The organism is Micromonospora sp. NPDC093277 (assembly GCF_044765245.1).
GTDB lineage: Bacteria > Actinomycetota > Actinomycetes > Mycobacteriales > Micromonosporaceae > Micromonospora.
In genome coordinates, this window is sequence record NZ_JBIWJO010000002.1 from 174199 (window position 1) to 231690 (window position 57492).

Here is a 57492-nt window from a genome sequence, read left to right on the forward strand (position 1 = left end):
TCCAGACCTCCTTGGGGGTTCACGCCCCCGCGGACACCCCCCCCCCCCCGGGCCCCCCCCCGGGGGGGCCGGGGGCCCCCCCCCCGGGGGGGCCGCCCCCCGCCAGGTCGTACGGGGAGAGTCAGGCCAGTCCCTGCGCCCGCTTGTACTCCAACGTGTAGGCGATCTTGCCGGGCTTGGCGTCCGAGTACGGCTTGCTCAGCTTGTCGAACTCGCCCTTGTTGACGGCCTTGCCGTCGTTCCACTGCGACAGGGCGCCAAGTTCGGCGGCGGTGAACCCGCTGTCGACGACGGCGTCCTTGGGCAGTGCCGTCATCGCCTCGGTCAGCGCCTTGACGGTGGCCAGGTAGCTGGCCTGGTCGTTCGGGTTCCAGGCGGCCAGGTCGATCGGCTCGCGGTCGCGGAGCCAGCTGCCCCAGTAGAACTCCTGGAACGGCAGCCCGTTCTGGGCGTAGCCGATGTCGCGACCGAAGTAGAGCACGCTGCGGTACTTGTCGTCGGTGAAGTGGGCGAGCCCCACGCTGGTCGGCAGCTTGTTCACGGTGACCGCGTTGCCCTGCGGGTCACGCAGGTACGTCCACTTGTGCGCCCGCATCTCGGCCCAGAAGTCCTGCCGGGTGAGGGTGCTCAGGTTGGCCACCACCCGCAGCCGGACGTGCAGGTCGGCGCCGCCGTCCGGGGTCTCGTAGAACGAGGTGAGCGTGTGGTGCCCGTCGGTGAGGAACGGCTCGCCGCCGGGGCCGATCACGACCGTCTTCATGGCGGCGATGCTGTCCGCCGTCTCGGCGCCGACTGGCAGCTCACAGGTGAACGAGGACGAATCGTCCAGTCGGGCGTCCGGCGACGCGCTCGCCGCCTCGACCCGGCCGTCGGCCTCGCACCAGTCGTCGAACTTCTTGTTGATCGCGTCCTTGCCGAGCGTGTAGCGGCCGAGCTTGTAGTACACCTCGTCGTAGCCGAGCGAGGGCTGGGTCGGATGCACGTCGCCGATGCGCACGTCGAGCAGGTCACCGGACTCGGCGCACAGGTACTGGGCGAACGGCGTGTGGCGATTGTCGTGGTCGCAGAACGAGGGCCGCTGGCCCGGCGCGCCGGGCGCCGCGAGCGCGACCGACGCCGAGACGGCGGCGCCGGCCCCGACGACGACGGCGAGGGCCGCCCCCACCATCGAGGCACGGCGGGACGGAGATCTGAAGCGCATAACACCTGCTCCTTGTGCCAGGTTGCCTGTCGCAGGCGAGCGTGCAAGCAATCAACCAACGCACGACGCCAGCACGGTGATCCGCGGGCAAACCGCGAGTGAACGATCGTCCGGCACCCCCGTCGAGGCCGGGGCCGACCTCATGGGACGGTCGTCGTCCTTTGTGGGCAGTCCGGCCGGCAGGCGGCTCTCGATCATGACATAGGCTGCCGTCCGGTTCAGGAATTGCCGAGGAGATCCATGAAGGACACCGTCCAGACCCCACCACGCCGGCTGGCCGAGGCGTGCGAGGCGTTGGTGACGGCCTCCTGGTTCAGCCTCGCCAGCTTCCTGGTGGTGATCGTCAACGCGATGGCGCTCGGGCTGGAGACGTACGGCCGGGTGGTCGCCCTGGCCGGTGCCCCGCTGCGGGCGGTGGAGTACGCCTGCCTGGCCTGTTTCGTGCTGGAACTGCTCGTCCGGTTCGGGGCCCACCTGGGTGCCCCGTCCGGCTTCTTCCGGGACCGCTGGAACGTGTTCGACCTGTTGATCGTCGCCGCGCCCCTGCTGCCCGGGGTCCGGGAGAACGTCACGGTGCTGCGGCTGCTGCGGCTGGCCCGCATCGCCCGCGCGTTCCGGCTCTTCCCCAGTCTGCGGGTGATTCTCGTCGGGATCCGGCGCAGCCTCCCCGGCCTCGGCAGCTTCCTGCTGGTCACCGCTCTGTTGCTGTACGGGTACGCGATCCTCGGCTGGATGCTGTTCGGTGCCGCCTATCCGGAGCGTTACGGCACGGTCGGGCAGGCGATGCTGACGCTGTTCCTGTTGCTGTCGTTGGACGGCATCACCGACACGTTGCAGGCCGGCCGCGAGGTGACCGACTGGGCCGTGCTCTACTACGTCTCCTACATGGTCGCCGCCTGCTATCTGCTCACCAACCTGCTCGTCGGGCTGGTGCTCACCGCACTGCAGGAGGCTCACCAGGACGAGCGCGCCGCGGCGGAGCGGACCGCCCGGCTGGACCCTCCCGACCAGCAACCCGAGCCGTCGGTACGGGAACAACTCGCCCGGCTGCACGCGATGCTCGACGATCTGGAGCGGCAGTTGCCGGAAATCCACTCCGGCCAGCTCGACGCCCCTCCCCCAGCTCGGGATCGGGTCGCCAGCCGGTCGGCGGCCGGTCGCTGACTAGCTTTCGAGATGGCCGTCTGCTGTCTGATAACCCCAGATTGAGCCATGTACAGGACCTCACTCGGCAGACGCTCATCGAGCCGTGAGCGCGATATCCGCCGGGAGTGCTGGCGGAACGTTTAGGCTGCGCGCCGACTGAGACTTGAGAAGAAGGCATCAACAGAGCTTTCGATGTTCGATCCCGGCCGATAGTAGGAATGACCAAAGGCGCTAACCATCTGCAACCCGTCGAAAAGCCGAACGTTGTCACTCAGGAACACGTCGTCTTGCGCAACTGGCCCTAGTGCCAGGTAGCAGTCCCAGGCTTTCGGCATCGCAACCGTATGCGAATCGCCAATTGCCACATGCGGCTTCACCATGTCCTGCAAGCCGATCCGACTTGCTGAACTCGTTTCGGTTACGGCTATCATCGCGTGTACTCGGTGAACTGCCGCAGACAGCGGAGAGGAATGCACAGTGACGCAAGGAGATTGGGAACCGGACGAGAGTGACCAGGAGTGGTTACCCGACTTCGATGTGCGGGCAGCCGTTGCGGAGCTCTCGCCCGGGCCAGTGAGCTTCGACGACTTTCCGTGGGACGAGACGCTTCACGATGATAGTCGGATTCCTGAGATCCGGGAGGCCACTGAAGACCTTCGCGGAGACGCGGCCGTTGCCGAGAAGTCCCTGTCCCGGCTGCGCGGATTAATATGTAACGAAGGCACCACGAGCGTGTTTGGTGCGGGCGTGGTGCCTTCGTTGATCCGCGTGGCTGAGACCAAGGGATCCCACCCGCGAAGTGAAGCGCTCCAGCTTGTCGGCGACCTGGCGCGCATGAGCTTTGCTCGCCACGAGTTACGTTCAGAGTTGCTGCGGGCGATGCAGCCGGTCCCGACATTCGACTCATGGGGATACCTGGAGAACTGGGCGGTCGAAGCAGTCCGGACGATGGTCGGGCGGGATACTCACCTCCTGATCAGGCTGCTGGATGACGATGATTCTCGCGTGCGAGGTCGCGCGGCGTACGTGGCGGCCACCGCGCTGCCTGCAAGTGAGGAAATTGCTGACGCTTTGAAAGCCAGACTGGCTGTTGAGGTCGACGCGGCAGTACAGATGATTATGGTTATCTGTATCGCTCAGCACGAAGGAGAACGAGACCTAGCCTCCGAGGCTCTGGCGTGGGCGCAGATGTTGTGGTCGGACTCGACGTCACCTATCGGTATCCGACTGGGCGGCGCCATTGCCTGGCTTGGACTCACGCCGGCGGCTGTGCCACCAGAGCTTCAGATCTTGATAGACGAGATGCCGATGCCGGCCATCCCTGAGCTTTTGCAGGAGCTTCCCTGGGTCTGGTGGCTTGACTTCCGCGCCGGCAGACTTACGAACTGGTGGCGGGATCTGTCAAAGAGTTCCGGAGCATAGTCAGGGCCCGGGCTCGTGGAGTGTTCCATGTCCGGGGCGACGGGATGTGAGGTGAGCCATGACTGGCTTGACCGCATCGAGTTGGCTATGCCAGATCCCGATGATTTGGATAGTGAGGAGCGGCTCATGGGAGACTTTGCGAGCTGACCTGGGACAAGCGGCTTCCTCCCGACCTGCTGGACAAGGTGCTACCGACGCCGACACTGCCGGTACCCGGCATCGACTGGCTGGACGATGTGCCGCAGGACCTGACCCGGGCACTGCGGTCCTTTCTGATTGGTTGGTACGCCGACGTGCCGATGCCACCGGCGCCACCCCCACGCGCGGCCATGGCGCTTCCGCCCCCGTTGCTGGCCTTCCACGACATCGCCGCCGGCCGTGAGGAACTCCTCGGCCGACAGGACTTCATCAAGCCGCTCGACGAGATCGAGTACCTCGAAGACGAGCCGCTAGTGGTCGTCGCGGCCGAGAACCAGGGCGTCTGGGTCGCATCGATCGACCCCACCGACGACGACCCGGTCGTTTGGTACGACGGCGGCCCGGAGCGGCTGCGCGAGCGGGAACGCCTCGGCGGTTTCCTGCTCCAGTTCGCCCTCAACGAAGCGGTGAACGCCTCACCGTTCAGCGGCTTCGCCACGATCACCCCGGAGGTGCTGGACCGGTTCGTCGAGGACCTGGTTCCCGTCCCGCTGCAGCCGCTGCGTGTACCTGGCGACCCGACGCGCCATTGGGTGGCTCCCGGACTGGTCGCCATGGCCGCCGACTACGGCGACAGTGGTATCTGGCTAAGCGTCGGCAGCCGGCAACGCTCGGCCCTGCGGCCCCTACGCTCACGCCTCGACTGGGAACACTTCAACGGCTAACCAACGAGATCTCTCCAGTCCCAGCACGCCGACTGCGGAGAGATTAGGCACGCCTCGACCAAGCCTGGCCTGGCTGCGGTCGTACCACCAGTCAATAGGTAGCCGCGGACCGCACGTCACACAGCGCGGTCGGCTGCCGCGGAGTGGGCGTTTTGACGTAGCCGGACATGCCGATGTGAGGGCGTTTGGGGTCGCCGAAATTTGGACGCCGTTGTGGGGTCGGTGCCGTCGGCTGGTGGCGCATTCGTGGCGGTGTCTACCCCTTCACGGTCGGTCTGCCCGCGCTGTGGTGTTCGAGTGGCGGTCAGCCCCTGGGATCGATGGGAGTTGCCGTGACGAGACCGGTCTCGTAGGCGACGACGACGAGTTGGGCACGGTCGCGGGCGTTGAGCTTGGTGAGTAGTCGGCCGACATGGGATTTTACGGTGGCGAGGCTGAGTGTGAGGTGCGCAGCGATGTCGGTGTTGGACAGGCCGCGTGCGATCAGCACCAGGATCTCGCGTTCGCGTTCGGTGACCCCGGTCAGTGTGCGGTGGAACGTGCGGGACGGGCGGGGTTGCGCGCCGAACGCGGCGATGAGTCGTCGGGTGACGCTGGGGGCGAGCAGCGCGTCGCCGGCGGCGACCACTCGGAGGGCGGCGAGCAGGTCGGCGGCGCTGGTGTCTTTGAGCAGGAAGCCGCTGGCGCCGGCGCGTAGCGCGCCGTAGACGTATTCGTCGAGGTCGAAGGTGGTGAGGATGAGTACGCGAGTGTCGCCGGTCTCGGCGCAGATCTGTTCGGTGGCCTCGATACCGGTCATGTCGGGCATGCGGATGTCCATCAGGACCACGTCGGGGCGTTGGGCCGATGTCAGCTGGACGGCTTCGCGGCCGGTGCCGGCCTCGCCGACCACGGTGAAGCCCGGGGCTGTGTCCAGCAGGACGCGGAAGCTGTCACGCAGCAGCGTCTGGTCGTCGGCGATGAGGACGCGGATCGGGTCGGTCACGGCTCATCCTCACCGGATTGGCGGTATGGCATACGCGCGGCTAGGGCGAACCCGCCGGCCGGGCGCGGCCCGGCCTGCAGGCTGCCGCCGTAGGTGGTGACCCGTTCGCGCATGCCGCGCAGCCCGTACCCGGTTCCGTCGGGTGCCGCCACGGTCGCGGTGCCGTCATCGACCACCTGGACGGTGATCGCCTCCTTGCCGGCCTCGACGCTGACCGTGCACCGGGTGGCTTTCGCGTGCCGGATCACGTTGGTTAGCGCCTCCTGCACGATGCGGTACACGACGAGCCGGGCCCCGGCCGGCGGTGTCGTCTCGCTGACGAGCGTCAGCTCCACCTGGATGCCGGTCTGCTGAGCGCGGTCGGCCAACGCGCGCAGGTCCTCGTCGGAACCCGACGGCATGGCGGGATCCTGGTCCGCGCGGAGCAGGCCCACCGCGCGGCGCATCTCCACCAGCGCTTCCCGGCTGGCGGTCTCGATGACCTCCAGGGCCGTCACGCTTTCCTCGGGCCGCACTGCGGCGACGTGGCGGGCAACGCTGGCCTTCATCGCGATCATGCTCAAGTTGTGTGCGACGGTGTCGTGCATGTCGCGAGCGATGCGTAGCCGCTCCTCCGTCACCGCCCGCGCGGTCCGCTCGTCGGCGATCCGCTCCGTGAGGCGCCGCCGGTGTCGAACCAACCAGCCCACCAGCCACGGGACCGCGACCGCCGGCACCGCCACCAGTGGCGCAGACGGCCACAGCACCGCGAGCGCGGCGGCGCCCGCGAGCCCGGTAGCCAGCACCGGCACGGACCGGGACGGCGGCAATCCCGCCGCTACCGAGTACTGGGTCAGCGCCACGGCAGCGAGCAGGACCGGTGCGGCGTACGGCGGTATCACCCCGTAGGCGAGCACGGCGGCGGACGCGGTGAGCGCCGCCAAGCCGGCGGGCAGCGTCCACCGGTCGCGGATTGCGACCGGCGCGGCGACCGTGCCCACCATCACCCACTGCCACCAGGATGGCCGGCCGGCCTCCTGCGCCGCGAACCCACACACCGCCAGCACAGCAACGGCCGCTGCCGCGTCGACGACCTGCCACCGCATCCGGATCACGTCGCAAGGCTACCGAGCGCCACCGGCGCTGCCGTCCGACTCAGGGTGCTCATCCCCTGGTAGCACCTGGGCACCACGACTCAGCCCGCCAACGCTGCCGCAGGTTGGTGTCCTGGCCGGATGTGCCGCACGCGGTGTCGCGGGGAGAGTCGTTGACATGATCACGACGACGGTCGACCGGCGGCACACCGCCGAGCGGACCTTTACCTTTCCGGGCCCATGGTTGGGCGGCGTATCCCTCATCGTCGGGCCGTGCCTGCTGCTGGCCGGCACGCTCCTGCGGCTCGGCGTCCCGTTCTTCTTCCCGCACCAACTCGCCGAGTACCAGCGGCAACCCACACTGATCAGTGCCGCGTACGCGATATTCCTCTCTGGCACCATCGCGCTCTGGCCGGGCGTTGTCGCGGTCGCCACACGGGTCGGCGTGACCCGGCCCGCCTGGGCGCTCTGGGGCGGCAGCCTGGTGATGTTCGGCCTGTTCGCCCGCGCCTTCCACTACGGCGTCAACACCTTCGCCTTCGCCCTGGTCGACAGCACGGGCCTGAACACCGCTACACAAGCCGTCAGCGCCTATTACGGCTATCGCGAGTGGGTCGCCTCCAGTCTCAGCCTGGCGGTGATGCTCGGCTGGATCGTCCTGGCCATCGGATGTTTCCTGTCTCGCACCCTGCGCCTGCTACCAGCCATCGCTTTGGCTCTGATGTCCGGCCTGATGATCGGAGTTCTCAAGGGAAGCACCTGGGCCTCAGCCGCGCAGGTCGCGGGACTTACCGTGGCGCTCGTACCGCTCGGCGTCACGTTCCTACGCCACGCCAACCGCCCACCCCGCAACACCGTCTTGTGGGCAATGCCGCTGCTCCTGCTGTTCATCGTGGGCTCGATCGTCCTCGGACAGCTCGGCTGACGCCGCTTGAGCGCGACGATGGCATCGGTGGCAGTGGAACGAAACTTACCGACGGACAGTTGAAAACCATCAATCAACCCATCATCTTGATCATCTCGTGGCGGCACCCTCATCTGCCGCGAAGCGCTCGTCACCGAAGGTGATGTCGGCGCCGGTCGCCGATGTCCGGACGTGCCGACGAGCGGATATCGGATCATGAAATCTGCTCCCCGTGCGCGAACACGCCGCCGACCGACGCGGACATCACCCTGCTCACCACCGGGTTCCAACGGCTTGGCGGACTCGTCGAGCTGCCGCCGGACCGTCGGTTCATCGTGATCACAGTGCCTGTGGCCGCAGGGTTCAGCGTCGTTGAAAGACGGTTGATCGCTGGGCGGCTGATCGAGGTTGCCCTTGGGAGTACAGGAACGTCTATGACGATGACGGCAACGCTCTGGGCTGGTGGACTGAACCATAGCGGGGTCAAGGCGTTCAGGCTCTTCGTGAAACATGCCGCAATCGGCGCGTCCCTCATTGCTGGCCGGGGCTGCATCTGGCTGTCCTGCCGTCCCGGCCTCGTTGTTAGCCTGACCGGATGCGCAGCGAGCTGGAGGCGGCGGTAGATGACCTGTACCGGGTATTCGGCCGGTACCAGCTGCTCGAGGGTGTCGAATACTGCGACCACTGCGTTGACCCGGAGCAGGTCGAAGCGCTGCACCGAACGCCACTGCGCCACGTTACCGCCGAGCAACTCGGTCCACTGCTGTTCAAGTCGACGACGACCTGGGGTGATCAGAGGTACCTCAACCATTTCATGCCCCGGCTCCTCGAGCTGGTGGCGGCCGGCGAAATGAACGACTGGAGCTACCCCACCTTCTTGCCGTCTCGGCTCGCAGGCCTGTGGCGGTCGGGTTCGCCCGATGAACGGCGTGTGATCAGCGACTTCGCGTGGGCCTGGTGGCGGGAGACCACCTCGACGTGGCCCAGCTTCTGTGAGCCGCGGGAGGTGCTGGACACGATCGCCGAATGCGGACAGAACGTCTCGCCCTATCTCGCCGCATGGCCGGTGCACGCTGGGAAACCCGCGGCCCTGCAACTCGCCGAACTCGTCAGCGACCTTCTCGCCTCATCGCGGCAGGACAACGGCTTCAGGCGCGAGGCCACCGACTGGATGTCCGGCCCGATACCCGCGGACGTGCTCACCGCCGAAGTCTCCGCGACCGCTGATCCCGACATCGCCCGGCAACTAAGCGATGTCTTCGAACACCTGGCCCTATGGCGACAGTCGCAAACTTCTACCACCACCAAACGGTGACCAGAGGCGTACCCACATACCCGGCTCCGAGTGGTCCACGACCTGGCCGGACGCCGCGGCAGGCCGACGCCGATCGGCGCGGCCGCGCTCATTTGCCGGTGACCGCATGTTACGCAGCGTCACAGCCGGTCGATCAAGACGACGCTCGGTCTTGCCGATGAGCGCACGTCTCGGCCTGTCCCTGGATCGGCTGCCTGCGGTCATCTTCGGTCCACACCCGGAGGAGTCGCGGACCTTCGGCAGCGACGGACACCTAAGAATTCCGGAAACCGGTCAGAGCCCCTGCCCGATTTCAACCAGATAGCCGTCGGGGTCGCGCAGGTAGCACCGAATCTCCGTGCCGTGGTCCTTTGGCTCGGTGATGAAGTCCGCACCACGAGACTTCCACTCCTTGTAGAGCTTCCGGATGTCGGTAACTCTAACGTTCATCGCGCAGCTCAGAGTATTGGGATCCGTTGGTGCCATGGCCTGTACCGTCGGCTTGTCATCGGTTGGGCCGCCCTCGACGTTGATTATGATGTAGCTGTTGAAGAACTTCATGATCAACGGATTGCTTTCGTGTACACAGGTAGCTCCGAATACTCGCTCGTAGTATTCGCGCGACCGGTCGAGATCGCGAACAATCAACAAGGTGGCGAGGAACATCCCGTCCTTGGGTTTGAAGTAGTCGGGTGCCGCGTTGGCTAAAGTCACATCTACCCCCTCTTACTGGACCACCCTGCAGATTCGGGCCGATGTCGGCATTCCCGAAGCGGGCGGGCCGAAACCTCCGAGTCGCACCCCCGGCATCTCCATCGACGCACGCTCATGACGCGAAGCGCTCGTCACGCAAGGTAACTAGTTCACGGGTGCATGCATCCGGACGTGCCGATGAGCGGGCACTCCAAGTAGCGTGCACCGATGGCCGAGTCTTTGGACCTCTCGAGTCCGGCTTCGCGTCGGGAAGCGCTCCGGATGGTTGACGTAGACGACCCCGGCCACCACCACGCGATGCTCCGAGAGATCTTCGACCTCGAAAGGACGTGGCGCGAAGGTCCGGACATGGGCGACAGCGACGAGTACGAGCAGATCTACGTGACGGCCTACCTGCTGTTCCTGATCGGTGATCCCGCGGACTCGCCCCGCCTGTATGCAGCGAAGTTCCGCACGGGTGACATGGACCTCGGTGCCGGCTTCGATGCCCAGGCCATCTTCGGAGCGGGCGGGCGCGAAACGCTTCAGTGGCTCCTGGAGAACGGATACACCGACGAGCACGCGCATCTGTCTGAGTGGTTGTCGCAGTGGGAAGACCCGAAGATCGAAGAATGGGCTCGGCATGTGCGCGAGTACTTTTACTCACCGGATGACGTGCTGCTTCTGGATCCGCTTTAGACGCGTCCTGCTCTGCCGAAACGTCCGCTCTTGCCGCCGGCCGTGGGCGCTGTCTCAGCACGTCGGTCACGCTGAGTGAATATCAGCCTCGGCGCTGTTCCTTGGGAGACGTGTGCCAAAGCGAAGCGCCATGGCGCAGGGCGACGCCACGGTCGTGGGTCGGGGGATCGGGGAGCACGTGGGGAGCAGTCGGGTGCGCTGAACGGCGTTGAACTGCGTCCAACGGCACGCAACGGCGCTCAACTGCACCCGCGCCGACCTGCGGCTTCTCGTTTATGCAGGTTGCAGATTGGGGGCAGGTTGGCGAAGTGGTCACCGCAGCCGAAGTGCTCACCGAGGCCGGACAAGGGGAAGCGCGCTGACCTGCGGCGATGTTGGCGAGCGGGCCGACTTGACCTCCCAGAGAACACCGAAGTGGTCAGGCGTCGCTGCTCCCCGCCTTGGCTGGCGCCGGCTGTCGTCCTGGGGTCGCTGGCGCCAATCGGGGCGGTCTTGCCGCATCGACGTAAGGCACTGAGCTCTGTAGTGCTGGCGTCGGTTTGGATTCCGCAGGCTGAGGCTCGAATCCCATCCGCAGCCCTCTGGCCAGGGCATCTTGCGCGGTGACCTCTTCGGTCGGCCCGAAGGGGTCAGGGTTACATGATCCTCGGGTGACGTCCTCTTCTGCCGAGAACAGTGCGTTCAGGCGGCGTCCTGATGCTCTGGGCGGCATCGCTCCTGCCGCTGGCGGCCGTTCTCCAGCTGTCACGGCGGCATTGAGACGGCGTCCGGGCTCCCTGCGGGAGAGTGCGCCGCGCCGAACGATTCGGTCGCTGCCGGACTGACTGAAGATCAGAAGACGTCGTCGTATCCCTGCTGCCAGCGGTCGGCGTTACGGCGCCAGAGATGCCGGGTCACCCACACAAACAGACCCGCGCCTGCGCACGGCAGCACGATGATTAGGAGAGCCCAGTTACGCGTAACAGCGGCTATCAGCAGAAAGATCGACGTGAAGATTGCCGAGATGGCAACGCTCGGTTCCGGCCGCCGCAACCAGTAATGCAGTATCCCAGGCCGAGATCGCTGCCCGCGTCGAGGAGTCTCACGATCCTTGAGTTTTGGCAGCCGCCGGTGCCCTCTGCGCTGGCGATTCTTCCGCTGCCCCGGCCTCGACACGCGACCGATCCTAGAGCCTGTCGACCTTTACTCTCATGCCGGGATGCGCGCGCAGTACCGCGTCGTTGAGGAAGGTCTACGTCATGGCCGGCGGCGGTAGATTTCGATCTGGCTGTCTCCCAGGCTTGACCCGAACCGCCCGGCATCACGGTCCTTGTGTATCGCCCCACACCGGCAGTTGCCGTACTCATCAGGGTCGAGAGAAACGAAGTCGCCACACCGGATGCACCGAGCAAACAACTCGGCCCGCATGTGCCAGCCACCTCCGCGACCGGTCGCGGCTGGGCCGTTCCCGAGGTACTGGTAGCCGTGATCCACGCTCTCAACCCGCACGACCCGAAGTTACTCTCATGCCGCTCGGGGCGGACTGGCGTTCATCGCTGCTGGTGACGCACGGTGATATATGACTACCTCTCCTGCTCCCGCTTCCAGCGTCGTACCGACCGATCAGCTCGTTCTGCGTGCAGCGGTGTCCGCCTTTCTCGGCCTCTACCGTGGGCAAACTCGCGTCCATACTGAGTCCGATCTGCGAGTCTTCCTCCGCTGGTGCGCCGACCAGGCCCTGGATCCGCTCGCCATGGCGCGGATGGACGTCGAGCGGTACGTGCGCTGGCTGCAGGACGTAGGCCGCTACCTGCCCTCGACGGTCTCGCGGCGCCTGTCGGTCGTGGCCGGGTTCTATCGGGTCTGCGTCATCGACGCCATCCTGGAGCACTCGCCGGCCGACTATGTCCGTCGGCCCACGGTGCCGTCCGAGTCGCCGGCCCTTGGGCTGGGGCACCTGCAGTTCGAGGCTCTGATCACTACCGCCCGGCTGTCGGCCAACCCGAACGGCTTCGCCCTGGTCGCGCTCCTGGGTCTGCTCGGGCTGCGGATCTTCGAAGCCTGCGGGTCGAACGTCGCCGACCTGGGTGAGGAGCACGGGCACCGGGTCCTACGCGTGCGCGGCAAGGGAGGCAAGGTCGTGCTCGTCCCGCTGCCACCCGCGGTGGCCCGAGCTATCGACCGGGCCGTCGACGAGCGCTCCAGCGGGCCGATCCTGCGCAATACCCTCGGTGTTCGGATGGACCGGCATGCCGCCACCCGCCGGCTCAAGCACCTGGCCCAGACGGTGGGGATCCGGATGCCGAGGATGCACCCACATATGCTGCGGCACACGTTCGTGACCACCATGCTCGACGCCGGCGTCAGCTTGCGTGACGTGCAATCGCCGCCCGGCATGCCGACCCGCGAACCACCAGGCGCTACGACCGCGCCCGTTAGAGCCTGGTAAATAAGGGTTTCAGGTGGGTTGGTGGTGGGCGAGGCGGCGGGTCATGACGATGATCATGGCCCATTGGACCATCGCGGCGTGGTGGCCGGGTAGCCGTTCGTAGTCGCGGACGGTGCGTCGGCACCGGTTGATCCAGGAGAACGTGCGCTCGACCGCCCATCTGCGGTGCAGTACGACGAAGGTGGTCTGCCCGGCGAGTTTGGCGACGATCTGCACGGTGAGGGTGAGACGGGTGGCGGCCCAGTCGACGAGTCGGCCGGTGTAGCCGCTGTCGGCCCAGGTCAGGCCGATGGTGGGGAAGCAGGCGCGTAGCGCCCACAGCAGTGGCCGGGCGGCGTCGCGGTCTTGGACGTTCGCGCCGGTGACCAGGATCGCGAGCAGCAGTCCGCAGGTGTCGACGGCGATGTGCCGTTTCCGGCCGTTGATCTTCTTCCCGGCGTCGTAGCCGCGGCTGAGTCGGCCGACGGTGTCGGCACCGCGTATCGACTGCGAGTCGATCAGCGCGGCCGTCGGCTGCCGGTTACGGCCCTCGACCTGGGTCCGGACCTGCTCGCGAAGGCTGTTGTGCATGCGGTGCAGCGTTCCGTCGCGGGTCCAGGTCTTGAAGTAGTGGTAGACGAGCTTGTGGTGCGGGAAGTCGGCGGGTAGCGCGTCCCACTGACAGCCGGTGCGGTCGAGGTAGCGGATCGCGTCGACGATGTCGCGGCGGGGGTAGGTGATCGGCCGGCCGCGTCCGGTCCCGGCCGGCACGTGCGGAGCCAGGACCTGCCATTCGACATCCGAGGTATCGGACGGATAGTGCCGTGGCCGGGCGGTGGGCAGGTGATCGTCGAGAGTGGCCGGGGTAGCGGATGCGGCGACGCCGGCGACAAGGTATACAGACAGGGTTGGGCCTTCGGTCGTGCTGGTTTAGTCGCCTTTGCTCGTACCGAAGGCCCTTCACCATGTCACGCCACCACGCCGGATGCCGTCACGGTTGGCGATCTCCACCGGGCCCGCCGGACACCGGAAACCCTTATTTACCAGGCTCTAAGAACCTCGACCGGCACCCCAACTACATCCTCGCTGCCTACATGGCCTCTGGAACATGATCAGCCGCTCACGGCTCTGCCGATGACCGTGCTCGGTAATTTACCGAGCCGCCGCCTTCCGGAGTTCGCTCAGCCACTCGATGCCGAGCCTGTGGCCGTCGGGGAATTGGTCATCGCGATCCCAGCGCCACGTAGTGATCATCGCCAGCATGAGAGTCCGGCAATCTCGAAGTAGGTGGTGATCGACGCCCGGGTAGTGGTCTTCGACCTCGTTGGGTGCATGGGCCAAGTCGAACTCGATCGGCCCCCGGCAGCACGTCTCAAAGTCGATGAAGAGCAGGCCTACCTGGGTCGAGAGCAGGTTGCCCGGGTGAGGTTCGCCGTGCAGGACCTGTTCGGGCCGACCGCTATCGCCGACCGCTCGGCGCAGGCGGTCCAATGTGCCGGCGAGAAAGACTCGGTCCGCGTCGGCCAGCTTCGGCGTCCGGTCGTGGTCGGCCACGAGGGCCTGGGCCTCGGAAACCCGGTCCGTGAAGTGCGGAGTGGGCAGGTCGACCCGGCGCATTCCGGCGTGCAGACGTTCGAGCGCTCTGGCGTAGTCCACGGGCGGGACCGCTTGAGTAGTCACCGGTTCGTAGTAGGTCCACAGCGTGACCACGTGGTCGTCCCAGACGAAAACCTCGGGCGCTTCCAGCGCAGCCACCGGGCTCCCGACCTCGAACAGTCGCTGAACGAGATCCACTTCAAGCTGGGCGCACTGGTGCGCCGCCGGTGCCACCTGGGCCAGCACGTCGCAGGGCTGCAGACGCAGGGTGAGCTTGTTCGAGTTGTGCAGGACGACGGCGTCGTGGGCGGTCAGGCCGAGCGATGAGGCGCTCGACACGGCTGCCTGTGTTGCCCGCTGGGCCGCATACGCCTGCATCGGAGCACCGTAACTCAGCGTTTTCGGCGCAGCAGCCGTATTTCGGGCTCCCCCGCCTCAAGAAACACGGGCGGCGGCGACTACATCCGAATCTGCCGCCTTCGGAACGTTGCTCTGCGTCACGGCTATCAGCTGGCCAAGAGCTGGGAAACCTGAGCGAGGTCGTGCTGAGGAGCGCCGGCTACCATGGTCGCCCATGGCATCGACGAACGAGACGCCCGCTACGTTCCAGCCGTTACCTGGGCGTACGGTTGATCGCTCGGCGGTCTATCACGCCTCGCTACAGGCACTCCTCGACCTCGTCGGCGCCGAACCCCCGGACGTCGACGAGCCCGACGACCGTCTGTTCTGGCGTCATCGTGCCCGGCGGATGATCGGTCAGACCGTCGCGCGCCGGGCCAAGCACCCGACCAGTACTCGCGGCATGCCCGACGAATGGTTCGAACCGCTGATCCGAGCCGCAGTGTACGAGCCGGATCCGAGCTTCAACCGGCAACTGGTCGAACCCGCCATCGCCGCGTTCGGCCGCCGTCGCGTCCAGGTTGCGCTGCTTGACTATCTCGACAGCGGTGCCCCCGCCGATGCGGCAGGCGCGGCACGCGCCTGGTACTGGACCTCGATAAGAGTCAGGTACCTACCGGGAACGACGACCATGACCCCGAAAAGCGCCGCCGAATACGAGCAAGTCAGCGACCTGCGCGAGCGGTACCGCCTTACCGCACTACGCCGCTTCCTGGCCGACGACGACCTAGACCTGCGCCGATGCATACTGCCAGGCCTCACCCTGGACCCACAGATGTACCCCAGCCAAATGCGCGACCAAGTTGCTCAGGCCGTGCAGATCGCTCGCACCTCAAACGACGACTACCTCCGGCATCGAGTGGAGATCCAGGTCGTGCCCGAGCGATGACCGCGACCGGTCGACGCCATCCGGATCTGCCGCGAAGCGCTCGTCACGGAAGGTAGCTGGATCGCGGGTGCCTGCATCCGGACGTGCCGCGATCCGGTTCGAGCGCGGCTCGTCCAGACCGTAACCGAGTGTAGTCAGCGAGGCTGCTCGCCCTGGGGCATGGAGACTTGCTCGATCGGGGGTCGTGCTGTTTCCCCTGCTGTACAGGGCGCGCAGAATCCGCAGGGCCGGCTCGTGAATGCTGTCGGCGACGACGAGTGCAACCTCGGCCTGGTCGGCGTCGGTGTCGTTGAGCAGCAGCACCTCCGGGCGGGGTCGTAGCTGGCCGATCACGCCGGTTCGTGGAGATGACGTCTCGGCCGTGCAGGGCAACACGGACATGGAACATGGCTTCGAGCTGCCGCCGCTGTTCGTGACGGGGCTGCCCGGTCGGCGCTGTGTTGATCGCTGATCGAGGTGGCCGGCGCTGTCGTTCGGCCGTGGGAGGCGACCTGCCCGCGACAGAGGTTGGGCCGGGCCGATGGCGGGCCCGACGGTCGCCTCGTTGAGTGCTTGAATCCGATCGCCTACCGATTGCGTGCCGTCAGAGCCGGTGTCGGCGCCGCTTCCGACAACGACCAGGCCCTCGGCTCCCGTCCGCGACGGTGGGCTGGTTCCTGCGACGTCACAGACGCCCAGCGGCGGGGGCGCCTCGTCAGATCCAACTCCGCCGAGTTGCTGTAGTGCAGCGAGTTATTCCGGCGGGAGGACGCCTTGCAAGGCTGTCATCGCCGCACCCGGGTGAACTACTGGCTCCCGAAATGGATCTGCTCATACCAGACGGCGAGGGACGGAAAGCCTTTGCCAGGCTGAAGGTCCACAGCGGACCTCCTGTCAGAGCGAGGCGGACGGGTCAGATGTCGTGGTGCTGGTGGCCCTTGGCGGCGCAGTCGTCCCAGATACGGGTCAGGTGCTGCGTCATCTGGGTGGTGGCGGGGTGGTCGGGGTGTTCACGTCGGTGAGTGGCGATGGTGTCGGCGAGGAGGGTGCGGGCGGGTTGGCAGTGGCCGAGGGTGTGTAGGACGAGGGCGGTGGTGGCGTGGGCGGCGAGGGTCGGCTGGGCGTGTGGGCCGGCGGTGGTGGTGAGGTGTTCGCCGAGTTGGCGGTAGTGCTTGTAGGCGCGTTGGTTTTGTCCGGCGTGCCGGTGTGCGTTGGCGAGGAGGTGTAGGGCGTGCAGGGTTCGCGGGTGGGTGGGTCCGTGGAGGTGGGTGGTGCTGTGGTGGGTGTAGGTGGCCCAGGTGATGGCGTCGGTGGGGTGGCCGAGACGGAGTTGCAGTTCGGCCAGGAGGGCGGCGGCTTCGGCGTGTACGGGCTCGGCGGGCGCGGTGGTGGGGTCGACGCTGGCGAGGCTGGCGTGGAGGAGTTGCCGGGCGCGTATCGGATCGGTGAGGGCCAGGCCGCGGGCGGTGGCGACACGTCGTACGCGTTCGACATTGAGCCCGGCGGCCATGGGTGTGGGGGTGGCGCGCCAGGTAAGGGTGATGTCGGCGGGGGTGGCGCCGATGGTGATGCGGGCGAGGACGTGGTGGGCGTGCATGGCGGCCAGGTGTGGGGGTGCCGGTGCGCCGGTGGCGTGAAGGATTCGGGGTGCGTGCCGCAGGATCGCCCGTCCGACGACGTCGGCGAGGGCGGCAGCGCCGAGGGGCCGGGGCCGGCAGTTCTGCTGGCACTGGTGGCCCTCGTGTAGGTGGTTGTAGGGCATCGGTTGGTGGCAGAACTTGCAGTGCAACAGCCTCGGCGGCAGGTACAACGGGTGCGGGTTGCCGGCGGGTCTGCCGGGTCCGGGTGTGGTTGGGGTGGTGGCTTTGGTGACCCATTTCTGGACCAGGCGCGGTTCGAGGTTCAGTTGACGGGCGACGGTGGTGACGGCGCCGTACGCGCGGACGGTGCGGGCGTCGGCGACGCGTTGGACGACGGCGTCGATCAGGTCTGGTGGGTATCTGCTGGGGAAGGCCATGATCCGTGGTCTCGGTTGGGGATGTGGGTGGTCGGGGTCGGCTACCGGGCCGGTCGGTTCGTCATGGGTGGCGAGTGCGTTGGGGCTAGGCATGGAAGTCCCAGCGGTTGTCGGCGGAGTTGGTCGGACTGTCGCTGCTGCCGGGGGGAGGGTTGCGGCGCATCGGGTGCAGGCTCGGCCCATCGGGCAGGGTGATCGCCGGGCGTGGCGTGTAGCCGTGGCGGGCGAGCAGTGGCTGCCCGTCGGTGAGGGTGGTGGTCCAGGACGGTAGGTCGACGCGGTCGATGCGGTCGCGGTGGTGGGCGAGCAGCGCGGCGCCGTGACCGGCCTTTTGGGCGTTCGGGTGTACGGCGAAGAACGCCAGATCGTAATGGGGTTCGGTGGGCTGTCTCTGAGCGACGAGCCTGTGGAGCAGGTGGAACCTGTCCGCGTGGCTGCCGGCGACGTCGGTGAGTCGGGTGCGGTGGTTTGCTGGTGGTGGGATGGGTCGGTAGCGGTGGAAGCCGACGGTGGTGGCGGTGAGGTCGTCGGTGAGGTGGACGTCGCCGAAGAACATGGCGTGTTCCACCCAGATCCGTAGGACGTCGGCCAGCACGTGGCGGTGTGCGGCGGGTACGAGCCACTGGCCGAGTGGGGTGGGGTGGAGGGCGTCGGCGATCAGCCCGGCGACCGTGTCTTTGTCCGTCCAGCGGGCAGCCCGGATGCGAACGTTCAATTCCATGATCGGTGTCCCTGTCAGGAGGGGTCGCTATCGGTAGGCGGCGGTGGCGAGGTCGCCGATGGTGGCGTCGACGGCGGTGGTGATGTCGCGTACCGGGTGCAGGTGCTGGTCGGCGATCGTCTTGAGCTGTGCGGTGAGGGTGGTGGTGTCGTCGGCGAGGTAGAGGTGGTCGGTGAGGCCGAGGACGGCGACGAGGCCGGCGAGGGCGGCGGTGTGGTTGTCCGGCTGCTGATATCGGGTGGCGAGGGACCGCACCCGGGCGCGGGCCACCACCGACCATTTGCTGTCCACGGGCAGGTAGCTGTCGGCGCGCATGAGGCCGCCGAGGCGGCGGCGGCTGGCGTGTCGCAGGATGCCGGCGGCGACGAGGCCGGCGCGGGTGCGTTCGTACAGGTCGGCGGAGAAGCCGCGTATGAAGCCTTTCAGCGAGGGCAGGGTGCGGGCGTAGCGGATCGAGGTGAGTGCGGTGTCGGCGATCAGGTCACCGACGGGCCGGTCGATGTGCGGGCGCACCCACCGTTCGTCGGCTGGGCGGGTGTCGTCGCCGAGGTCGATGCGTCCGGCCAGGTACAGGTCGATCAGGACCGCACCCGCCAGGCCGAGCGCTAATGCCTGCCGGTGGATGTGGGGGTTGCCGGTGTCGTCGTTGTGGCCGAGCAGGAACAACTCGTCGCGCAGCGGCAGCGGGGGAAGTGGCGTGGACATGACGGGTCCCTCCTTCCTCTACCGCAGCCCGGCCGTGTACTGCCGCAACCGCGCGTGCACACCCTGGTAGGCCGGGTCCGGCGCGGGAAGCAGCGCCTTGTCGACGGCGGCAAGGATCGTGTAGTTGGGGTCGCACACGTTGCCGATCGGCGCGCGTCCCACCTGCGACACGAGTTGGTAGGCGTCCAGCGCTTCCAGGCCGGTCAGTTCGCTGGTCCAGGTGACCATGTCGTGGTGGGCGATGCGGTAGGCGTCTTCCAGGGGGCGGGCGCAGCCGACCGACATGATCGACGTGTCGGTCTCCAGCCGGGGCCATACCGTCGACACGCCTTTGATCACCTCGATGGTGAGGGTTGTGGTGGTGGCGATCTCCACCCCGACGCCGCAGGCTTCGCCTTCGCCTTGGCAGGCGTGACCGTCACCGAGGGCAAACAGTGCCCCGTGCACGTTCACGCCCAGGTAGAGGGTGGTGCCGGCCCGCAGCCGTGGGGTGTCCAGGTTCCCACCATGCATGTCGGGGACGATCGTGGAACGGGCTTCGAAGCCGCCCGGGGCGACGCCGATCGTGCCGATCATCGGATCCAACGGCAGGTTGATCGCGTGACTCGTTTCGGTGGCCTGGAACCGGACCGTGCCAGCCTGCCGGTCGATCCCGTACACCCACACCCGCTCCTGCAACGGCGGCTGCAACGTCGGCGTGTGGGAGGTGGAGGTGAGGGCGCCGAAGTGCGGGAACGTGGCCGACACGCCCCAGTCGCGGGCGGGGGTGATGGTGGCGAGGTGGATGGCGAGGGTGTCGCCGGGTTCGGCGTCCTCGACGAAGAACGGCCCCGACACCGGGTTGAGGTAGGGCATGCGGCACACCTGCGACGGCAGATCTCCCGGCCCGCGTACGAGGCCGCCGAAGCAATCCTCGGTGGCCACCTCCAGGACGTCGCCGGAGTGCAGGTGCGCGACCGGTAGCCGCCCGCCGAAGGTGTAGGCGAGTTCGTCGCGCACGGGACGGTAGGTGATCTTCTCCATGGCGATCACACCCGTTCCAGGTCACGGCCGGACGGCTGGACGGGGGCGAGGCCGGAGAGGGTGGGGCGGCGGCCGGTCAGGTACAGGCCGGCGAGGACGATGACGCCGAGTCCCAGCCAGGCCAGGCCGAGACGTTGGGCGGCGATGTTGGCGTTGACCACCACATAGGCGAGGATGGCGAACCCGACCGCCGGCATGAGCAGATGCGCCCAAAGGTTCCCGGACCGCCTGCGGATGAGGTGGTGCACGACGACGGAGATGTGTAGGACGAGGAAGGCGACCATCGCCCCGAAGTTGATCAGCGAGGAGAGCAGGGTGATGCCGTCGGTGCGGGTGGCCATGTACAGGCCGAGGGCGAGGGACACGGTCCCGGTGAGGAGGGTGGCGTTGATCGGCACGTTGCGGCGGATCGACACCCTCGCCAGGAACGCGGGCAGCTGCCGGTCCCGGGCCATCGCATACAGCAGCCGGGAGGTGGCGACCTGGGCCACCATCGAGTTCGGCAATCCCCACGCGATTGCGGTCGCCACCGCACACAGGGTTGCCAGCCAGCCCCCGCCGGCTACCTGGGCGGCGTCGTAGAAGGCGGTCCCGTTCGGATCACCGTCGGCCAGCAGCCCGGCCGGGTTGGGGACGAGCATCGCGGCCAGCCACGTTTGCGCGATGAACAACACCCCCGCCAACACGAGCACCGCCGCCATGGCGCGGCCGATCTGCCGGGAACCGCCCTTGGCTTCCTCGGCCAACATGCTGATGCCATCGAAGCCCAGGAAGCTGAGCACCGCGATCGACACCGCACCCGCGACGACAGACCAGGTGAACGTGTCGGAGTTGTAGAACGCCTCCCAACCGAACCGGCCCTTCCCGGAAGCGACAGCCCAGCCAGCGATAGCGATGAACACCGCCAGAACGATCAGCTCACCGACCAGCATGACTCGGGTGACCACCGCGGTCATACGGATCCCGACCGAGTTGACGACCGTGTTCACCGCGACAAAGCCCAACAGCCACAACCAGACCGGAACGGCCGGCACGGTCGCGTGCATCGCCACCGACGCCACCAGATACAACAACCCCGGCACCAGGATGTAGTCGAGAAGGATCACCCAACCAGCCAGGAACCCGACCGGCGGGCTGATGCCCCTCCCGGCATAGTTGTAAACGCTGCCCGACATCGGAAACGCCTTCACCATCTGCGCATACGAAAACGCCGTGAACACCAAAGCGACGACACCGATCGCGTACGCCAAGGCGACCATCCCGCCGGAGCCGGCGTACACACTGCCGAAAATCGCCATCGGTGCAATTGGGACCATGTACACCAAGCCGTAGGAGATCAGGTCCCGGAATCGGAGCTGCCGGCTCAACTCCTGCCGATAGCCGTAGCGGGCCAACTCATCCTGCTCATACATGCGCGATCCTTCCTCAGAAAGGGGTAAGGGGATAGGGCTGTGAGTCGATGTCCATGGCGGCGGCTTCACTGCCGGCCAAGCGCCTCGCATTGACGGATAGCTCGTTGCAGCTCAACGATCACGGAACGGCGCGGAGCTGGGAATGCCCACCTGCGGTCCGACCTCGCTTTCCGACTTGCGGTTCGACCGATGGATGAACTGCGAGACCATGTCGGACCATCAGCTTCACCGCGATCGTCGGCCGGTTTTGTAGGGTTACATTGGCCTCACCCCCGGCCGGCTTACCGTCGACTGGGCATGAGTCCCTGGAGGCTGTCGGTGAATCGCCCCAGTCCCTACGTCCGCCGACAATGGCTCGGACGCGAAATCCGCCGCCTACGTGAGGAGCATGGGCTGACGGGCGAGACGGTCGCCCGTGCTGTCGGGTTCCCGCGGCAGCAACTCAGCGCGCTGGAGAACGGACACCTCGGCCCGGACATCGACCTCGTCAGCGGGATCTGCGACTACCTTTCAGTTGGGGTGAACAGGCGAGGCGCCATCATGGACGCGGCAGCCGACGGTTGGACTCGTGGATGGTGGACGGGCGACGCCGAACGAATGGGCATCCGCCAAGCCATCTACGCCGACCTGGAAAGCGGCACCAAGACCATCACCGAATACGCCATGGCCCTGATCCCCGGCCTGCTTCAGACGTCCGCGTTCGCCGACGCGCGGCTGCGCAGCGACCCAGCCCGCCACGGCGACAGGTTCGACCCTGCCGCCGCAGTCGCGGCCCGCGCCCGACGCCAGAGCCTGGCGCTCGCCGCCGGCGGGCCGGGCTACGAGGCGGTCATCGATGAGATCGCGATCCGACGATGCGCCGCCGACCCCGTGGTCGTCGCCGACCAGCTTCGGCACGTCGTCGCCGTGTGCGCGAACCATCCATCCGTGTCCGTCCAGGTGCTACCCGTCGACGCGTCGATCAGAGGACACAGCGCCCCTCGATCCGCTTACTCGATCTACCGCTACCGCGATCCGCAAAGCTCACACGCCGTCGCGGTGGACACCCTCACCAAAGACCTGATCCACACCGGCCCGGGCGAGATCGACCCGTACTTGAGCCTGCACAGCAGGCTCAAAGCCGCCGCACTGTCACCTGACGCGAGTATCCGTCTCCTCCACGCCGCAGCGGAGCATCTGGCACCCACGGAAGGAGTACCGGCATGACCACGCCACAGCACACCTGGCGTAAATCCAGCCGCAGCGACGACGGCAACTGCGTCGAAGTCGCCCTCGCTGACGAGGCAGTCCTGACGCGCGACTCGAAAGACCCGGAAGGGCTGGTGCTGCGGTTCACCCCGCAGCGGTGGCGATCATTCGTCAACGACATCTGCAACGGCGGACTCCAGAACCCGGCCGTGCCGGCGTGAATAAACGACCACGGCGACGACGGTGCCGCGGCAGGCACACGGCCCGGTAACCGAGGGTGGCAAGATGGTGCACACACCGTCTGTGAGATGTGGAGGGAGGCGTAAATGCCGCGCCACCCCGACACCGTCGTCACCCCCAACGCGCTGCTCACCGAAGCACGCAAACGGCTGCCCTCGCCGCAACGGCCTGGGCAATGTATGTCACGGGCCGAGCTCGCCGACGCCGTCAACGCCGCGCTTGATTGGCTCTACCCGCACAGGAACCTCACCGCGCACTACGTCGACCACCGCTGGGTGGGCAAACTAGAACGTGGAGAACACCGTTGGCCCAGTGCGGAACGTCGGTCCGGTCTACGGCAGGTCCTCGGCGCCACCACCGACGCCGTAATCGGCCTCTACAGCCCCCGGCGTACCAGCACAGCCACATCTGCTGACCACGACCGCGAGACCCCGGGCACCTCTTCACTGGCCGAACCAACTGCCGACACGCTCATGCAGCCGCAAGGCGTAACGTCAGGTGATATGAGGCGCAGGGCCGTAGTGGCGCTAGGCGTGGTGGCCGCTCTCGCAGGCACCGAACAGCGTCTACCGGAAATCGGCAAAGGCAGGGCGCGCAAGATCGGTTCCGGCGACGTGGTGCCGTTGGAACGCAGCGTGGCGCATCTGTACAGCCTCGACAATCAGATCGGCGGCGACAGCCTGTGGCAGGCCGCCGCACTTAAAGTCCGCGACGGCTACTCGATGCTGGAACGAGCCTCATACTCGTCCTCGACCGAGAATCGGCTCCTCAAAGCCACCGCCCGACTGGAGATGTGTACCGGATGGCTGGCCCTGGACGCGGGCGAGCATGTCGTAGCCCGTACGCGCTTCACCGAGGCGCTGACCCTGGGGCGACAGGCGCAGGATCCAGAGGTCGAAACAGCAGCGCTCGCCTACCTGGCGGGCCAGGCCAACTCACTCAACCGGCCACGGGAGGCACTCCGCTTCGCCTCATCTGCCGCGCAGGTACCTACGATCGATCAACGGCCGCGCTTAGCCGCCATCCCATGGCTACGTTTCGCCGTTGCATCGTCCCTGACTGGCGATGCTCGCGGCTCTGAGATCGCCATCACGAAGGCGCGGAGAATCGTCGACCGCGACGGCCAGAAGCCAGCTGCTGAGTGGTGCTCCTTCCTGAGCCACACGGAGATCGATGGGCTCCACGGCACGTGCGAGTTGGCCCTCGGCCGGGCAGGCCGCGCGGAGAGGTTGCTCGATGCGGCTGTCAGCGGCTACAGCGACGGTTACGCCCGAAACCGAGCATTGTATCGCGTCCGGCTCGCCCACGCTCGCCTCCTTGAGAGGGAACCGGAGGGGGCGGCCGACGCAGCTAATGCAGCACTGGACGACATGGTCGGAGAAGTGGCAAGCTGGCGCGTTTCGACAGAGATGGCTGAGGTGTCACGCCTTTTCGCACCCTACCGGGGCGCTGCCGAGGTTGACTCCTTTCTCGACCGATACCGAAAGACGTGGCTGTAGGAATGAGCGAACAGATACTCGCGTTACGAATCCAAGAATTGGAGCGAGATTCTTTCCATGAACATCGGGGCAAGCTGGTCGAGACGTACAAAGAGGTGTATTCGGCGCAGCTGAATGACCCGTTCTTCTCGCCGGAGCGATATTGGGATCGCCTAGTCGCCTACGCAGGACGCGATGGATTCCGGGCTGTCGTCGGCGACTTCGACGGAGCGCTTGTCGGATACGCCTTGGGGTACACCTTGCCAGCGGAATCACCATGGTGGGGAGGGCTACTATCTAATGTGGACGCCCGGACACTTGTTGAAACAGGCGATAGGACATTCGCCCTCAACGAGATCATGGTGCGTGAAAGATGGCGGCGGCGGGGGATCGCGCGCCGGCTTCACGATGCCCTTATTAAACAGGTAACCGCGGAGCGAGCAACATTGCTCGTGCTGCCCGATAATGTTGCCGCCCAAGCCGCATACCGCGGTTGGGGGTGGCAGAAGCTCGGCGAGCTCCAACCTTTCCACGATGCTCCGGTCTATGATGCAATGATTCTCAATTTAACCAACTCACGTTTTGCGGCAGGCTGATTTTCTTGCGGTGTCCTGATGCCACGGCGGGAGGCCGTGCACATCGGCCGCCGAGCCGCCCTACCCGAAACGCCTGCGGCCCGGCGGTCACCCCGGGTACGTCTCGTGCCTGCTCGTGACTGCTGCGCGCCATGGGTTACTGGCCCACGGATGGCCCGTGATGTTCAGGTTCGGTCACCGTGACCGGCAGCGGGGCGAAGGTGTTCCCACTGCGGGTCGTAGCAGACGAGCCCGTGTTCGGCGGCCAGCTGTGCCGCCTGAGAGGAGATCTCGTCAGACCGGATGAACGGGATCGTGAAGTAGACCATGGGGCCGGACGCCTCATCGATGAGGCCATTCGACAGGGGGCAGAGTTCGGCGTCGTGGCCGTACAGGTCGGGCCATCGGACCGCCACGGCATCGACGTATGCCCGGATGCGAGGCGTCGGCGGCTGTTCCTCGCTCTCGAAGTACCGCTGATAAAGGGCTTCGTACGCCTCACCGGCCGCCTCGTCGTTGGCGGGCATGTCGCCCTCCCACACCGCCAGGTCATAACTCACGCGGGCAGTGTGCCAGTGCTGGCGGACCTCCTCGTCGGCCAGTCGTAGACCGTCCAGCCTCCCCGGACGGGAACAGGGCGGAGCGCCCTACCGGACAAGTCTCAACGGTCACCGACGTCCCGGCCGCCCAACGCCGCGAACCGCATCCGCATCCACATCCGCATCCGCATCCGCATCCGACGACAACGACGCTGGGGCCAACCCACCACCTGTGTCGGCGTACGAGTTGCAGTGCAGGGCCGCGTGCGCCACCGAGTACACAGCGGCCGTCGACATCCGCTAGCTCGGCGGCGGCCTGATGGTCGAGCCGCCGCCCGCACGCCGAAACCATCGACTACACACCGTGACGTTCGCCGAGCCCCGGTGGTGTCCCGATTTGCCGATGAGCGTGAAACCGTGGGAGCCGTCGGGCCGGCATATGATGACCAGGTAGGTGCAGGTCGATGTCTGCTCGATGAGGTGACATGGTCAACCGTGTGACTGCTGACCGGCTGATGCTGGTCAGCGTGGTGGATCGCTGGTTCTACCTGCAAGAGCCGACCTTCATCGGCTCCGGCCAGACCTCGTGCGGGATCTCCAGGGTCGGCGCACGCTCATGCCGCGATCAGCTCGCTACGTAACGTCGCGGTGAGTTGGATCGCCCAGCTCCCAAATCTGGCCGATGACAGTGCGTCCGTCGAGTCCCTGATGCGGCCGACACCGACGGACCGGCGAACGGGCATTCGACGCAGCAGTCTGCCAAACCCGCGGCCATCACGCACATGCGAGAACTCGACGACTGTTACACGGACTCGACAGAGCTGCACCGTCGCGCACACTCATGCCGCGATCCGGGCGCTACGGAGAGTTACGTGACGGCTCGGGGTTCGCGGTGCGGATTCGCCGAGATGAGTGTGCTGACTGAAGCGCGATATCGGCCCTAACGGCCTTTCCACCAACGCCGCGGGCCGGGCGCTTCGGTGGCGGTTGGCGTCAGTAGAGACTGGGCTGTTGACTTGCTGACACCAGGCTGATCTCGCAGATGGCGCTGTTGAGGAGAACACCTTCACAATCGGGATCGGTCGCGGCTATCTGGAGGAGAACCTCACCGGACAGGCCCGCGTTGAACCGGGGACCAAAGTTGCGTAGTGCCGCTTCGGGATCGGCATATGCCAGCACGCGTGGCAGCCCGTCGCCGTGAGTGGTCCTGCCCGCGCCAAGGTTGCCGTCAGCAACATACCCGGGCGCGTCATGGGCGGGCACCCCGGTGGCCACAATGCCGACCGTGGATGCCCGGAAGAGCCTGAGAAAGCGCTCGTAGCTCTCGGGGGTCTTGGTTTCCGCGTGCTCCGACATGACATCGGACAGCGGGGTTTCACTCATGCAGCGGACGATAGCCTGCTCGCCACGCGCGCACCACGGCAGGCTGTTGAGCGGCAGCCCCATGTCCGGTGAGCGCCGCCGACCCGAACAACGGCTGCCGCATCACTATGCTGCAGCCCATCGCCACACCGGGTCGGACGTCGTCTCGAGCATCCGGACATGCCGCGATCCGGGCGCTAGCCCACGTTCACCGAATACTCATCGTGAGTAGCGGGGCATAGGCGTCGGGCCGGCCGCCATCGCAGCGTGTCGAATGCTTCGTGCCCCGACCTCTGCACACTTGGCGTACCCGACTCTGCACCGGAATCCGTACACCGACAACCTGCGCAGCCTGACCCAACATCGCAAGCGACGGCGGCTGCACGTCGCGGACCATGCGAATCGAGGTGATTGGCCATCTCCATACGCCATAGACCCCTCCCGCCACCCTGTCTGCCGTCGGCGGCTTTCCCGTTGTTGACGCCGTACATCCCGAGACTGCGGGTTCGCCCGACGCCACGCCCTCCCTCGCCCATCCGCTACGGGGCGTTCTCGGGTGGGTCGCTCACCGGCTCGATGTGGTGGCCGACTATGTGTGGGGACGCGGCCAGCAGGTACACCGCGAACGTCATCACGGCGAGGCCGGCGATCTCGAAGACGAGCGCCCCCGGCGTCAGTCGCAGGGTCCCACCGAGCACGCCGATGCCGATCGCGATACCGGAGAGCGGCTCGGCCGCCGCCAGGGGCGGGTACGAGACCGACAGCGGAGCGAGGTCGAACGCGCTCTGTGCGAGCAGCGTCCCGATCAGTCCGATCATGAACACCGTGTACGGCTGCCAGCTCGTGAGCAGCCCCAGCAGCCCGTGGGTGGACAGTCGGTGCACGGCCGACTGGGTCAGGGCGGACTGGAGCCCGTACAGCATGCCTGCCCCGATCGCCAGCATCGGCGCTTCCTGTGCGGGTCGCAGCCGGCGCGCGGCGCGCACGAGCAGCAGGGTCAGCGTGCCGATGCCGGCCGCGGCCACCGCCCAGTCCCAGGCCGGCACCCCCTCGGGGTTGCCGGTCCCGGGATGACCCGCCACCAGGAAGGCGACCATGCCCACGGTGACGGCCATCGCGACCCCCCAGTCCCGCCGTCTGAGCGGGCGACGGGACCATAGCGCCGAGGCCGACAGGGCGAACAGCAGGCGCAGCACCAGGACGGGCTGCACCAGCACGACCGAGCCCCGCCCCAGGGCGGCGCCGCTGAGCAGGCCGCCCAGCAGCGTCGCCGCGAGACCCAGCAGCCACAGCCGCTGTCGGACGAGATGCAACAGCAGCCCCACGCGCAGCGCCAGGCCGTCCGGGGCCTGGAAGGCGACCCGCTGCTGCACGGCCGAGCCGACGCCGAGCAGTATGGCGGCACCGATTGCCAGGATGAAGACCACCGAAGGGCCTACCCCGTCCCCTCGGTCCGAACCACGGACTTTTGCCCCGTCCGGCGCACGGCACCCACCGGCACCGGGATGGGCCGCCGCTCGCGATCGCCGCCGGTCCGTCGCGGCCCGGGTCGTCCGCGGCGGTCGGGGTCAGGACCCGGGGCGCAGCGCCGCGAGCTGGACCTGCAGCGCCAGCCGGGTACGCGGCGAGTCGAGGTCGACGGGTACGACCTCGGCGATGCGGCGCATCCGGTGCCGGAGTGTGTTGGGGTGCACGTGCAGCTGACGGGCCGCCTTCCTCGGGTCACCCTGCTGCTCCAGCCAAGCGGCGATCGTGGCGACGTAGTCGGTGCCGTGCTTCCGGTCGTGGGCGACGAGGACGGGCAGCGGTCCGCCGAACAGCAGATCGGCCTGCGGCACCGCGGCGACCATCCGGTGTACGACCACCTCGGCCCAGACGTCCTCGAAGCGCAGCACCGAACCGTGCTGCCGGGCCGAGCCGTGCAGCGCGAGCAGTTCCGCCGCCTCGGCGCGTGAGCGTGGCAGCTCGGTCAGCTCTGCGGCGACGCTGCCGGACGCGGCCCGCAGGCCCGGTTCGTGCACGGCGACGTCGTGGATCAGCCGCTCCATCCAGAGCCAGGAGCCAGCCGACTCGCCTTCGGCGACCACCACGGCGAAGAGGACGTCCCCGACGTCCGCGATCAACGGCTGGCGCCAACCGTGACGGCGGGTGATCGACTCCCACAGGGCGAGGTTGTGCACCATCTCCGCGGTCCCGCTGTGCGCCTCCAGCGCGACGACCCGCCACGGGCCGGCCGGAAGTCCCAGTTCCTCCCGTCCCACCCGACCGGGGGCCCGCAGGACGGCCCGCAGGCGGTCGGCGGACACCCGGCGCGCGACATCGGCCTGCACCCGGAGGCGGAGCAGGTGCAGCGCCAGCACCGAGGCCGCGCCCTGAAGATCACGCAGGCGCCCGTCCGGCACCGGACCGTCGACGACGGCCCAGATCGAGCCGAGCAGCTCACCGCCGGCGCGGATCGGGATCACGAGCCGGGGCAGCGTCCCGTCCGGGCCCTGCGGTACGAAGATCAGCTCGCTCCCCTTCGCGAGCTTGCGGAACACGCCACGGGACCGGAAGTGGGCGATCACGTCACCGGGGACACGGCGCCCGACAATGGTCGAGACGCGCGCCGGGTCGGTGCGGTCCTGCCGCGACGAGTAGGCGAGCACCCGGTACTGGGCGTCCTCGATCGTCACCGGCGCGTCGACGATGGCGGCGGTCGCGTCGGCCAGGGCGAACAGTTCGTCGTACACCCCGGTTTCCCCGGTCTCGGGCGAGCCGGGCGCGGCGGCCCTGTCGATCACCCCCCGGAGCAGCCAGACCAGTTGGGCCCAGGACCCGTGGCTCTGCAGCTCGACGAGGGTCAGGTCGCGGTCGGCGGCGGCCGACATGACGTCCGGGTGCGCGGTGAGCGGGGGCTTGAGGACCAGGCCGGCCGCCGCGGTCGCCGCGCACCGCTCGATGACGACGAGCGCCTGGTCCGGTGTCGCGATGCCGGCACCGAGGACCAGGTCACCGCTCTGGCCGGCGGATGCCTCGTCGAGTTCGGCGAGGGTCACGTCGCGCACCTCCGCCGGTCTGGCGGGGACGACGACCTTGAGCAGAGCGGCACCGACCGCCTCCACCACGCCAGCCACGGTGATCACCGCTCGATGATGCCTCGGCGTTGTTCATATCGACCAGTCGTCGGGGCAAGCGTTGGCCGGGCAGAACAATGACGTCTCGGCGTTGTGGCGACAGGATTGTGCGAATCTTTGCTGCTCAAAGGAGAGAATGATGCCCGCCACCGAGTCCGTGCCCACCCCCCAACGCGTCGCCGTCATCGGTGCCGGGATGGTCGGGTTGGCCACCGCCTGGTTCCTCCAGGAACAGGGCGTGCAGGTGACCGTGCTCGACCGGACGGGTGTGGCGGCGGGCGCATCGTGGGGCAACGCGGGCTGGCTCACCCCCGGCATCACCACTCCCCTGCCCGAGCCGGCGGTGCTCCGCTACGGGCTGCGCGCCGTCCTGAGCCCGTCGTCGCCCGTCTACGTGCCGCCGCGCGCGGACGCTCGGCTGCTGCGGTTCCTGGCGGGCTTCGCCCGGCACAGCACCGCCACGAAGTGGCGGGAGGCGATGCGGGCCTACATCCCGATGAACCGGCGGGCGTTCCAGGCGTTCGACGCGTTGGCCGCCGGCGGGGTCGCCTCGATGACGAACGAGGCGAAATCGTTCATCGCGGCGTACCGGACCGAGGCCGAGCGGTCGGTCCTGCTCGACGAACTGGCGCACATCCACTCCGCCGGCCAGGAGATCGAGTTCGACGTCCTGACCGGGGCCGAGGCGCGCGAGGTGGAGCCCTCGCTGTCGGACAACGTCGGCGCCGCCATCCGGCTGCACGGTCAGCGGTTCATCAACCCCGGGGAGTACGTGCACGCGCTCGGCGAGTCCGTCGTCGCCCGTGGGGCGTCCCTGGTGACCGGCGCGGACGTGGTGGACGTCCGTGACGAGGGGACCGGGGTCCGGGTGATCACCTCCGCCGGCGCGGACGAGCACTACGACGCGGTGGTGCTGGCGACCGGCACGTGGCTCGGCCAGCTGGGCCGGCGCTTCGGCATCCGCACCGTCGTGCAGGCCGGCCGCGGATACAGCTTCAGCGTGGCGATCGAGCACGTCCCGTCGGGGCCGGTGTACTTCCCCGCGCAGCGCGTCGCGTGCACGCCGCTGGGCGACCGGCTGCGCGTCGCCGGGATGATGGAGTTCCGCAGCGCCGAGGCCCCGCTGGACCGGCGCCGCGTCCTGGCCATCGCCGAGGCCGCCCGACCGCTGCTGCGCGGCGCCGACCTGGACGCCCGCGTCGACGAGTGGGTCGGGTCGCGCCCCTGCACCCCCGACGGGCTGCCGCTGATCGGCGGGACCAGGTCACCGCGGGTCTTCGCGGCCGGCGGCCACGGCATGTGGGGCATCACCCTCGGCCCGCTCACCGGCGAGCTGCTCGCCGAGCAGATCATCACCGGTCGGCGGCCCACGGAGCTCCAGCCCTTCAGCCCGCTGCGCTGACGACTCACCTCGACGTGCCGGCGACCACCCCCGGTCGCCGGCACGTCGGAGAGACACCGGCCACGCCCCTGGCGGGCGCAGCGCTCAGGCGGGGATCGCCGACATGGCCCGGAGCAGATCCGCCGAGGCGGCGTCCGCCGGGAAGAACGTCTCGATGGAGATCTCGTCGAGCGTCACGTCCCGAGGCGAACCGAACATCGTCGTCGTGTAGAGCAGAGCCAGCTCGCCGTACTCGGTGGAGAGCCGCAGGGGGACCACCAGGTCCTCGGCCGGCGTCCCGCCCGCGCCCGTGCCGTGCTGCCCCGGCACCGGATAGCTCTCCAGCTCCCTCAGCAGCTCGGGCAGGCCCTCCGCCGCGGTGCGGGCCAGCTGCCGGCGGACCCGCCGCAGCAGGTGCGCCCGCCACTGCGCCAGATTCCGGATCCGCCCGGCCAGGCCGTCCGGGTGCATGGTCGCCCGCAGCACGTTGACCGGGGGCGTACGCAGCTCCGCCGGGACGCCGTGCAGAAAGACCTCCATGGCACGGTTGGCGGCCAGCAGCTCCCAGCGCACGTTGACGGCGAGCGCCGGGTTCGGCTCGTGGCCGGTGAGGACGGCTTCCACGGCCGCGCGCGCCGCACCGAGATCGGTGAACGCGCGCTCGGCGTGCATCGGCGCGAACCCGGCAGCCAGGTAGAGCTCGTTGCGTTCCCGCAGCGGTACGTCGAGTTCGTCGCAGAGACGCTCGATCATGCCGCGGCTCGGGTTGGCGCGCCCCGTCTCGACGAAGCTCAGATGCCGGGCGGACAGCTCCGCCGACAACGACACGTCGAGTTGGGAGCGGCCTCGCCGCTCGCGCCAGCGCCGGATCAGCGCCCCCACCGGCTCGCTCCTGGTCATGGCACCAGCCTCGCCGGTCGGCCGCCGCCTGGCAATGACCTCGCAGGTAATCGACACCGGTCGGCTCCGGACCGCACGGTGGAGGTGCGGCAGCCGCCGCATCACCATCGGCAGGAGGAGGAACGGCCATGACGTCCACGGCCGGATACGCGGAGACCATCGACCGGTACGTGCGCTTCTGGAACGCCGAGAAGCCTGACGAGCAGCGGGAACTCGCCGCGGAGACGTTCACCGACGACGTCGAATACTGCGCGGTGATCGGCGTCTTCGCGGGCCGGGAGGCGCTGATCGGCTTTCACGGCCAGTTCACCCAGCACATGCCGACCGCGGTGCTCCACCGTCGGGAGGAGCCGCAGGTCCACCACGATCGGGCCCGCCTGAGGTGGGAGATCGAGGTCGACGAGGGGAAGGCGTTCGCCGCCGGAACCGACGTGCTGGTGTTCGACCCGGACGGCCGGATCAGCTCGGTCACCGCCTTCCTGGACCGCGCGCCGGAAGGCTTCGACGCGCACGCCCACCACTGACGGCGGCGGTGGACGGGACGGTTGTCCCGTCCACCGCGCCATCGCCCGGGGGGCGGGAACACCGAAGTGGACGGTCACGGGTTGACCAATCGGCGGAGCCACTTGGGCAGACCGGTGGAGGCGAGGGCGGCCTGCAGATCCTTGACGGAGGCGCGTCGGTACGGATGGATAGGCGTACTCATGTGACACCAGTACGCCCACCGAGAGGACTCCCATGACATATCCACGCCTGCGCGCTGCCACGATAGCCACGGTCGCACTGGTGGCCGCCGGATCTGCGGTGGCACCGGAAGCGGCCGGCGCGGCACCGGGCAACCCTGGCGCCCCCCGTTACTCGGCCGGCGCGCCGAGCATCGGCGACCCCTACTTCCCGGACCAGGGCAACGGCGGGTACGACGTCCAGCACTACGACCTCGACTTCTCGTACGACCCGGCGACCCGGTTCATGGACGCCACCGCCACCATCACCGCGGTCGCCACACAGGACCTCGACCAGTTCAACCTCGACTTCCGCGGCCCGGAAATCTCCTCGCTGACGGTCAACGGGCACGCACACGCCTTCACCCGCGACGGTCAGGAACTGGTCGTCACCCCGCGCCCGAAGCTCAAGGCCGGGCAGACGTTCACCGTGGTGGTGAAGTACGCCGGCGTACCGGCCGTGATCACCGACCCGGACGGGTCGATCGAAGGCTGGGTGCCGACCGACGACGGCGCCTTCGTCGCCGGTGAGCCGCAGGGCACGCCGGCCTGGCTGCCCACCAACGACCACCCGACCGACAAGGCCACCTTCCGCTTCACGGCCAAGGTGCCGGAGGGGCTCACCGCCGTCGGCAACGGGCAGCTCCTCTCCCAGGAGACCAGCGACGGCTGGACCACCTTCGTCTGGGACTCGACCGAGCCGATGGCCAGCTACCTGGCGACGATCACCATCGGCAACTTCGTGGTGACCGAGACGACCACGGCGGGCGGGGTCCCGGTGTACATCGCGGTCGACCCCCGGCAGGTCGCCGGCTCGGCCAGCGCCGTCTCCCAGCTCCCGAAGATGATCGACTTCTTCTCCTCGAAGTTCGGCCCGTACCCGTTCGCCTCGACCGGCGCGATCATCGACCGGGCCCCGAACGTGGGCTACGCCCTGGAGACGCAGACCAAGCCGATCTTCTCCGGCGCGGCGAGCGTCAGCACCATGGCGCACGAGCTGGCCCACCAGTGGTACGGCGACAGCGTGTCGCCGGAGCGCTGGTCGGACATCTGGCTCAACGAGGGTTTCGCCACGTACGCCCAGTGGATGTACACCGAGTACAACGGCGGCGCGTCGGTCGCGTCGACCTTCAACAGCAGCAGCAACTACGGTCGGGCCGCGTCGTCGTCGTTCTGGCAGACGGTCCTCGCCGACCCGGGCCCGGTGGACATGTTCAGCAGCATCCCGTACAACCGGGGCGCGATGACCCTGCACGCGCTGCGCGGCAAGGTCGGCGACGAGACCTTCTTCCGCATCCTCCGCGAGTGGGCGGCGGGCAACCGCTACAGCCACGCCTCGACGGCCGACTTCATGGCGCTGGCCGAGAAGGAATCCGGGCAGAACCTCGGCACCTTCTTCGACGTGTGGCTGTACCAGAAGGGCAAGCCCACGACCTGGTGACACCGGCGGGCCCCGCGACCCTTCGGTCGCGGGGCCACCGCGGTGAGACGAAGCCGACACACCGACGCGACATCTGGTGTTGCTCGGGTGGCGGCACAACCATATATGGTGTCTGACGCAGCTGGTTCGACCGTCCTTCCAGGGCGGCCGAGGCAAGAGGGAACCCGGTGGGAATCCGGGACTGCCCCGCAGCGGTGAGTGGGAACGACCGCCGTCATCAGCACTGGACCTGTGGTCCGGGAAGCGACGGCCAGTAGGAGACCGGTTCCGGCCGGTCGTGCCCGCGAGTCCGAAGACCTGCCAGCGCGTCGCACGCCCTCGACGGGGCGCGCGACGGTCCGAGGCCGCGCGGGACGGCCGACGCCACCGGGCACCGCCACGCCGGCACGTGCCCGCCGGTGTCCGCACCCGCGCGCCGAGGACCATCCGGTCCCGAGCTCGCGAGGAGTGCGTAGTGACAGTCACCGAGGTTCACCCGGCCGCCGGCGCGGTGCCGGGCGAAGCCGCCCCGCCCGGGCAGCGCCGCCCGCAGATGCACGTCCGCAAGCGCAACGGCGACAGCGAACCGGTCGACGTCAACAAAATCGTCCGCGCGGTCGAACGGTGGACCGACGGCCTCACCGACGTCGACCCGCTGCGGGTGGCGACCCGCACCATCAGCGGCCTCTACGACGGTGCGAGCACCGACGAACTGGACCGGCTGTCCATCCAGACCGCGGCCGAGCTGATCGGCGAGGAACCGCAGTACTCGCGCCTGGCCGCCCGCCTGCTGGCCGGATACGTCGACAAGGAGGTACGCGGGCAGGGCATCGCCTCGTTCAGCCAGGCGATCCGGCGCGGACACGCCGAGGGGCTGATCGGTGACGAGACCGCCACCTTCGTCGCGGCCCACGCGCGCAAGCTCGACGACGCCGTCGACCCGGCGGGGGACCTGCGGTTCGAGTACTTCGGGTTGCGCACCGTCTACGACCGGTACCTGCTGCGGCACCCGACCAGCCGGCTGGTGCTGGAGACGCCGCAGTACTGGCTGCTGCGGGTGGCCTGCGGGCTGTCGCGTACCCCCGGCGAGGCGATCGACTTCTACCGGCTGATGTCCAGCCTGGCGTACCTGCCCAGCTCACCGACGCTGTTCAACTCCGGCACCCGGCACACCCAGATGTCGTCCTGCTACCTGGTCGACTCCCCACGCGACGAGCTGAACTCCATCTACCAGCGCTACGCGCAGGTGGCCAACCTGTCCAAGTTCGCCGGCGGCATCGGCATCGCGTTCTCCCGGGTCCGCTCCCGGGGCGCGCTGATCCGCGGCACCAACGGGCAGTCGAACGGCATCGTGCCGTGGCTGCGGACGCTGGACGCGAGCGTCGCGGCGGTGAACCAGGGCGGCCGGCGCAAGGGCGCGGCCTGCGTCTACCTGGAGCCGTGGCACCCGGACGTCGAGGAGTTCCTCCAGCTTCGCGACAACACCGGCGAGGACGCCCGGCGTACCCACAACCTGAACCTGGCCAACTGGATTCCGGACGAGTTCATGCGCCGGGTCGAGGCGGACGCGATGTGGTCGCTGTTCGACCCGGACGAGGTGCCCGAGCTGCCGGACCTGTGGGGGGCGGAGTTCGACGCCGCGTACCGGGCGGCGGAGGCGCAGGGACGCTTCGTGCGGCAGGTGCCCGCCCGGGAGCTGTACGGGCGGATGATGCGGACGCTCGCGCAGACCGGCAACGGGTGGATGACGTTCAAGGACGCGGCCAACCGGCTGTGCAACCAGACCGCCGAGCCGGGCAACGTGGTGCACCTGTCGAACCTGTGCACCGAGATCATCGAGGTGTCCAGCGACGCCGAGACCGCGGTGTGCAACCTGGGTTCGGTGAACCTCGCGGCGCACCTGACCGGCGGCGGCATCGACTGGGAGCGGCTACGGGCGACCGTACGCACCGCGGTGACCTTCCTGGACCGCGTCATCGACATCAACTACTACCCGACCCCGCAGGCGGCGGCGAGCAACCCCCGCTGGCGGCCGGTCGGGCTCGGGCTGATGGGCCTGCAGGACGTGTTCTTCGCGCTGCGGCTGCCGTTCGACTCCCCGGACGCGCGGGAGCTGTCCACCCGGATCAGCGAGGAGCTCTACCTGACCGCGCTGGAGACCTCCGCCGACCTGGCCGAGCGGTCCGGCCCGCATCCGGCCTTCGCCGAGACGCGAGCCGCCCGCGGCCAGTTGCAGCCGGACCTGTGGGGCGTCGCCGGCACACAGACGCAGCGGTGGACCGCGCTGCGGGACCGGGTCGCCGCGCACGGGCTACGCAACTCGCTGCTGGTGGCGATCGCCCCGACGGCGACCATCGCCTCGATCGCCGGCTGCTACGAGTGCATCGAGCCGCAGGTGTCCAACCTGTTCAAGCGCGAGACGCTGTCCGGTGAGTTCCTCCAGGTCAACACCGCCCTCGTCGCCGAGCTCAAGGCGCGTGGGCTGTGGACCGAGCGGATCCGGACCGCGATCAAACGGGCCGAGGGCTCCGTCCAGGACGTCACGGAACTGCCGGCGGAGGTACGCGAGCTGTTCCGTACCGCGTGGGAGCTTCCGCAGCGCGCCCTGATCGACCTGGCCGCCGCCCGCTCGCCCTTCATCGACCAGTCCCAGTCGCTGAACCTGTTCCTGGCCGCGCCGACCATCGGCAAGCTCTCCTCGATGTACCTGTACGCCTGGAAGGCCGGGCTGAAGACCACCTACTACCTGCGCTCCCGGCCGGCGACCCGGATCCAGCAGGCCACCGTCCCGGCCCGGGTGGCCGTCCTCGCGCCGGTGGCGACCGACGAGCAGGCGCTGGCCTGCTCGCTGGAGAACCCCGAGTCGTGCGAAGCCTGCCAGTGACCGCCCCGACCGACACCACCACGGAGACCGCACCCATGCTGCTCGATCCCGGGATGAACCTCACCCTCCGCCCGATGCGCTACCCGCACTTCTTCGACCGCTACCGCGACGCCATCAAGAACACCTGGACGGTGGAGGAGGTGGACCTGCACGCCGACCTGACCGACCTCGACCGGCTCTCCCCCGCCGAACGGCACCTGGTCAGCCGCCTCGTCGCGTTCTTCGCCACCGGCGACACCATCGTCGCGAACAACCTCGTGCTCAACCTCTACCAGCACGTCAACAGCCCCGAGGGCCGGCTCTACCTGTCCCGGCAACTGTTCGAGGAGGCGGTGCACGTCCAGTTCTACCTCAACCTGCTGGACACCTACGTGCCCGACGAGGCCGAGCGCGCCGAGGCGTTCGCCGCCGTCGAGAACATCCCGTCGATCCGTCGCAAGGCCGAGTTCTGCTTCCGCTGGATCGACTCCCTCCACGAGCTACGCGAGCTGCGTACCAGGCAGGACCGGCGGGCGTTCCTGCTCAACCTGATCTGCTTCGCCGCCTGCATCGAGGGGCTGTTCTTCTACGGCGCCTTCGCCTACGTCTACTTCCTGCGCTCCCGCGGCCTGCTGCACGGCCTCGCCTCCGGCACCAACTGGGTGTTCCGCGACGAGTCGATGCACATGGCGTTCGCCTTCGACGTCGTCGACACCGTACGCCGGGAGGAGCCGGACCTCTTCGACGACGACCTCGCCGACCAGGTCCGGCAGATGCTCACCGAGGCGGTGGAGTGTGAGGTGCAGTTCGCCGAGGACCTGCTCGGTCAGGGCGTGCCGGGGCTACCCCTGGCCGACATGCGCGAGTATCTGCAGCACGTCGCCGACCGACGACTGGCGCAGTTCGGCGTCGGTCCCCACTACGGGTCGGCCAACCCGTTCGCGTTCATGGAGTTGCAGGACGTGCAGGAACTGTCCAACTTCTTCGAACGCCGGGTGTCGGCGTACCAGGTCGGCGTGACCGGCACCGTCGCCTTCGACGACGACTTCTGAGCGGGGATGGCGGTCGGGGTGACCGCCATCCCCGTCGGCCGAAGGTGGAGCGGGTGCGGGCTCGTCAACGACGTGCGGCGGGCGACGCGGGAGGCGTTACCCGCACCCGTTCCTCCTCGGGCCGGCTCTCGATGCCGTCGAGCTGCTCACCGATGGTCTTCCGGAGATCGTCGTAGTCCCGGAAATAGTGATCGTTGAAGAGCGTGTAACCGGTCCACATCAGGTTGGCGCACACCCTTGGGGGCACCCCGCCCGTCGCCGCGCCCATGCCGACCAGGGCCACCGACCGGATGCTGCCCGGCTCCTTCTCGTTCTGCCGGTGGATGGCCTGGAACGCGGCGGCGCAGGCCAGGGCGACGTTCAATGTCTCGCTCACGTTCTGCACCGATTGCTCCATGGTGGGCGTCGAGATCAGGAACCTCGGATTGATCGCCCCGGACGGCACACACACGGCGCTGCCCACCGGCAGCGACCCACCGAACTGGTCGCGGATCGCCCGCTGGACGCGAAGCTGGATCCCCGCCCCGAGGTGCCGCTTGATGGCCGCGTCGACCCCGCCGTCCATGCGCCCGCGGGAGTTGGTCGGGGTGGCCCAGGCATCGACGTGCCGGGTGAGGATCGACCCCTTGTGGATCTCGACCTCCGGGGTGTCGGCGAACGCCGCCTGCCAGGCCTGCACCACCCTGGCGTTGACGTCCGTCAGCACCACCCTGAGCTGCGGCTTCACGACTTCGAGGGGCATGACTCACTCCGATGGGAAAGGTGTCTCCGACGTGGATCAAGGTATCGGGCCCCACCGACAGGAAACGGGGAACGGACACCACCCACGGGCCTCGTCGATCGAGCCTGGCCGATCGTCGCCGAGCGTGTCGCACGGTTCTGCCATGCTGCGGGACCACATCCGGGAGAGCCACCCGGCACAGCACCCGCGCCACGATCGACCAATCCCTCACCGGCACGGCCAGCCACCCAGGAGCCCACGATGAGCGACACCGACGCCACCACGCAGCCCGACCCGAACGACCCGCTGGCCCTCGCCGAACTCTTCACCGGCGGCGGCGAGGCCTGGCTGCCTCTGCTGAGACCGGTCGTCGAGGCCCAGCCGGAGGCGGCCACGTTCATCGGCCCGGGTCGCGGCCCGAAGGTCGTACCCGTCCGGGAGTTGACCTTCCAGGCGCTCAAACCGAACCCGCCGCACAAGTGGAAGGTCGTCGTCTTCGGCCAGAACCCGTACCCGCGGCCGGAGAGCGCCACCGGCATCGCGATGTTCGACAACACCTTCCACGACTGGAACGACAGCCAGTTCGGCCGGGTCGTCACCATCCGCTGCATCATCAAGGCGGCGGCGATGTGGAAGCACGGCATCCCCAAGAAGACGCCGATCGCCGACATCCGCGCGCTGCTCAGGAAGCACGACACGGTGCAGCCGCCGGAGTGGTTCGAGGCGATGCTCACGCAGGGCGTGCTGCTGCTGAACGCGGCACTCACCGCCAGCAGCGACGGGGCGATGGCCACCGACCGGCACACCGCGTTCTGGCGACCGGTCGTCGAGACCCTGATCGAGGAGATCCTGAAGGCCAAGCAGCAGGCCGACGAGGAGGACCGGGGTGTGGTGTTCGCGTGGTGGGGCGCCCACGCCCGCGCCCTGAAGCGGGTGGTGCTCCGGCTCGAGAAGAAATACCCGGGGGTGGAGGTCCGGCACATCGACCACCCCAATCCCGCCGCGCAGGGCGACATCTTCTGCGACGGGGACCACTTCGCCGAGGTCAACGCGGCACTCAGGGCGCTGGGGGCCGACGAGATCGACTGGCTGCCCAGCGAGGGGTGGCGCAAGCTCACGGCGCAGGCCGGCGGCGTCGGGCCGGACACGGCCGATCGCATGGCGGCGTTCATCGCCACCACGATGGAGCTGCACAAGCTCTACCTCGAGCGGCTCGCCAGCGTCAAGGACGAGGGGCTGGTCCTCCCCGCCATCACCGGCGTGTTCGACACCCCGCTCATGGACTTCCGCGAGGCTGTCGCCCCGGTGGCCGCGCTGCTGTCCGGGCTCAACTGGCACGTCGACCAGTCGTACCGGTTCAGCGAGAAACAGTCGGACGACGCAACCGACGGCCTGTCCGTCGACGAGGTGGCGGCCCTGCACCTCTACACCTGCGAGTCGGCGTTCTATCGGCAGATCAACGCCACCCTGCGCAACCCGGACCGCAGCCGGATCGTTCCCTACCTGCCGTATCTGCGGCTGTTGTTCTCTGCCGTGTCGCGGCTGCCCGCCCGCGAGGAGCCGCTGTGGCGCGGGGTGTCGCTGGACCTGCGGGCACAGTATCCGCTCGGGCAGACGGTGACCTGGTGGGGCGTGTCGTCGTGCACGTCCAAGCTGAGCGTCGCCCAGGCGTTCCTCGGCCGCCGCGGCAAGCGGACGCTCTTCGAGGTACGCCCGGTGCGGGCCGTGGGCATCCGCAGGTTCTCCGCGTTCACCGGCGAGGAGGAGTTCATCCTCGCCCCCGGTACGCAGCTCAGGGTGACCGACGTGCAGGCCGAACGCAACGGTCTCTGCACCGTACGCCTGACCGAACTGGCCGAGCAGCGCCAGGTGGCGTGAGCGGCGCACGGGCCGGAGGAAGCGTTCCGTTTCTCGGGACGCTCCCTCCGGCCTCAGTCGGTGCCGGTGCCGGTGATCAGCCGGCGATGAACTTGAAGTAGCTGCGGTACTGGAATCCGTTGTCGAGGGTCAGCACGAACTCGCGGCAGGTGCCGGCCCACGACGGGTCGGTCTTCCACGGGTAGTTGTACTGACCGTTGGCGTTGACCGACATGTGCGACCCACCCGGGTTCCGCGCCGCGACCGGAGTCGGCCGAGGCGTGACCGACCCGTCCGGGTTCACCGTCCTGAGGGTGTCACAGTCCACCAGCCGCGAGTACGGCGAACCACTGGCCAGAATGTCCAGACCCCGGTTGGTGGCCAACTTGAACTTCATCGGCGCCGCGTCACCCGCGACGACCGTGTTCAACGCCGGCTGCGCACCACGACCCACGAAGTCACCCCGGCACGACGGGTGAGTGTCGAACGCCTCGGTGTTGTCGTTACGGTTCGTGGTGCCCTGCACCGCGCTGTAACCCAGGCCACGACGCGCGAACGAACCCCAGATGATGCAGGCGTTCTCACCACCGGTCAACGCCGCGTCCGCCGCGATGATCGCGTTACGACCCGTCACGAAACCCGGACCACAACCCTGAATCTTCAACCCGTCGATCACCAACTGCAGAGCGAGGTTGTTACCACCGCTGTTCCACGAGTCGTAGATGTTCGGGTTGAAACCGTGCCGATCGACGAGGTTCCAGACCAGGTCGTACAGCATGGACGCCCAACCGTGACCGATGCCGTGCGGGGCCGCCAGGGACGTGCCGTCCAGCCAGCCACCGGTCTTGATGCTGTCGTAGGTGAACGGCTGGATCTCCATGTTCCGCGAGTACGGCCGCGGCCGGATACCGCCGCCCACCCGGCTGTCCTGGAACAGCGCGTACTGACCGTAACCGCGAGCGCTCTCCGGGTCGTCGATCGCGGGGTTGAGCAGAGCGGTGATCGCGAGGAAGTCGCTCCAGCCTTCGCCCATCTGCTCGTCGCCGGTCAGGCAGTTGACCGTCGCGCCACCGGTCAGCCGGTTGGAGATGCCGTGGCCGTACTCGTGGAAGATCGTCTCCGAGCGGAACGAGGCGTCCCGCATCGCCGGCCGGGCCAGGTTGCGGTGGACCTTGCCCGAGGCCGGCAGCCCGGCCTTGATCGAATTCCCGTTGGCCTGGCTCACCATGACCGCCGGGATCCCGACCGCCGGGCTCATCGAACCGCTCATCACCGCCGGGTTACCCGCGACGTTGTTGACGACCACCACCGCCCGGGCGCCGGCCTTCTCGGCGTTGACCACCTGGGTGTAGAAGTTGCAGCTGCTGGTCCGATCGACCACGGCGATCGCGCCGCTGGGCAGGCTGTAGGCGGTGCAGCCGTCGCCGGTCGCCCCGACGCCGTCGTTGACCAGCACCAACTCCCCGGCGAACCCGGCGCTGGTGGGCGCGGGGGTGAACCGCGCATACTCCGCCTCGTACGTGCCGGCGGCGGAACCGCCATCGATCGTCACGGCGTTCGGCAGGCCGAACTGGTTGCCGGGCCAGAGGAACATCTGCATCCTGGGGCGGCCACCGTCCAGCGCCGGCGTGGAGAAGTTCGCGTTGTTCTCGCCGGAGCCGTCGTGCGCCTCGCACTGCACGTCGTCGCCGCCGGTGCCGCCCCGGCCGTAGTTGTTGACCTGGAAATTGCCGGACGCCTCGTCGAAGCCGTACCGGTAGGAGATGTCGTGGACCATGTTGCACCAGTAGAACTGGTTCGTCACCGCGGCCTGGGTGTAGGTCTGCGGGTGCTCGTTCATGTCGGCCGGGAAGTTGAAGGTGAGGCTGGCGCCGCCGTCCGCCGCGCTGTCCGGGTCGACCTGGTTGTTGGCGTCCTGGTCGGTGTAGGCGTACGCGTTGTTGCCCCGGGTGGTGGTGTATTCGGCGCCCGGCTTGCCGTCCGTGTCGTGCCAGCCGTACGGCGACGCGGTGCCGTCCGCCGGGTTGGTCACCACGGTCCGCGGCCCGTCGTTCGGGTCGCCCTTCGGGAACTCGAAGACCTCGTAGCTCGACCCGTCGATGGCCGGATTCGGCGGGCTGACCCGGGCGGTCGGGATGCTCGTGGTGGCGACTGTCGCGGCCTGCGTCTCGCGGCGGCCCAGCGTATCGGCCAGGTCTTCGGGAGCGTCGTGGGTGGTCCAGTCGTCGGCGTTGAGCAGCTTGCCCGTCTCCGCATCCACCGCCGCGTTCCACAGGTGGGCATCCGACGAATCATCGATCACCAACTGCCAGGCCAGCCGCAGCCCGTCAGCGGTCGGCTGCCAACCAAGCTTCGCCGGAATCGGCTGATCCGAGATCCCAGCCTCGGACACCACCGTCCGCTGAGCCGCACCACCACTACGGCTCATCACCTTCGCGTTCTTCGGATCCGCCAGATCCAAGGCGTCGGCCGCAGCCTCCACCGCCTCCACCGCGCCCAGCGACGCGCCACCGGACGCCTTGCCGGCCAGACCCGACTCCAGCGTGTCACCAACAAACACGACACTGCCGTCACGGGCGACGTTGACCGTCGCGGTCGCGCCGAAGACCTCCAGATCCTCGTGCCGCTGCGTCAGGTTGACATGCGTCACCCCACTGTGGCGACTCGTGTAACTCGACGACACCACCAGATCCGACAGATCCGCGGCACTCACGCCGTAGTCAGCCGGATGCGCCCGCAGATACCGCATCGCGATGTCGTTCGGCGCACCCTCGTTCGGGCCGGTCAAGAAAATCGGACTCGCCGGGGCCTGATCGGACTCAGCCCACGCAGGCTTCGCCGACAAGGTGGTCATGGACGCCACCAACGTCGTGGACAACAACAACGCCGCATGGCGTCGACCACGGGACAGATACGGGGGCACCGCTGCTCCCTTCGGGGGTTGGACAGGACAGCACGAAGCGCCGATCCACGACCGCCACAAGCGGCCCGCCACGCTGATCCGCGACGCCCGCCCGGCGATCACGTTCAGTAGTCGGTCCGGTGCGGGATGGATGCATCGACGCTAATGGTTGTCCTGCGACACACTCATCCGACGGGTGGCGGAATCTTCCACCAGCAGCTCCTACGCCTGTCGCGGGCACCGTGGACCGGCCCGTGAATGCGCCGGCCAGAACGGGGACCTTGCCTTCTCCCGACGACGCCGCGGCCCTTACCCGGACGCCCGCGCCCGAGAACGCACGGCCTCCGGACACACTCAGCCCGGGAGCGGCTGGAGCCCGCGATCGACAAGATGCTATCTTCGCCAGGAGTCGAGGCCGCGTCATCCATTCGGATTCACCGATCGCTCGACGGGCACCGGGGTCTGCTCCCGGCCGACGTTCGGTGGCAGGTCCGAGCCGTCGAGGAAGCGCGAACAGGCCGGTCGAACACGACCGGGTTCGTCGGTCCGCCATTTCCTCACCTCGTCGCAGCGCGCCGGCACGACTCGCGTCCCCGATGCGATCCCGGCGGATCACTCCACCGCGCCGAACACGCGGTCCCCGCCGTACGCCGGCGCCCACCACCACGGAAGGTCCTCGATGCACCCCACCTGGAAAGGCAGGGCCGCGCTGCTCGCGGCCACCGCAGGACTGGTCGCCGCCGCCGGAGCCGTGACTCTGCCCGCCAGCGCCGCCGCGGCCGGCTGTTCGGTCACCTACACGGTGTCCTCGCAGTGGCAGGACGGATTCGGCGCGAACGTCACCATCACCAACCTCGGGGATCCGGTCAACGGCTGGACCCTCACCTGGTCCTTCGCCGCCGGTCAGACCGTCACCCAGTACTGGAACGCCGCCATCACGCAGAACGGAGCGCAGGTCAGGGCCGTGAACGTCAGCTACAACGCGGCCATCGGCAGCAACGCCACCGTGTCGTTCGGGTTCAACGGCTCCTCGAACGGCAACAACCCCGCGCCGACGAGCTTCGCGCTCAATGGGATCACCTGCACCGGCGGCACGAGCACCCCACCGCCGACCAGCACTCCGCCGCCGAGCACTCCCCCACCGACAACGGCCCCACCGACCACGCCCCCACCGACCACGCCGCCGCCGAGCGGCAGCCTGCCCAGCACCTTCCGCTGGGGTTCCAGCGGTGCGCTGATCGGCCCGAAGGCGGACGGCCGGAACATCGCCGGCATCAAGGACCCGTCGGTGGTGTACTACAACGGCAAGTACCACGTCTTCGCCAGCACCGCGCAGTCGTCCGGCTACAACCTCGTCTACACCAGCTTCACGGACTGGCCCCAGGCCGGTTCGGCCCCCTTCTACTACCTCGACCAGTCGCCGATCGGCACCGGCTACCGCGCCGCGCCGCAGGTGTTCTACTTCGCCCCTCAGCGGCTGTGGTATCTGGTCTACCAGACCGGCAACGCCTCCTACTCCACCAACCCGGACATCAGCAATCCGGCCGGGTGGAGCGCACCGAAGGACTTCTACAGCGGAATGCCGGACATCATCCGGCAGAACATCGGTAACGGCTACTGGGTCGACATGTGGGTGATCTGCGACAGCAGCAGCTGCTACCTGTTCTCCTCCGACGACAACGGCCACCTCTACCGGTCGCAGACGACGCTCGCGCAGTTCCCCAACGGATTCACCAACACGGTCATCGCCCTGCAGGACAGCAACCGCAACCGATTGTTCGAGGCGTCCAACGTCTACCGGGTCGGCAACCAGTACCTGCTGCTCGTTGAGGCGATCGGCAGCGACGGCCGGCGCTACTTCCGCTCCTGGGTCGCACCGGCCATCACCGGGCCGTGGCAGCCGCTCGCCGACAGCGAGAGCAACCCGTTCGCCCGGGCCAACAACGTCACCTTCACCGGCACGGCCTGGACCCGCGACATCAGCCACGGCGAGATGATCCGCAATGGCTACGACCAGACCCTGACGATCAGCCCCTGCAACCTGCGCTACCTCTACCAGGGCCTGGACCCCAACGCGGGCGGCGACTACAACGCCCTGCCCTGGCGGCTCGGCCTGCTGACCCAGAGCAACTCCACCTGCTGACCGGCGGGCCTGGCCGTCACCGGGCGGCCAGGCCCACCCGCCGCCGGTCAGTCGGAGCCACGCCACGTGGGTCGGCGATCTGCTTACACAGTGTGTCGGCCGGTCCGGACCGACGGGTATCCTGCACCGGGTCGACGAACGGGGAGGTGGGCGTGGCCAGGGAGAACGGGCGGAAGCTCATCGCCTCCAACAAGAAGGCGCGGCACGACTACACCATCCTCAAGACGTACGAGGCCGGGGTCGTGCTGGCCGGCACCGAGGTGAAGTCGCTGCGCGAGGGGCGGGTGTCGCTGGTCGACGCGTTCGCCCAGGAACGCGACGGCGAGATCATGCTGTACGGCCTGCACATCGCCGAGTACGGCTACGGCACGTGGACCAACCACGCACCCCGACGCACCCGCAAGCTGCTGCTGCACCGGGTGGAGATCGCCCGGATCCTGGAGAAGCTGCGCGAGAGCGGTCTGACCCTGGTGCCGCTGTCGATGTACTTCTCCAACGGGTGGGCGAAGGTCGAGCTAGGCCTGGCGAAGGGTAAGAAGTCGTACGACAAGCGGCAGTCCCTCGCCGAGCGGGACGCCAACCGGGAGATCGCCCGCGAGCTGGGCCGCCGCCTCAAGGGGCGCCGCCCGGCCCGCTGAGCCGGCATCCACGGCCCGGGCGCCGGCCGGTCAGCCGAGCCGGCGGAGCACCTCGTCGGTCGTGACGACCTCGCCGAACCGGGGCAGGACCGTCGTCAGCGCGTGCTCGTGCTCCTGCGCGGTCATGCCGGTCATCGCGTCGGCGACGAAAACGACCTCGAATCCGTGGTCGGACGCCGCGCGTGCCGTGGATTCGACCCCCATCGTCGTCGCGATGCCGGTCATGACCACTGTGTTGACACCGCGCTCGCGCAGTTGCTCGGCCAGGCCCGTGCCGTAGAACGCGCCGACGGCCCGCTTCACTATCGTGATGTCACCCGGCTCCGGCTGCATCTCCGGGACGAACCCGCTGCCGGGCGGCTGCTCGGCCACGCCGGGTCGCTCCACCCGGACCAGCACCACGGTGCCGTCGGCCCGGCGGAACGCGGTCGCCAGGCGGGCGGCCTGCCTGACCACGTCGACACCCTTGTGTGGACCCAGGTCCCGCTCGACGATGCGCGGCATCAGGTCCACCACGACCAGTGCGGCACGTCCGGCGACGAGCGGCTCGGTAACTGTCGGTGACACGCGGCGACCCTAACACGCGCGGTGCGCGTGAGGTTGCCCGCGCCGGCTGAGCACCCCGGCCCCGAGCTGCCCACCCGGAGCGCCCTCTTGACACCCTTAATTCATAGCTTTAACAATATCTATTTGTATGGTTTGTTAACTGTTCGGCCCGCCCGGCCCGTCGAGGCGGGACGACCGACCATGGGGAGGCAACTGTGCGCAGCATCCGCACCATCGCCGCCGTGGCCCTCGCGAGCGTGGGTCTCACGGTGGCGCTCACGGCGACCACGAGCGCACCCGCGGCGGCAGCACCTGGCGCGGTCACCTGGTCCGACGATTTCAACGGGGCGGCCGGCGCGGCACCGGACGCCAGCAAGTGGCGCTACGACATCGGCGGCGGTGGCTGGGGCAACAACGAGCTGCAGTACTACACGTCGAGCACCCGCAACGCCGCCCTCGACGGCAACGGAAACCTGGTGATCACCACCCGCCGGGAGAACCCGTCCGGCTACTCCTGCTGGTACGGCACCTGCCAGTACACCTCCGCACGCCTGCTGACCGCCAACACGTTCACCCAGGCGTACGGCCGGTTCGAGGCGCGGATCAAGATCCCCCGGGGCCAGGGGATCTGGCCGGCATTCTGGATGCTGGGCAACGACATCGCCAGCAACCCGTGGCCCAACAGCGGCGAGATCGACATCATGGAGAACATCGGCCGCGAACCGTCCACCGTGCACGGCAGCCTGCACGGGCCGGGCTACTCCGGCGGCAACCCGCTGACCGGCCAGACCTCGCTGCCCGGCGGCCAGGCCCTCGCCGACGCCTTCCACACCTACGCGGTCGACTGGGCGCCCGACTCCATCACCTGGTACCTCGACGGCGTGGCGTACTCCCGCAAGACCCCGGCGGACGCGGGCGGCAACCGGTGGGTCTTCGACCACCCGTTCTTCATGATCATGAACGTGGCGGTCGGTGGCAACTGGCCCGGCTCGCCGGACGGCAGCACGGCCTTCCCACAGACGATGGTCGTCGACTACGTCCGGGTCCAGGCGTGGGACAACGGCGGTGGCGGCACGGACGGCCAGATCGTCGGGTACGGCAACAAGTGCGTGGACGTCGCCAGCGCCAACACCGCCAACGGGACCCCGATCCAGCTCTGGACCTGCAACGGCACCGCCGCCCAGCGGTGGAGCTGGAACGCCGACGGCTCGGTGCGCGCCCTGGGCAAGTGCATGGACGTCACCGGCGGGTCGACCGCCAACGGCGCGAAGGTGCAGCTCTACGACTGCAACGGCACCGGCGCGCAGCGCTGGGTGTTCAGCTCCGCCGGGGACATCGTCAACCCGCAGGCGAACAAGTGCCTGGACGCCACCGGGGTCAGCTCCGCCGACGGTACCCGCCTGCAGATCTGGGACTGCACGGGCGGGGCGAACCAGAAGTGGCGACGCTGAGCCACGCGGCGCCGGGCCGGTCCCGGTGACCTGAAGGGCCGGTCGGGGCAACCCGAGCGGTCCTTCACCCGGGGTCGGGCCCGCGCGATCGGGACAGGTCCGGAACCTGGTCGTGGCACCCCGCCGCCCCGGCCAGCCGACGCGGTTGGCGCCCGGTCAGGACAGGTCGTCGAGACCGAGCTGACGCAGCCGCTCGGGGTCGGCGACCACGTCGATGGTGGCGATCCTACGCTCGGTGACGGTAAAGGCCATCACGGACAGCGGGCGACCGGCGGCGATGACGAGAACCCCGGCGGCACCGTTGACCAGGGCGGGCCGCGCGAACGGGGTGAACCGGCCGAAGGTGGTCGCCTGCCCGGCGACCGCCGCCGCGCCGGTGATCACGGTGGTGTGGCGGACGCGGGCGGTGCCGCCGTCGGAACGGAGCACGACATCGGGGTGCAGCACGGCCACCAGGCGGTCGAAGTCGCCGTCGTGTGCGGCGGCGAGGAACGCGTCGACGACCTCGCGCTGGCGGGCCAGGTCCGGGTCGGGTGCCGGCGCGCGACCCTGCACGCGGCGGCGAGCGCGGCTGGCGAGCTGCCGGGCCGCGGCCGGCGAGCGGTCCACCATGGCGCCGATCTCGTCGAACGGCACGGCGAAGAGGTCGTGCAGCACGAACGCGAGCCGTTCGGTCGGGGTCAGGGTGTCCAGCACCACGAGCAGCGCCAGCCCGACGGAGTCGGCCAGCACGGCGGCGTGCGCCGGGTCGGCGTCGTCGACGACGCTGACCACCGGGTCCGGCATGCGTATGTCGAGGGGCTCCTCACGGCGCATCTGGCGGGCACGGAGGGTGTTCAGGCAGACCCGGGCGACCACCGTGGTCAGCCAGGCGGCGAGGTTGTCCACCTCGTCGGCGTCGGTCCGGGCGAGGCGCAGCCAGGTCTCCTGCACGGCGTCCTCGGCCTCGGTGAGCGAGCCGAGCATCCGGTAGGCCACCGCCCGCAGCTGCGGTCGATGCTGCTCGAACCGCTCGGCCAGCCAGACTTCCTCACCCATGTCGCCTCCTCGTCCGGGTCTCACCGCACTCGACCCCGGGAAGGCGGCCGATGTGACCGGGGCCGACCCGGTGTGGCTCCGATCACTGCTGTCACATCCACAGCCCGCCTCGGGTCGAGTCGGTGAAACCCGGAACGTAGCGGATCCCCGACGGAGGACGACATGAGCGCACCCATCCTGGTCACCGGCGGCACGGGCACCCTCGGCCGCCTGGTAACCCCACTGCTGCGCGAGGCCGGTCACCCGGTGCGGGTGCTCAGCCGCCGTGGCGGTCGGTCCGGTCCCGGCGTCGAGCACGTCACCGCCGACCTGCTCAGCGGCGAAGGCATCGAGGCGGCGGTGAGCGGGACCGAGGTCGTCCTGCACCTCGCCGGCGGGCCGAAGGGCGACGACCAGGCAACCCGCAACCTGGTCCGGGCGGCGCAGCGGGCCGGCGTACGACAACTGGTCCACATCTCGGTCATCGGCGCCGACCGCGTCCCGCTCGCCTGGCTCCGCGCCAAGCTCGACGCGGAGCGGGCGATCGCCGAGTCGGGTCTGCCATGGACGACGCTGCGCGCGGCCCAGTTCCACGACCTCGTGCTGACCGTGGCGGAGAAGATGACGAAGCTTCCGGTTGTGCCGGTGCCCGGTGGACTCCGGTTCCAGCCGGTCGACGCCCGCGACGTGGCGGCCCGGCTGGTCGACCTGGCGCTCGGCGAGCCGGCCGGCCTGGTACCCGACCTGGCCGGCCCGAGGGTGTACGGGATGGACGAGCTGATTCGCAGCTACCTGCGGGCGGCCGGCAAGCGCCGGTTGCTGGTGCCGGTCCGGCTGCCCGGGAGCGCCGGACGGGCGTACCGGAACGGGGACAACCTCACCCTCGACGGTGCCAGCACCGGCACCCGGACCTGGGAGGCGTTCCTGGCCGAAGGGCTGCCGCGGCGCTGACCCACTGGGCTTCTCTCGGCACTTCCCGGCAGCAGCTTCGCCGGTCCGGACTGCGCCTCGTGACCGAACCGGTGGGCCCCACCACAGAGGACATCAGCTGACCGACCAGCTGGGTCGGCTGGGCGGCCAAGCCCCCCTGGCGCGTCGCGCAGAATCGACCCACCTCTTCGCACAGTTACGTCATGTTCACTTTTGCGCGGTGTTACCTTTTCCTCCTGTTCATCCCGACAACCTTACCAGAATCGGGACAATCCAGACATTTCGTACTAAAAATCCGACTGCGCTCGGACAGTACGGGGGAAGAGGAGCTGATGACGAGCACATGGATTGCCACCACCGGCGGCACGAGGGAGACCGACTTCGCATCGCGAAACGGCCTCATGGCGTCTGCCGGGGAGGCGTTCTAGTGACCCTCAACCCGGACATCGACCCGCACGTCCCCAGCCTGCTGACCGATCCCCCGCTCAACGCACCATCCGGGCGGGGTGACCGGGCACTGAACATCCTGCGGATGCGGGAACGGCCCGAGGGCGACAGCGGAGTGGTCAGCGCCCGTCCCGTGCGACAGACCGTGAGCGTGGTCATCCCGACGCTCAACGAGGAAAAGAACATCGAGTGGGTGCTCAAGCGCATGCCACCCTTCGTTGACGAGGTGATCCTCGTCGACGGGCACTCAGCGGACCGGACGGTCGAGGTCGCCCGCGCCATCCGGCCCGACATCGTCGTGCTGACGCAGAACTGCCGGGGCAAGGGCGACGCGGCGCGGGTGGCATTCGCCGCCGCCGGTGGCGACCTGATCGTGATGATCGACGCCGACGGCAGCATGGATCCCGCCGAGATCCACCACTACGTCACCCCGCTCGTCAACGGCTACGACTTCGTCAAGGGTTCCCGCTTCCTTGCCGGCGGCGGATCCACCGACCTGACTCCGCTGCGCCGGAGCGGGAACCAGGTGCTGGTACGGCTGACGAACAGCTTCTTCCTCGTCCGCTTCACCGACCTGTGCTACGGCTTCTTGTCATTCCGCCGTGCCTGCCTGCCGGCGCTCGCCCTGACCGCGCACGGCTTCGAGATCGAGACCGAACTCGTGGTCCACGCCCTCAAGGCGAACCTGCGCATCGCCGAGGTACCGAGCAACGAACTCCCCCGCCGCTGCGGCACCTCCAACCTGCACACCTTCCGCGACGGTCAGCGGGTGCTCCGGACCCTGCTCCGGGAACGGTTCGTACGGCGCCCTCGACCGGTGGTGGACCCGATCGACCACCGCGTGCTGCACCGGTGGCAGCCCCAGGCCGCCGAGTCCACCACCCCGCCGCTGAGCGAGGTGTCCCAGTGAGGAACGCTCCCCGACGGCGTGCCCGGATGGCGCGCGGTTCCTATGCCCTCGCCCTGCTGCTGGGCATGTTGCTCGGTGCCGCACCTGCGCACGCCGGGCTCGCCAAACCCAAACCAAAGCCCGATCCCGCACCGGCCCCGGCGGCCGCCGGTGACATCGGCTACGTCGGTCCCTCCACAGCCGGCGACGGCTCGGCGGCGACGGGTGAGAAGCCGGAGAGCAAGCTGTGGTGGAACGACGGCGCCTGGTGGGCGGTGCTGTTCCACACCAGCAGCCAGACCCACCACATCTTCCGGCTCGACCGCTCCACCCAGCAGTGGATCGACACCGGGACCGCCGTCGACAACCGGCCGAAAACCCGCTCCGACGCGCTGTGGGACGGCACCAGGCTCTACGTCTCCTCGCACGTCCGGGCCAGTTCCTCCGCGGACGCGGCCTCCGGAAACCCGGCCCGGCTCTACCGCTACAGCTACGACGCCGCGACGAAGACCTACACCCGCGACACCGGCTTCCCGGCACAGATCAGCAACTACTCCAGCGAGACCCTCACCATCGACAAGGACTCGACGGGCACGCTGTGGGCGACCTGGACGCAGGGCTCGAAGGTCTACGTGAACAACACCACGGGCGGGGACGCGGTCTGGGGCACCCCGTTCGTGCTCCCGATCACCGCGGCCACCGCCCTGGACAGCGACGACATCTCGTCGGTGGTGACCTTCGGCGGCACCCGGACCGGCGTGATGTGGAGCCACCAGCCGAAGTCCGCGATCTACTTCGCCGAGCACATCGACGGCGCGTCGCGCACCACCTGGGCCGTCACCCGCACCGCGATCCAGGGTCCGAACAACGCCGACGACCACATCAACATCAGAACGCTCCAGGACGACGGCTCCGGACGGGTCTACGCGATCATCAAGACCAGCCTCGACGACGCCGGCGCCACGACCTCGGCACCTTTGATCATGCTGCTCGCCCGGGACCCGTCGACCGGCGAGTGGTCCAGCTACCCGGTCGCGCGGATCAAGGACTGCCACACCCGGCCGGTCCTGCTGCTCGACTCCCAACATCAGACGTTGTACGTCTTCATGACCGCGCCGGACAGCGGGTGCCCCTACACCGGCTACCCGGGAACGATCTTCATGAAGAGCTCCCCGATGGCCAGCATCGCCTTTCCCGACGGTCGCGGTACCCCGGTCATCAGGGACGCCCTCTCGCCCAACATGAACAACGCGACGACCACCAAACAGAGCGTCACCAGCGCCACCGGCATGGTGGTCCTGGCCAGCAACGACTCCACCCAGCGCTACTGGCACGCCGACCTCCCGCTGGGATCGTCGTGAGCGCCGGGACCAGCCTCGATCGCCGCGTCGAGCCGGCGCCCGACGAGCTGCGACCGCTGCGGGTGACGAGTCCGGCTCCGGTCGACGTGTGGGAGCAGGTGCTCGCCTCCGCGCCGAACGCGCTGCCCAGCCAGACGCCGACCTGGCTCCGCTGCGTGTGCACGGTCGAAGGCTATGCGGACGTCTCGCGGCTCTACGAGACCGCCGACGGCAGGCGCCTCATCCTTCCGCTGGTACGACGCCCGGGGCTCGGTCCGATCCTCGCGGCGGACTTCGGGCTCCCCGTCGGCTGGGGACCGGGCGGGCTGGTCTGCGAGGGCGGCGAGCTCCGACCGGAGGACGTCCGCATGGTGGTCACCGACCTGGCACGGCGGCACGTGCTGAGCACCCTGGTCCGCCCTGACCCGGCGGCGGCGGGGACGTGGGAGGCGGTGGTGCCGGCGAGCGTGCTGCGCGAGAAGCGGATGACGCAGACGGTCCACCTCGACGGCGGCTTCGACGAGGTCTGGCGCAAGCGGTTCCGCAGCGACACCCGCAACCGGATCCGCCGCGCGGAGCGGGCCGGCGTCCTCGTCGAGCGGGACGACACGGGCCGGCTGGTCCCGGTCTTCCATCAGCTCTACGGTGAATCCGTCGACCGTTGGGCGCGGCGGGACCGGCTCCCGCTCCCGCTCGCCCGGCGGCTGGCCGCCCGACGGGAGCCGCACCGGAAGCTGCGCACCGTCGCGGAGATGCTCGGCTCCCGGTGCCGGATATACGCCGCGTACCACGAGGGACGACCGGTCGCCGCGATCGTCGTGCTGTTCGGCGCGACGACGGCGATGTACTGGCGCGGCGCGATGCTGGAGAAGCTCGCCGGCCCCGTCTATGCCAACTACCTGTTGCACAAGACGGCGATCGCGGACGCGATCGAGGCCGGGTGCGTGGCCTACAACATGGGCGACTCGGCACGGGTGTCCTCGTTGGAGCTGTTCAAGAGCCGCTTCGGCGCCGTCAGCCAGGACTACGCCTGCTACCGGATCGAGCGGGTGCCGATCACCCCGTTGGTCCAGCGTGCTCGTGGCGGCGTACGGCGGATCCTGGCGCTCCGGCCGGTGCGGAGCGGTGCATGAGCCGTACACCGCCGGGCCCGCCGCCGACGACGGCGGTGGCGGGCCGTTCGGAACCGCCGTGGCCGGCGGCACCGGCCACGGCCGCGCACGGGCTCGCCCGGGGGCTGCTGGCCGGCCTCGACGAGGCCGGCGTCCGCTGGTGCCTGCTACGCGGCGGCCCGGAGGCGCTCATCGCCCCCGGGGACCTTGATCTCCTGGTCGCGCCGGCCGATCTCGCGCGGGCCGAGGCCGTCATGACGGCCCACGGCCTGATCCGCCTGGCCAGTCACGGCCGGGGCAGTCACCGGTTCTTCCTCGGCCTCGACGGGGCCACGAACTCGTGGGTCGAACTCGACCTGGTGACGGAGCTCGCCTACGGCCGTCATTTCGAGGTGCGCGCCCTGGCCGCCGACCAGTGCCTCGGCCGCCGGACACGCCAGGACGGCGTGTGGGTACCCGCGCCTGGGGACGAGTTCTGGGCACTGCTGCTGCACTGTGTGCTCGACAAGGGCACCGTCGCCGGCCACCACCTACGTCGGCTGCGACAACTGGATGGGCACGCCACACTCGACGGTCCGCTCGCCCGCGCGCTACCGGACCGGGCGGCCCGGATGCTGCTGGCATACTGGCGGGCCGGTCGCCCGGCCGCGCTGCCGGCCGTACGTCGGCGACTGCTCGCCGCCTGGTGGTGGACCCGTCCGGCCAGCGCGGCCCGCCGTCTCGTCGGCTCGGCCGCCCTGCGTTCGATCGAACGACCGTTGCAGGCGTGGAGCCGTCGCGGTGCCGGCGTCGCCCTGATCGGCCCCGACGGATCTGGCAAGTCCACCCTGGCCAAGGGCATCGAGTCGGCGTTCTACTTTCCGGTACGCCGCGTCTACATGGGGCTCTGGCCGTCGAACGAGGCGCCGCGCAGCACCGCAGAGCAGGGCGTACGTATTCTCCTGCGCCCGTTCACCGTATGGCGGCGCTACCTGACGGCGGTGCGCCACCGGGCGCTGGGCCGGATGGTGGTCTTCGACCGTTACGTCTACGACGCCCTACTGCCGCCGCGCGGGCCGTTGGTCTGGCTCAAGCGGCCGTACTTCCACCTGCTGAGCCGACTCTGCCCGGCACCCGACGTGGTGCTGCTGCTGGACGTTCCAGGTCCGGTCATGCACCGCCGCTCCGGCGAGTACGACGCCGAGCACCTCGAGCGGGAACGCGAGCAGTACCGGCGGCTGCGCCGGCGTATCCCGCACCTGGAGCGGGTGGACGCCGACCGGACGCCGGATCTGGTGCTCGCCGACGCGCTCGGCCGGATCTGGCGGCACTACGTCGAGCGGACGGCCCGGTGAGGGGCGCCGTACATTGGGCGCAGCCGGTCCTGCGGGACCGGCTCGCCTGCTGGTTGCACCGGCCGGAGCGGAGCTGGACCGCCACCGTCGCCCCCCGCCTCGTCGCCTGGGCGACCGCCACCGACGACGCGCTGTGGCGGACCGAGACGGTCACCTTCACCAGCACGTCGGTCGCCGTCGCCACGGTGCAGGGCCGCGAGTCCGGCGGACGCTACATGGTCAAGGTGCCCTGGACCGACCGGGCTGTCGAGGGCCTCCGACGCCAGGCCGAGGTACTCGACCTGCTGTGGACGAACCCGCGCCTACCCGGCATGCGCTCGCTCCTGCCGCACTGCGCGGCGCAGGGCGAAATCGACGGACGCTACTACTGCGTGGAGGGGGCACTGCGGGGCACCCCGGCCAACCGGATGATGCTGCGGCGCACCCAGCGGGCCGCGTTGCTCGCATCCGCCGGCTGGATCATCCGCGACCTGCACCAGCTCACCCGGGAACGGATCGTGCTCGACTGGGCCACCGTGGCGGAGTGGGTGGACCGTCCACTCCGCCGGCTGAACGGATTCGTCGCCACCCACCCGCGACGGGACCGGCTGCTCGACACGATCTGGCGCCTGCGGGAGGAACTCGCCGACGCCCTCGTCGGCCGCACCGTGCACACCTCGTGGATCCACGGCGACTTCTGGCCCGGCAACGTGCTGGCCACCTCGCCGGACGGCCAGGTGACCGGGATCGTCGACTGGGACCGGGCCTCGGCCCGCCAACTTCCCCTGCACGACCTGCTGCACCTGCACGTCCTCGCCCGTCGGCTGGCCCGCGGCGACGAACTCGGCGAGATCGTCGTCGAGGCGCTTCGGCACGGTATCGACCGGACGCTCGACGTCCCCGTGGACGAGGCGGCCGACTGGCTGGACGGCATCCCGCCCCGACCGGCCCTGCTCCTCTACTGGCTACGCCACATCCTGCTGTTCATCGATTCGGAAGGTGACCATGACGATCCACGCTGGATCCGCGGCAACGTCGAACGCGTCCTCGCCAACGTCTGAGCCGGTCGCCGTCCTCGACCCGGCGGCACCGGCCGAGCCCGGCTCGGCCCCGACGGTGACCGTGGTCGTCTGTGTCTACACCGAGCGGCGGTGGCCACAGATCGTCCGGGCGGTCGGCTCCGTGCTGGCGCAGGACAGACCGGCGGCGCAGGTCGTCGTGGTCGTCGACCACAACCCGGCGCTGCTGAAGCGGGTGCGCGCAACCTTCCCCGAGCTGACCGTCGTCGCGAACACCGGTCGGCGCGGCCTCTCGGCGGCCCGCAACACCGGCCTGGCCCGGGCGATCGGCGAGATCGTCGCCTTCCTCGACGACGACGCCGAGGCCGAGCCCGACTGGCTGGCCCGGCTGCTGCCGCACTACCAGAACGAGCGGGTGCTCGCGGTCGGCGGCCACGCCGTACCGGCCTGGGAGGAGGAACGGCCACGCTGGCTCCCTCCCGAGTTCGACTGGGTGGTCGGGTGCAGCTTCACCGGCCAGCCCACGGAGGTCGCACCCGTCCGAAACGTCATCGGCTGCAACATGTCCTTCCGCCGGTCGGTCCTGGAGCGCACCGCCGGCTTCGACCCGGCGCTCGGCCGAGTCGGCCGGACGCCGGTCGGCTGTGAAGAGACGGAGCTCTGCATCCGGGTCCGACAGCTCGAACCGGACGGCATGGTCCTCTACGAGCCCGCCGCCCGGGTCCAGCACCGGGTGACGGTGGACCGGGCAACGTGGCGCTACTTCCGGCAGCGCTGCTTCTCGGAGGGACGATCAAAAGCGGTCGTCGCCCGGCTGGTCGGCAGCGACGTCGGCCTCGCCACCGAGCGCACGTACACCCGCCGTACCCTCCCCGCCGGGGTGCGCCGCGGCCTGCGCCAGGT

50 protein-coding genes and 1 riboswitch (1 of these 51 only partly in view) are annotated in these 57492 nt (G+C 68.7%); of the genes, 29 read left to right on the forward strand and 21 right to left on the reverse strand.

Translation table 11 applies throughout. The annotated features are described in order from the left end of the window. Positions 1-121 precede the first annotated feature (121 nt). Positions 122-1201 (reverse strand): ParB-like protein, encoded by a 1080-nt coding sequence (locus tag ACIRG9_RS05395; RefSeq protein ID WP_402850565.1) that lies wholly within the window; start codon positions 1199-1201, stop codon positions 122-124. Positions 1202-1441: 240 nt separating this feature from the next. Here ACIRG9_RS05395 and ACIRG9_RS05400 point away from each other — a divergent pair, with 240 nt between their 5' ends. The 3 genes from ACIRG9_RS05400 to ACIRG9_RS05410 all read left to right on the forward strand — a co-directional run bounded on the left by ACIRG9_RS05400 (position 1442) and on the right by ACIRG9_RS05410 (position 4632). Beyond that, on the forward strand, positions 1442-2365 hold the full coding sequence (locus ACIRG9_RS05400) for an ion transporter (protein WP_402850567.1): 924 nt from the start codon (positions 1442-1444) through the stop codon (positions 2363-2365). A 459-nt stretch (positions 2366-2824) separates the two neighbouring features. Further along, entirely contained in the window at positions 2825-3769 is a 945-nt protein-coding gene (locus tag ACIRG9_RS05405; protein ID WP_402850570.1) for a hypothetical protein, read from the forward strand. A 185-nt stretch (positions 3770-3954) separates the two neighbouring features. Continuing rightward, positions 3955-4632, forward strand: a complete 678-nt coding sequence (locus tag ACIRG9_RS05410) for a hypothetical protein (protein WP_402850572.1) — start codon at positions 3955-3957, stop codon at positions 4630-4632. Between the two features lie 304 nt (positions 4633-4936). Here ACIRG9_RS05410 and ACIRG9_RS05415 read toward each other — a convergent pair whose 3' ends face one another. Both ACIRG9_RS05415 and ACIRG9_RS05420 read right to left on the reverse strand, forming a co-directional pair. Next, the gene (locus ACIRG9_RS05415) at positions 4937-5617 is read right to left on the reverse strand and encodes a response regulator (protein WP_402850574.1); all 681 of its coding nucleotides are present in this window, start codon (positions 5615-5617) and stop codon (positions 4937-4939) included. Beyond that, positions 5614-6702, reverse strand: coding sequence for a sensor histidine kinase (locus ACIRG9_RS05420; RefSeq protein ID WP_402851853.1), 1089 nt, complete (start codon positions 6700-6702; stop codon positions 5614-5616). Before ACIRG9_RS05420 ends, ACIRG9_RS05415 begins: the two co-directional genes overlap by 4 nt. A 166-nt stretch (positions 6703-6868) precedes the next feature. Between ACIRG9_RS05420 and ACIRG9_RS05425 the strand changes: the two genes are divergently transcribed. Both ACIRG9_RS05425 and ACIRG9_RS05430 read left to right on the forward strand, forming a co-directional pair. Beyond that, the gene (locus ACIRG9_RS05425; RefSeq protein WP_402850576.1) at positions 6869-7615 is read left to right on the forward strand and encodes a hypothetical protein; all 747 of its coding nucleotides are present in this window, start codon (positions 6869-6871) and stop codon (positions 7613-7615) included. A 574-nt stretch (positions 7616-8189) separates the two neighbouring features. Then, positions 8190-8909: a hypothetical protein gene (locus ACIRG9_RS05430; protein WP_402850578.1), complete on the forward strand. Its 720-nt coding sequence runs from the start codon at positions 8190-8192 to the stop codon at positions 8907-8909. A gap of 273 nt (positions 8910-9182) precedes the next feature. Here the strand turns inward: ACIRG9_RS05430 and ACIRG9_RS05435 are convergent, their stop codons facing one another. After that, entirely contained in the window at positions 9183-9602 is a 420-nt protein-coding gene (locus tag ACIRG9_RS05435; protein ID WP_402850581.1) for a VOC family protein, read from the reverse strand. 207 nt (positions 9603-9809) lie between these two features. On the opposite strand from ACIRG9_RS05435, the gene ACIRG9_RS05440 reads away from it, so the two are divergent. Both ACIRG9_RS05440 and ACIRG9_RS05445 read left to right on the forward strand, forming a co-directional pair. Further along, the gene (locus ACIRG9_RS05440; RefSeq protein WP_402850584.1) at positions 9810-10280 is read left to right on the forward strand and encodes a hypothetical protein; all 471 of its coding nucleotides are present in this window, start codon (positions 9810-9812) and stop codon (positions 10278-10280) included. Between the two features lie 1732 nt (positions 10281-12012). Further along, positions 12013-12708, forward strand: coding sequence for a tyrosine-type recombinase/integrase (locus ACIRG9_RS05445; RefSeq protein ID WP_402850586.1), 696 nt, complete (start codon positions 12013-12015; stop codon positions 12706-12708). Positions 12709-12717: 9 nt separating this feature from the next. On the opposite strand, the gene ACIRG9_RS05450 is transcribed toward ACIRG9_RS05445, so the two are convergent. Together ACIRG9_RS05450 and ACIRG9_RS05455 are read right to left on the reverse strand one after the other, a co-directional pair. Further along, entirely contained in the window at positions 12718-13593 is an 876-nt protein-coding gene (locus tag ACIRG9_RS05450; protein ID WP_402851856.1) for an IS5 family transposase, read from the reverse strand. Positions 13594-13839: 246 nt separating this feature from the next. After that, the gene (locus ACIRG9_RS05455; protein ID WP_402850589.1) at positions 13840-14661 is read right to left on the reverse strand and encodes a phosphotransferase family protein; all 822 of its coding nucleotides are present in this window, start codon (positions 14659-14661) and stop codon (positions 13840-13842) included. Positions 14662-14857: 196 nt separating this feature from the next. Between ACIRG9_RS05455 and ACIRG9_RS05460 the strand changes: the two genes are divergently transcribed. Continuing rightward, complete coding sequence (locus tag ACIRG9_RS05460) at positions 14858-15571, forward strand: hypothetical protein (RefSeq protein ID WP_402850592.1); 714 nt, start codon at positions 14858-14860, stop codon at positions 15569-15571. Here ACIRG9_RS05460 and ACIRG9_RS05465 read toward each other — a convergent pair. The 6 genes from ACIRG9_RS05465 to ACIRG9_RS05490 form a co-directional block, all read right to left on the reverse strand. Next, a complete protein-coding gene (locus ACIRG9_RS05465) occupies positions 15515-15904 on the reverse strand; it encodes a hypothetical protein (protein ID WP_402850595.1) in 390 nt (129 codons plus the stop codon). The two genes, ACIRG9_RS05460 and ACIRG9_RS05465, sit on opposite strands and share 57 nt — an antisense overlap. Positions 15905-16463: 559 nt before the next feature. Beyond that, positions 16464-17567, reverse strand: coding sequence for a hypothetical protein (locus ACIRG9_RS05470; protein ID WP_402850598.1), 1104 nt, complete (start codon positions 17565-17567; stop codon positions 16464-16466). 85 nt (positions 17568-17652) lie between these two features. After that, positions 17653-18288: an N-acetyltransferase gene (locus ACIRG9_RS05475; RefSeq protein ID WP_402850600.1), complete on the reverse strand. Its 636-nt coding sequence runs from the start codon at positions 18286-18288 to the stop codon at positions 17653-17655. A 27-nt stretch (positions 18289-18315) separates the two neighbouring features. Then, on the reverse strand, positions 18316-18993 hold the full coding sequence (locus ACIRG9_RS05480; protein ID WP_402850603.1) for a GPP34 family phosphoprotein: 678 nt from the start codon (positions 18991-18993) through the stop codon (positions 18316-18318). Between the two features lie 18 nt (positions 18994-19011). Beyond that, positions 19012-20016 (reverse strand): acetamidase/formamidase family protein, encoded by a 1005-nt coding sequence (locus ACIRG9_RS05485; protein ID WP_402851859.1) that lies wholly within the window; start codon positions 20014-20016, stop codon positions 19012-19014. Between the two features lie 5 nt (positions 20017-20021). After that, the gene (locus ACIRG9_RS05490; RefSeq protein WP_402850605.1) at positions 20022-21428 is read right to left on the reverse strand and encodes an APC family permease; all 1407 of its coding nucleotides are present in this window, start codon (positions 21426-21428) and stop codon (positions 20022-20024) included. A gap of 318 nt (positions 21429-21746) precedes the next feature. On the opposite strand from ACIRG9_RS05490, the gene ACIRG9_RS05495 reads away from it, so the two are divergent. The 4 genes from ACIRG9_RS05495 (at position 21747) to ACIRG9_RS05510 (ending at position 24930) form a co-directional block, all read left to right on the forward strand. Next, entirely contained in the window at positions 21747-22634 is an 888-nt protein-coding gene (locus tag ACIRG9_RS05495) for a Scr1 family TA system antitoxin-like transcriptional regulator (protein ID WP_402850608.1), read from the forward strand. Further along, complete coding sequence (locus ACIRG9_RS05500; RefSeq protein WP_402850610.1) at positions 22631-22837, forward strand: DUF397 domain-containing protein; 207 nt, start codon at positions 22631-22633, stop codon at positions 22835-22837. The genes ACIRG9_RS05495 and ACIRG9_RS05500 overlap by 4 nt, the downstream gene beginning before the upstream one ends. Positions 22838-22942: 105 nt before the next feature. Continuing rightward, a complete protein-coding gene (locus ACIRG9_RS05505) occupies positions 22943-24355 on the forward strand; it encodes a hypothetical protein (RefSeq protein ID WP_402850613.1) in 1413 nt (470 codons plus the stop codon). Positions 24356-24357: 2 nt separating this feature from the next. Continuing rightward, positions 24358-24930, forward strand: coding sequence for a GNAT family N-acetyltransferase (locus tag ACIRG9_RS05510; RefSeq protein ID WP_402850616.1), 573 nt, complete (start codon positions 24358-24360; stop codon positions 24928-24930). Between the two features lie 164 nt (positions 24931-25094). Here the strand turns inward: ACIRG9_RS05510 and ACIRG9_RS05515 are convergent, their stop codons facing one another. Continuing rightward, the gene (locus ACIRG9_RS05515) at positions 25095-25469 is read right to left on the reverse strand and encodes a hypothetical protein (protein ID WP_402850619.1); all 375 of its coding nucleotides are present in this window, start codon (positions 25467-25469) and stop codon (positions 25095-25097) included. A gap of 464 nt (positions 25470-25933) precedes the next feature. On the opposite strand from ACIRG9_RS05515, the gene ACIRG9_RS05520 reads away from it, so the two are divergent. After that, complete coding sequence (locus tag ACIRG9_RS05520) at positions 25934-26089, forward strand: hypothetical protein (protein WP_402850622.1); 156 nt, start codon at positions 25934-25936, stop codon at positions 26087-26089. Between the two features lie 352 nt (positions 26090-26441). Here the strand turns inward: ACIRG9_RS05520 and ACIRG9_RS05525 are convergent, their stop codons facing one another. The 3 genes from ACIRG9_RS05525 to ACIRG9_RS05535 all read right to left on the reverse strand — a co-directional run bounded on the left by ACIRG9_RS05525 (position 26442) and on the right by ACIRG9_RS05535 (position 29935). Then, positions 26442-26831 (reverse strand): hypothetical protein, encoded by a 390-nt coding sequence (locus ACIRG9_RS05525; RefSeq protein WP_402850624.1) that lies wholly within the window; start codon positions 26829-26831, stop codon positions 26442-26444. Positions 26832-27349: 518 nt separating this feature from the next. Continuing rightward, complete coding sequence (locus ACIRG9_RS05530; protein ID WP_402850627.1) at positions 27350-28237, reverse strand: DMT family transporter; 888 nt, start codon at positions 28235-28237, stop codon at positions 27350-27352. Between the two features lie 141 nt (positions 28238-28378). Continuing rightward, positions 28379-29935 carry a helix-turn-helix domain-containing protein gene (locus ACIRG9_RS05535; protein WP_402850630.1) on the reverse strand — a complete coding sequence of 519 codons (1557 nt, stop codon included), beginning with the start codon at positions 29933-29935 and terminating at the stop codon, positions 28379-28381. A gap of 130 nt (positions 29936-30065) precedes the next feature. Here ACIRG9_RS05535 and ACIRG9_RS05540 point away from each other — a divergent pair, with 130 nt between their 5' ends. Next, positions 30066-31328, forward strand: a complete 1263-nt coding sequence (locus tag ACIRG9_RS05540) for an NAD(P)/FAD-dependent oxidoreductase (RefSeq protein WP_402850633.1) — start codon at positions 30066-30068, stop codon at positions 31326-31328. An 84-nt stretch (positions 31329-31412) separates the two neighbouring features. On the opposite strand, the gene ACIRG9_RS05545 is transcribed toward ACIRG9_RS05540, so the two are convergent. Then, positions 31413-32207: a helix-turn-helix domain-containing protein gene (locus ACIRG9_RS05545; protein WP_402850636.1), complete on the reverse strand. Its 795-nt coding sequence runs from the start codon at positions 32205-32207 to the stop codon at positions 31413-31415. Positions 32208-32335: 128 nt separating this feature from the next. On the opposite strand from ACIRG9_RS05545, the gene ACIRG9_RS05550 reads away from it, so the two are divergent. The 4 genes from ACIRG9_RS05550 to ACIRG9_RS05565 all read left to right on the forward strand — a co-directional run bounded on the left by ACIRG9_RS05550 (position 32336) and on the right by ACIRG9_RS05565 (position 38264). Continuing rightward, positions 32336-32731: a nuclear transport factor 2 family protein gene (locus tag ACIRG9_RS05550; protein ID WP_402850639.1), complete on the forward strand. Its 396-nt coding sequence runs from the start codon at positions 32336-32338 to the stop codon at positions 32729-32731. Positions 32732-32945: 214 nt separating this feature from the next. Next, positions 32946-34370 (forward strand): M1 family metallopeptidase, encoded by a 1425-nt coding sequence (locus ACIRG9_RS05555; protein ID WP_402850642.1) that lies wholly within the window; start codon positions 32946-32948, stop codon positions 34368-34370. Positions 34371-34475: 105 nt separating this feature from the next. Beyond that, a riboswitch (cobalamin riboswitch) is annotated at positions 34476-34690 on the forward strand. A 170-nt stretch (positions 34691-34860) separates the two neighbouring features. Further along, positions 34861-37233, forward strand: coding sequence for a ribonucleoside-diphosphate reductase subunit alpha (locus ACIRG9_RS05560; protein ID WP_402851862.1), 2373 nt, complete (start codon positions 34861-34863; stop codon positions 37231-37233). A 35-nt stretch (positions 37234-37268) separates the two neighbouring features. Continuing rightward, positions 37269-38264, forward strand: a complete 996-nt coding sequence (locus tag ACIRG9_RS05565) for a ribonucleotide-diphosphate reductase subunit beta (RefSeq protein ID WP_402851864.1) — start codon at positions 37269-37271, stop codon at positions 38262-38264. Between the two features lie 64 nt (positions 38265-38328). Here the strand turns inward: ACIRG9_RS05565 and ACIRG9_RS05570 are convergent, their stop codons facing one another. After that, positions 38329-39006, reverse strand: coding sequence for a macro domain-containing protein (locus tag ACIRG9_RS05570; RefSeq protein WP_402850645.1), 678 nt, complete (start codon positions 39004-39006; stop codon positions 38329-38331). A 240-nt stretch (positions 39007-39246) separates the two neighbouring features. On the opposite strand from ACIRG9_RS05570, the gene ACIRG9_RS05575 reads away from it, so the two are divergent. Continuing rightward, positions 39247-40863 carry an ADP-ribosyltransferase domain-containing protein gene (locus ACIRG9_RS05575; RefSeq protein WP_402850647.1) on the forward strand — a complete coding sequence of 539 codons (1617 nt, stop codon included), beginning with the start codon at positions 39247-39249 and terminating at the stop codon, positions 40861-40863. Positions 40864-40939: 76 nt separating this feature from the next. Here ACIRG9_RS05575 and ACIRG9_RS05580 read toward each other — a convergent pair whose 3' ends face one another. Next, a complete protein-coding gene (locus ACIRG9_RS05580; RefSeq protein WP_402850650.1) occupies positions 40940-43591 on the reverse strand; it encodes a M36 family metallopeptidase in 2652 nt (883 codons plus the stop codon). Positions 43592-44423: 832 nt separating this feature from the next. On the opposite strand from ACIRG9_RS05580, the gene ACIRG9_RS05585 reads away from it, so the two are divergent. Together ACIRG9_RS05585 and smpB are read left to right on the forward strand one after the other, a co-directional pair. Beyond that, on the forward strand, positions 44424-45887 hold the full coding sequence (locus ACIRG9_RS05585; protein WP_402850653.1) for a non-reducing end alpha-L-arabinofuranosidase family hydrolase: 1464 nt from the start codon (positions 44424-44426) through the stop codon (positions 45885-45887). 152 nt (positions 45888-46039) lie between these two features. Further along, entirely contained in the window at positions 46040-46525 is a 486-nt protein-coding gene (smpB, locus tag ACIRG9_RS05590; protein ID WP_402850656.1) for an SsrA-binding protein SmpB, read from the forward strand. Positions 46526-46555: 30 nt separating this feature from the next. Here the strand turns inward: smpB and ACIRG9_RS05595 are convergent, their stop codons facing one another. Next, positions 46556-47092, reverse strand: coding sequence for an isochorismatase family protein (locus ACIRG9_RS05595; RefSeq protein ID WP_402850658.1), 537 nt, complete (start codon positions 47090-47092; stop codon positions 46556-46558). A 194-nt stretch (positions 47093-47286) separates the two neighbouring features. On the opposite strand from ACIRG9_RS05595, the gene ACIRG9_RS05600 reads away from it, so the two are divergent. Beyond that, positions 47287-48522: a ricin-type beta-trefoil lectin domain protein gene (locus tag ACIRG9_RS05600; RefSeq protein ID WP_402850661.1), complete on the forward strand. Its 1236-nt coding sequence runs from the start codon at positions 47287-47289 to the stop codon at positions 48520-48522. A 156-nt stretch (positions 48523-48678) separates the two neighbouring features. Here the strand turns inward: ACIRG9_RS05600 and sigJ are convergent, their stop codons facing one another. Next, positions 48679-49560: an RNA polymerase sigma factor SigJ gene (sigJ, locus tag ACIRG9_RS05605; protein ID WP_402850664.1), complete on the reverse strand. Its 882-nt coding sequence runs from the start codon at positions 49558-49560 to the stop codon at positions 48679-48681. Between the two features lie 162 nt (positions 49561-49722). On the opposite strand from sigJ, the gene ACIRG9_RS05610 reads away from it, so the two are divergent. The 7 genes from ACIRG9_RS05610 to ACIRG9_RS05640 all read left to right on the forward strand — a co-directional run. Further along, the gene (locus ACIRG9_RS05610) at positions 49723-50490 is read left to right on the forward strand and encodes an SDR family oxidoreductase (protein ID WP_402850667.1); all 768 of its coding nucleotides are present in this window, start codon (positions 49723-49725) and stop codon (positions 50488-50490) included. Positions 50491-50896: 406 nt separating this feature from the next. Then, complete coding sequence (locus ACIRG9_RS05615; protein WP_402850669.1) at positions 50897-51826, forward strand: glycosyltransferase family 2 protein; 930 nt, start codon at positions 50897-50899, stop codon at positions 51824-51826. A 26-nt stretch (positions 51827-51852) separates the two neighbouring features. After that, positions 51853-53166, forward strand: a complete 1314-nt coding sequence (locus ACIRG9_RS05620; RefSeq protein WP_402850671.1) for a hypothetical protein — start codon at positions 51853-51855, stop codon at positions 53164-53166. Then, positions 53163-54278 carry a GNAT family N-acetyltransferase gene (locus ACIRG9_RS05625; protein WP_402850674.1) on the forward strand — a complete coding sequence of 372 codons (1116 nt, stop codon included), beginning with the start codon at positions 53163-53165 and terminating at the stop codon, positions 54276-54278. Before ACIRG9_RS05620 ends, ACIRG9_RS05625 begins: the two co-directional genes overlap by 4 nt. Beyond that, complete coding sequence (locus ACIRG9_RS05630; RefSeq protein WP_402850676.1) at positions 54275-55591, forward strand: hypothetical protein; 1317 nt, start codon at positions 54275-54277, stop codon at positions 55589-55591. Before ACIRG9_RS05625 ends, ACIRG9_RS05630 begins: the two co-directional genes overlap by 4 nt. Further along, entirely contained in the window at positions 55588-56631 is a 1044-nt protein-coding gene (locus ACIRG9_RS05635; protein ID WP_402850678.1) for a phosphotransferase family protein, read from the forward strand. Before ACIRG9_RS05630 ends, ACIRG9_RS05635 begins: the two co-directional genes overlap by 4 nt. Then, positions 56576-57492, forward strand: partial view of a glycosyltransferase gene (locus tag ACIRG9_RS05640; protein WP_402850681.1) — the 5' portion only. It continues 1495 nt past the right edge of the window; 917 of the gene's 2412 nt are visible here — the first part of the coding sequence; the start codon lies at positions 56576-56578; the stop codon falls past the right edge of the window. Before ACIRG9_RS05635 ends, ACIRG9_RS05640 begins: the two co-directional genes overlap by 56 nt.

What these genes read in the sequence shown, in the direction of transcription:
- ACIRG9_RS05395 (WP_402850565.1), bottom strand. Translation starts at nt 1,201, where the DNA reads ATGCGCTTCAGATCTCCGTCCCGCCGTGCCTCGATGGTGGGGGCGGCC.
- ACIRG9_RS05400 (WP_402850567.1), top strand. Translation starts at nt 1,442, where the DNA reads ATGAAGGACACCGTCCAGACCCCACCACGCCGGCTGGCCGAGGCGTGC.
- ACIRG9_RS05420 (WP_402851853.1), bottom strand. Translation starts at nt 6,702, where the DNA reads ATGCGGTGGCAGGTCGTCGACGCGGCAGCGGCCGTTGCTGTGCTGGCG.
- ACIRG9_RS05425 (WP_402850576.1), top strand. Translation starts at nt 6,869, where the DNA reads ATGATCACGACGACGGTCGACCGGCGGCACACCGCCGAGCGGACCTTT.
- ACIRG9_RS05430 (WP_402850578.1), top strand. Translation starts at nt 8,190, where the DNA reads ATGCGCAGCGAGCTGGAGGCGGCGGTAGATGACCTGTACCGGGTATTC.
- ACIRG9_RS05440 (WP_402850584.1), top strand. Translation starts at nt 9,810, where the DNA reads ATGGCCGAGTCTTTGGACCTCTCGAGTCCGGCTTCGCGTCGGGAAGCG.
- ACIRG9_RS05445 (WP_402850586.1), top strand. Translation starts at nt 12,013, where the DNA reads ATGGCGCGGATGGACGTCGAGCGGTACGTGCGCTGGCTGCAGGACGTA.
- ACIRG9_RS05455 (WP_402850589.1), bottom strand. Translation starts at nt 14,661, where the DNA reads ATGCAGGCGTATGCGGCCCAGCGGGCAACACAGGCAGCCGTGTCGAGC.
- ACIRG9_RS05460 (WP_402850592.1), top strand. Translation starts at nt 14,858, where the DNA reads ATGGCATCGACGAACGAGACGCCCGCTACGTTCCAGCCGTTACCTGGG.
- ACIRG9_RS05470 (WP_402850598.1), bottom strand. Translation starts at nt 17,567, where the DNA reads ATGGCCTTCCCCAGCAGATACCCACCAGACCTGATCGACGCCGTCGTC.
- ACIRG9_RS05475 (WP_402850600.1), bottom strand. Translation starts at nt 18,288, where the DNA reads ATGGAATTGAACGTTCGCATCCGGGCTGCCCGCTGGACGGACAAAGAC.
- ACIRG9_RS05480 (WP_402850603.1), bottom strand. Translation starts at nt 18,993, where the DNA reads ATGTCCACGCCACTTCCCCCGCTGCCGCTGCGCGACGAGTTGTTCCTG.
- ACIRG9_RS05485 (WP_402851859.1), bottom strand. Translation starts at nt 20,016, where the DNA reads ATGGAGAAGATCACCTACCGTCCCGTGCGCGACGAACTCGCCTACACC.
- ACIRG9_RS05490 (WP_402850605.1), bottom strand. Translation starts at nt 21,428, where the DNA reads ATGTATGAGCAGGATGAGTTGGCCCGCTACGGCTATCGGCAGGAGTTG.
- ACIRG9_RS05500 (WP_402850610.1), top strand. Translation starts at nt 22,631, where the DNA reads ATGACCACGCCACAGCACACCTGGCGTAAATCCAGCCGCAGCGACGAC.
- ACIRG9_RS05505 (WP_402850613.1), top strand. Translation starts at nt 22,943, where the DNA reads ATGCCGCGCCACCCCGACACCGTCGTCACCCCCAACGCGCTGCTCACC.
- ACIRG9_RS05510 (WP_402850616.1), top strand. Translation starts at nt 24,358, where the DNA reads ATGAGCGAACAGATACTCGCGTTACGAATCCAAGAATTGGAGCGAGAT.
- ACIRG9_RS05520 (WP_402850622.1), top strand. Translation starts at nt 25,934, where the DNA reads ATGGTCAACCGTGTGACTGCTGACCGGCTGATGCTGGTCAGCGTGGTG.
- ACIRG9_RS05525 (WP_402850624.1), bottom strand. Translation starts at nt 26,831, where the DNA reads ATGAGTGAAACCCCGCTGTCCGATGTCATGTCGGAGCACGCGGAAACC.
- ACIRG9_RS05540 (WP_402850633.1), top strand. Translation starts at nt 30,066, where the DNA reads ATGCCCGCCACCGAGTCCGTGCCCACCCCCCAACGCGTCGCCGTCATC.
- ACIRG9_RS05545 (WP_402850636.1), bottom strand. Translation starts at nt 32,207, where the DNA reads ATGACCAGGAGCGAGCCGGTGGGGGCGCTGATCCGGCGCTGGCGCGAG.
- ACIRG9_RS05550 (WP_402850639.1), top strand. Translation starts at nt 32,336, where the DNA reads ATGACGTCCACGGCCGGATACGCGGAGACCATCGACCGGTACGTGCGC.
- ACIRG9_RS05555 (WP_402850642.1), top strand. Translation starts at nt 32,946, where the DNA reads ATGACATATCCACGCCTGCGCGCTGCCACGATAGCCACGGTCGCACTG.
- ACIRG9_RS05565 (WP_402851864.1), top strand. Translation starts at nt 37,269, where the DNA reads ATGCTGCTCGATCCCGGGATGAACCTCACCCTCCGCCCGATGCGCTAC.
- ACIRG9_RS05570 (WP_402850645.1), bottom strand. Translation starts at nt 39,006, where the DNA reads ATGCCCCTCGAAGTCGTGAAGCCGCAGCTCAGGGTGGTGCTGACGGAC.
- ACIRG9_RS05575 (WP_402850647.1), top strand. Translation starts at nt 39,247, where the DNA reads ATGAGCGACACCGACGCCACCACGCAGCCCGACCCGAACGACCCGCTG.
- ACIRG9_RS05580 (WP_402850650.1), bottom strand. Translation starts at nt 43,591, where the DNA reads ATGCGGTATCTGCGGGCGCATCCGGCTGACTACGGCGTGAGTGCCGCG.
- ACIRG9_RS05585 (WP_402850653.1), top strand. Translation starts at nt 44,424, where the DNA reads ATGCACCCCACCTGGAAAGGCAGGGCCGCGCTGCTCGCGGCCACCGCA.
- sigJ (WP_402850664.1), bottom strand. Translation starts at nt 49,560, where the DNA reads ATGGGTGAGGAAGTCTGGCTGGCCGAGCGGTTCGAGCAGCATCGACCG.
- ACIRG9_RS05610 (WP_402850667.1), top strand. Translation starts at nt 49,723, where the DNA reads ATGAGCGCACCCATCCTGGTCACCGGCGGCACGGGCACCCTCGGCCGC.
- ACIRG9_RS05620 (WP_402850671.1), top strand. Translation starts at nt 51,853, where the DNA reads ATGGCGCGCGGTTCCTATGCCCTCGCCCTGCTGCTGGGCATGTTGCTC.
- ACIRG9_RS05630 (WP_402850676.1), top strand. Translation starts at nt 54,275, where the DNA reads ATGAGCCGTACACCGCCGGGCCCGCCGCCGACGACGGCGGTGGCGGGC.